Genomic DNA, 55,693 nt, shown 5'->3' on the forward strand with positions numbered 1-55,693 from the left:
CAAGGGCCTGCAACTCGGTGTATTTTTGCTCGGCCAACGCTAGGTATTCGGCCTTACTCATGGCGGTGGAGGGGGCTGTAGTCATGACCTAAGTTACGAATACGCAGCGACAATTTGGGTTGCACCCTGTCATGCTGAGCTTGTCGAAGCATCTCTACCGCTTCGTTGAATTACCGTTGCAACGAAGCGGTAGAGATGCTTCGACAAGCTCAGCATGACCGTTTTTAAGAGCTCAGACAGCTTCTTAGTAATCTGATTGCCATTGCTAGAGATGCTTCGCAAGCTCAGCATGACACGAAAAACAACCCCCCAAACACGTAAGACGCTGTTAAAAATCGGCAGTGGCTAACGCTTCTGACCTCGAAGGCTTGTTCGTGGCCAGGTAAGCATAGAGTTGAAGAACTGAAGATGCCCGGAATGGCTCTTTTGTAGTGTCGACAACCCGGGAATTGTCTGGTTTTACCAAGCCTTAGGTTTCCTTCACTGAAAAGCCCTTTCCCGCTCGTGCGGGAAAGGGCTTTGTGGTAGAAGCGAGGCACGTACTGCGCAGAGGACGACATTGCTTCGGCTTGCGCCTCGCAATGTCGTCCTGATCCTGCCCATTCCCGGCCGCTTTTCAGCAACTTTGCTTTCATGAAGTTTCTGTCGTTTCTCAGCCTGCTCCTCGTGGCTGCTGCCTGCGCCGTATCGCCCAAAACGGGCGCTAAACTCCCCGATTTCGCCACCTACCCCACCTACTCCGGCTCCGACCTGGGCCTGACGTTCGTGCGGGGCCAGGCTACGCTGCGGGTGTGGGCTCCCACGGCCGAAAACCTGCAGCTCAAGCTCTACGCGGAGGGCACGGGCGGCGAGCCGGTGTCCACGTATGCCATGCAGAAGTCGGTGGGCGGCATGTGGGTGCACCAGCTGCCGGCGCAGCCCCCGGGCCGGTTCTACGTGGTGCAGGCCACCATTCGGGGCCAGCAGATGGCCGAAGTGCCCGACCCGTATGTTCACGCCGTGGGCCTCAACGGCTTGCGCGGAGCCTTGCTTGACCCGGCCACCGCCAGCCCCGCCAACTGGCCCGACGACCGGCGCCCCGAGCTGAAGCAGGCCACCGACATCGTGATTGGCGAGGCGCATGTGCGCGACCTGAGCATGCATCCGCAGTCGGGCATCGAGCACAAAGGCAAATTTCTGGGCGTGGCCGAAACCGGTACCCACGGCCCCGAAGGCGTAGGCAGCGGCTTGCAGCACTTGCTGGAGCTGGGCATCACGCACCTGCACCTGCTGCCCACCAACGACTTCGCCTCCGTGGACGAAAGCCAGCTGGGCGAAAACCGCTACAACTGGGGCTATGACCCGCTGCACTACTCCGTGCCCGAGGGCAGCTACGCCACCGACCCCGCCGACCCCGCCAGCCGCATCCGGGAGCTCAAGCAGCTCGTCCAGACCCTGCACCGGCGCGAACTGCGTCTTGTGCTCGACGTGGTGTACAACCATACCGCCAACGCCAGCCGCAGCTCCTTCGATCAGCTCGTGCCCGGCTACTACTACCGCCAAAAGCCCGACGGCACCTACTCCGATGCCACGGCCTGCGGCAATGAGGTGGCCTCCGAGCGGCCCATGGTACGCAAGCTCATCGTGGAATCGGTGGCGTACTGGGCCCGCGAATACCACGTCGACGGCTTCCGGTTCGATCTGATGGGCGTGCTGGACGTCCGCACCATGCGGGCCGTGCGCGTGGCTCTGGACGAAATTGACCACAGCATTTTTATCTACGGCGAAGGCTGGACGGCCGGCAGCAGCCCGCTGCCCGAAGCTGAGCGTGCCGTGAAAGCCAACGTGCTGAAGCTGGACCGCATTGCTGCTTTCGGCGACGAGCTGCGTGACGGAGTGAAGGGCCACTACGCCCGCCAGACCGAGCCCGGCTTTGCCAGCGGCCAGCCCGGGCTGGAAGAAAGCGTGAAGTTCGGCATCGTGGGGGCCGTGCAGCACCCCCAGCTCGACTACGCGAAGGTGAATTACTCAAAAGCCGCGTGGGCCAACGAGCCCAGCCAAGCCATCAACTACGTGGCCTGCCACGACGACCGGGTGCTGTGGGACAAGCTCACGGTGGCCAATCCCGGTGCCCCGGAGGCCGAGCTGATCCGGATGGATTTGCTCAGCACCACCATCGTGTTTACTTCGCAGGGCATTCCGTTTCTGCCCATCGGCGACGAATTTCTGCGCACCAAGGGCGGCTCGCACAACTCCTACAACCTGCCCGACAACGTGAATCAGCTCGACTGGGCCCGCAAAACGCAGTATCGGGCGGTGTTCGACTTCTATCAGAAGCTCATTGCCCTGCGCCGTGCCCACCCCGCGTTCCGCCTGCCCACGCGGGAACTGGTGCAGCAGCACCTGGCGTTTTTGCCCGCTATGCCCGCCAATACCATCGGCTACCAGCTCCGAAACCACGCGGGCGGCGACGCCTGGGGCACCATTACGGTGGTGTTCAATGGCAACCGCACGGCCACGGCCGTGCCGGTACCAGCCGGAGCCTATACGGTGGTGCTGCGCGGCGGCGAGCTGAACCCCAAGGGCCTGGACAAAATGGTGCAGCTGTCCGGTCAGCCGCTCAACTTGCCGGCCTCGTCGGCTCTCATTTTGGTGCAGCCTTAGCCCCGCCGGGCGTAACCCGGCTCCGGTTTGCGCGTTGTTTCAACCTTCACGGTTCCGCAAAGCACCTTATGGCCTTCGTTTCGGAAATGCTGGTTGCCTGGCGTCGTCATTGGCCGCATTATGCGGCGGAGGCGGCGGGTATTGGCTTCTTTATGCTGTGTTCGGCCCTGCTCACGATAGTGGTCGAGCACCCGGCTTTTCCGGTGCGTCCGGCGCTGGCTACCGCGCCCCTGCTGCGGCGTCTGCTGCTGGGCGTGGGCGTGGCCTTGGTTATCGTGTGCATCGTGTACAATCCGTGGGGTAAGAAGTCGGGGGCGCACATCAACCCTGCCGTGACGCTGGCCTTCTGGCAGCTCGGTAAAATCCGGCGGGCCGATGCCCTCTGGTACCTCCTGGCCCAGCTGGCCGGCGCACTGCTCATCGCCCAGGTTCTGCAAGCGGTATTGGGCGCGTACTATGCACATCCGGCGGTGAATTTTATGCTCACCCAGCCTCCGCCGGGCCGCAATGGGCAGTGGGTGGCCTTCGGGGCGGAGCTCGGTATTTCCTTCCTGCTGATGCTGGTTTTGCTGCTGGCGCTGCACCACGAGCGACTTAAAAGCACCGCCGGCTGGCTCATTGGCCTGTTGCTGCTGCTCTATATCACCTTCGAAAGCCCACTCTCCGGCATGAGTCTCAACCCGGCCCGCACGCTGGGCAGCGCCGTGGCCGCCGGTAGCTACGCGGGGCTGTGGCTGTATTGGGTAGCTCCCATTGCCGGCATGTGGCTGGCCACTATTCTCTTCACGGCCCTGCACAAAGGCCAGAGTCTGACCTGTGCGATTCTGGCCGGCTGTCCGGCGGCGCAGGGCAGCCCACACGAGGCCGACTCGGCTACCGAGCCGCCCCGCTACCCGCAGGCCGTGGCCGAGTAGCCAATACGCGCGGCTCTACTCCAGGGCCCGGTCGCGGAAAAGCACGAAGCCGATGTGAGCAAAGACGGCGAATTTGCGCTCATTATCATCGTAGTGAATGAACTGCAGCGCCGCCGGGCCCACCGGTGTCTGGTAGGTCAGGCTGGTCATGGCCGTGAGGTAGGGGCGGCTGACGCTCTGCACCCGTTGGGCCAGCACGGTATTCACTTTCTGCCGCTCCCAGGGCCGCACCAGTATGTGGCCATACACTTCGGTGCGCCACTCCACCGGCCCAAGCACCGCCTTGATGTAGCGCAGGCCCACGGCCGCGTAGGCCGTGCCCCGGTAGCGGTCCAGAAATAAGGTGCGCGAGTCGGGGAGGGGCAGGAATACCGGCGACGACGTGAGCGAGGCGCGGTAGGTGCCAAAGCGCCCTTGGGTGCTGGCCACGGCATCGAAAATGTAGCCCCAGGCATTGACGCGGGTGCCCACAGAATCGACCTTGTTGAAGGTGAAATACTGCTCGATAAACAGGCTGGCCTTCAGAAAATCCTGGCCTTGGGTCCGCTCCTTCAGCTCGCCGGCGGTGGTGCCGGGCGTGTATTTTTCTTCGGCCAGCACGCCCCGGAAAGCGGCTTCCACGCGGCGGCCACTTACCGAATACTGCCGCCGGTTCAGGGAGTTGCGCTCAAAGCGCAACGCCGCCGTCAGGCCCTGCAGGCGGTCTTGGTCGAGGACGGCATTGGTGCTGATTGCGTCGGTGTTGGCATACCGGTCGCGGTTCGTAAACAGGCCGCCGCTGAGAATGTAGCGGCTGCGGTAGTTGGGGCTGAAGCCAATCTGGAGCTCGGTCTTGAAGTCGCGCTGCTGGAGCTGGGTGTTCTGGGCGGCCTTACCCAGCAGGCCGCCGGTGTCCTGGTAGTTGAAGTTGTTGAAGGTGACGGTGGGCTCGAAGTAGAGTGGCACGCGGCCCGGAATACTCATCCGGAACGAGCCCTCAGCCCCGTTATAAAAGCGCCCGATAGTGGTGTTGGCCTTCACCGTGTAGAGGTAGCGGTTGAGGTAGCGGTAGGCCCCGCCGATGTAAAAATTGCTCATCGAGCGGGTCGAGAGCATCACGCCCAGGTCGGCGGTCAGGTTGCTGTTCTGGCGCGCGTCCACGCTCAGCACGTAGCCTTCCTGCTTTTGGTCGTAGCGAATGCGCGGGTACACATTGTTGAAAAAGTCGTTGCTGACGAGCCGGTAGTAGCCTTCTTCCACGTCGCCGGGTGAGTAGCTGGAGCCGTTCTTCACGAAGAAGCGCCGCACGAAATCCTGCTGCTGGCGGGGCAGGCCCTGCACGGTTATCTGCTTGAAATCGGGGCGGGGCGCTTTTTCCTGGAACAAGCGGCGGCGCTCCTGTAGGGCCAGCGTGTCCTCGCGGCGCTGAATCCGGCGTAGCGTCAGGGCCATTTTGCGCTCAGCGGCCTGCTCGCCCAGCTGCACCAGCTGCTTCACCTTGTTGAAGTCGGCGGCCGTGATGCCGTCCAGATCAGGCTGGATAAAGATGCCGTTGCGGCCCACCGAGAGCGTGTCGGCCACGTTGGAACCCAGAAACACCAGGGTGCTGGTCAGGAGCTTGTCGTCTTTTTCCTTTGGGTATTTGCCGAAGGCCACGTCGCCCACGTTCACTCCGATGATGATGTCGGGCTTGAACTCATCGGTCATGACGCCGGTGGGGAAATTATCGACCACCGCCCCGTCGAAGAGGTAGCGGCCATCGGCCTGCCGAATGGGTCGGAAAGCCAGCGGAAAAGCCATGGAGTTGCGCACGGCATCGGAGAGGGAGCCGCCGCGCTGCACCACTTTCTCGCGGGTAAACACTTCCGAAGCCACGGCCCGGTAGGGCACCAATAGCTTGTTGAAATCGTAGCCGGAAATGGCGCCGGCCGGGGCCAGCATGGTGGCCAGCACGTAGTTCAGCGTTACATCGTCGACCAGCTTGGGAGTTACCCGCGCCTTGAACGTCGTGTCTACGGCCAGGCGCAGGTGCAGGGCGGCGGGGGTGGGGTCGGCGTCGTAGTAATTATACACTTTGCCTTCCAGCGGCTCGCCCGATACCCAACTCTGAAACTCGGGCTTGAGCACGATTTCCTCAATTTGCTTGGGCGAGTAGCCCGCCGCGTAGAGTGCCCCCACAATGGCTCCCATGCTGGTGCCCACGATGTAGTCGATGGGAATCCGGTTTTTCTCCAGTTGCTTGAGCACGCCCACATGAGCCAGCCCCTTGGCGCCGCCGCCGCTGAGCACGAGCCCTACTTTCTGAGCCGAAACGGGAGATATAGAAAAGGCCGAAACCAACAGAAGCAGGAGCCAGCAGTAGACGTTGCGCATGGGGGAGGGTGGAGGAGTAGGCACCGGATTCGGTAGCGGCTTTCCCTACGCATTCAGCTAAGGGGAGTTGCCTGGGGTAGGGCCCGGCGGCAATATAGGGGCCGTTGCCGGAAGCGCAGCCACTGGCGCAGCCGAGCGACTACCGAAGCGGCACGGAAGGAGTTTTACTTTGCCATTTCTTGAAGATGACGTACACGGCAGCCACCAGCAGCCCGAAGCCCAGCAGGTGGTTCCAGCCCAGCTTATCGGTTTTGAACACGTAGACCGCGCACAGCGTGAACACGGTCAGCGACACCACTTCCTGGATAACCTTGAGCTGGAACAGGCTGAAAGGACCGCCGTTTTCCTGGAAGCCGAGGCGGTTGGCCGGCACCTGAAACACGTACTCGAAAAACGCCAGCCCCCAGCTCACCAGAATCACGCCTACCAGGCCCAGCCCGTGCAGCCACGAAATCTTGCGGAACTGCAGGTGCCCGTACCAGGCGAAGGTCATGAACAGGTTGGAAATAGCGAGCAGCAGGATCGTGTAGAGACTTTTCATGGGTTGGAAAAAAAAGGAAAGAGGGTGTACGCAGATGCTGCCGGCCCGTGGCGCGGCTTTTCGAAAGTAGCTACCTTAGACGGGCTATGCCTTTCTCCTCTCGCTCAGCGGCCCCGCCTGCCGCCCCGCCCAGCTCCCTCGACCCCGGCATCGGGGTGAACTTCGGCCGCCCCACGCGCCGGGCCATCAACCACGACGGCAGCTTCAACGTGCTGCGCCGCAGTAGCCGCAGCCACGTCCACGACCTCTACCAGGAGCTGATAACGCTGTCGTGGGGACCGTTTATGGCCTTGCTCATGGGCGTGCTCACGCTGGTTAATGTGCTGTTTGCGGGGGGCTATCTGCTGCTTGGGCTCGATAACCTCAGCGGCACGGCGGCCCTGAGTCATATTCCGCCGTTTTTGCAGGCGTTCTTCTTCAGCGTCCAGACGTTTACTACCGTCGGCTACGGCAGCATTTCGCCCAACAGCATTGGCACGGGCGTGCTGGCCAGCGTGGAGGCGCTGACGGGGCTGTTAATGGCGGCGTTGGCCACGGGGCTGCTCTACGGCCGCTTCTCCCGGCCCCGCGCCGGTATTCTCTTCAGCCACACCGCCCTGATGTCGCGCCGCGCCGATGGTACCCGCAACCTGCAGTTTCGCGTCGCCAACCGCCACCGCAGTACCCTCGTGGATCTGCGGGCCCGGGTGCTGCTGCAGTTCACCGACGCCAACGGCAACCGCAGCTACCAGGACCTGCCGCTGGAGCGCGAGTCGGTGTATTTCTTTCCTCTCAACTGGACCATCGTGCACGACATCACGCCCGAAAGCCCGCTCCACAACCTCACCGCCGCCGACCTGGCCGCGCGCGAAGCCGAAATCCTGATCCTGCTCAAAGGCTACGACGACACCTTCGCCCAGGACGTGCACTCCCGCAACTCCTACCGCTTCGACGAGCTGGAATGGGACCGGCGCTACGTGCGGGCCTACGACATCCGGGAAGACGGTATCCTGGTGCTCGACCTCGACCGGCTGCACGAGACGGAAGAGATTCAAGGTCTGTAGCCTCTGGAGGCTGGCAGAACGGAGCGCTAGAGCGGTTTCGGATTCAGTGTACGAGGTCGCAGTAGCGCGAACTTTGTAGTTCGCGTCGCCGCGCCGGTAGAACGACTGCGAACGGCGTGGGGACGCGAACTACAAAGTTCGCGCTACTATCCATTGACCCCGAAACCGCGCTAGTATTGTGCGTCCTGCTTCGACAAGTGTCCGCTAGATGGAGTAGGATGTGCGGTTCTATCTACAGACCTCACCTAACCATCAGCTGGCCGTTCAAGCTCCCCAGCGGGGGTGTTGAACGGCCAGCTGGTTGTTGCGCAGTACCGCCTCAATCTTCGTGGCCCGGCACCACGGCCTGGGCCGGCGCGTTCTGGAGCTCGGTAGCTTCTTTGGCCAGGCGCTGCTTCTCGGTTTCGGAGGGCGTTCGGGGCAGCTTGCGCAGGTCGGGCTGGCCGGCATCTACCCAGCAGGTATACCAATAGCTGCTCACCAAATGCACGGCCAGCCGCATCTGCCGCTCCACCTGCCCGTTCAGACGCTGGTGGTAGTCGGTGGTGAACTCGCGGGAGTAGACGCGCACGGTTTGGTTGCCGCGCTCCTCAAAGCCAAATTTGCGGTCTTCGGCAAACTGCGCCGTTAGCTCCCGCTCGAAGCGCAGTACCGAATCGACGGCGGCGTGGGAGCGTTCCACGACCGACCAGATGGTTTGGGTTGGGTTCTCCAAATACGTCGGTGGGCCCACGAAAAAATCGTAGTTGGCGCTCAGAATTTCCGGCAGCCGACTTTCCCAAAAGCCATGAATACCGCGCTGCCCCGTCAGCTGCCCGTTGTAGTTGCGGGTGGTGTGCAGCGGCACGCAGGCATCGGCAATGTAATGGCCCATATCGGCCGAAAGACCCAGCACCCGGTCGGCGTCGCGGGCCTTGAAGGCTTCCGTGAGCTGGTATTTCATCCGGACCACGTGCCAGGGCACAATGCCGTGGCGCATCAGGGAGTCTTCGCCGTAGCGGGCCACGGCGTCGGCCCAGTTGTGCGGCAGCCGCGTCAGGGCGCTGTCGCCGTAGGCATCCACGTCCAGAAAGTGCCGGGCCGCCTCGCCGACCACCACCGAGCGCCGCGAGTCGGGGCGGGTAGCGTTGGTGGTCATGTAGTCGATATTGGCCTTATAAAACCCCACCATTTCGGGCGGCAGCGCAAAAACCGCCAGCCGGTTGATGAGCCGATGCCCGAAAAACCCCCACGCCTGCGGCCGGTGGGGCAGCAGGAGCAATGCCAGAAGGAAAGCCAGAGCAAGGGTCTTACGCATATCGTCAGGAGGCAGAAGTTGAAGTAGGTACTGGGGTAAAAGCAGCGCGTCATTTCACGCCAAGGCGAGGAGTCCCGCGTGTTGCTGCTGTCCCACATGACGCTCTGCCGACACCCAAGTAACAAAAAAAACCGCCTATCCGGGCCGCTTTTTCGCGGCTCGGATAGGCGGTTTCTCGACTCGGTAAGCGCCCCGCTAGCGGCGACCCTGGCCGGGAAAGCGCATGCGGTAGTCGGCCGTCACGTCGCCCTTGCTGATGCGGGTGAGCTTGCCTTTGATGAGCTGCTTTTTGAAGCTGGATAAATGGTCGGTAAACAGTACCCCTTCCAGGTGGTCGTACTCGTGCTGAATCACGCGGGCCGTCATGCCCGAGAAGGTTTCCTCGTGCCGCACGCGCTGCTCATCCTCGTAGCGGATAACGATGGTTTCGTGGCGGTACACCATCTCGCGCACCCCCGGAATACTCAGGCAGCCTTCTTCAAAGCCCCATTCTTCCCCGGTTTCGCTCACCATCACGGGGTTGATGAAAGCCCGCTTCACCGGGGCCTCGGTGGCGTCGGCGGCCACGTCCTCTTCTTCCTCGTCCTCATCATCGCCGGCCAGCATGGGCGTCGAGTCGATGACGAACAGCCGCACGCCCTTGCCGATCTGGGGCGCGGCCAGCCCTACGCCGTTGGCGTGGTACATCGTGTCGAACATATCAGCTATCAGCTGCCGCTGCTCATCGGCGGGCAGCTCGGCCGGAATGTCTTTGGTCCGGGTTTTCAGGACGGGGTCACCGAAGGCAACAATGGGGTAAATCATCGGGATTCGAGGAAAGATTGCAAAATCAGGGTAGCGCTGACCCGGTCGACGGTGGCTTTGTCGCGGCGGTCTTTTTTGGAGAGGCCACCGGCCAGCATGGCCGCGTGCGCCATGCGGGAGGTATAGCGCTCATCAATTTCGTGCACGGGCAGCTCCGGAAAGTCCCGGCGCAGGCGGCGCACAATACCGACCACGGCGCTGGTCGAGTCGGTCGCTTCGTTGAGCAGCGTGCGGGGCATACCAATAACGAGAGCCTCCAACGGCTCCCGCGCGTGCAGGGCTTTGAGGTAGGCCAGAAGGTTCTGGCTGTGAATGGTTTCGAGCGGCGTGGCAATAAGCTGCAGCGGATCCGTGACGGCCAGCCCTACCCGCTTGTGCCCGTAGTCGATGGCAAGGATGCGTCCCATGGAATGCGTGAAAAAAGAAGCGGTAGTACTCCCAACCGGCTCCGGCCCGCAAAGATACGACAGCCCACCAGAACGGACACACATTTCCGGGCGATACCACGGCCTGGGTTAGGCCTCCAGAACCCTTGGCCCAACCGGTCAGAAGCGTATTTCGTCTAAACAGCCCGGCCTTCGAAAAATGATAGATTTATCTTTGTGTGCCAGTGGGTTACGGCTCGCCGTAATTTGCAGATTAGCTAGTCGTAACGAGTGATTATAGTTCTTATTGAATAAATATTTGCACTGTTATTTGAAAATACACCTAAGGCTATGTATGGCTTGGGTTTCTTAGAAAAGTTTTAATATTTTTGAAGGATTGCCTGGTTTTCATACCTCCTTCTTATAGCACGAACTTCTACACTTTCAGTTGCTTATGAACGTTGAGCCACCTATTGCTCAGGCATCCGAATCGGAGAGTGTTCCGGTTGCTGCTCCCCGCAACATGCGGGCTCAGGTGCGGCAGCCGCTGTTGCTGGCCATTGTCTTGGCTTGTGGTATTTTGCTGGGCGCGAATCCGTTTCGGTCTTCCGACCAAAATCCCGACGGCACGGCCCGGGGCTACCTAAAGTTCAAAGAAATCCTGAGCTACGTCGACCGCGACTACGTCGATTCCGTCGACGCCGAAGCGTTGTCCGACTACGCCATCAGCCGCATGTTGGAGCGCCTCGATCCGCACTCGGTCTTTATTCCGGCCAAGCAGCAGCAGCAGGCATCGGCCTTTCTGCAAAGCGACTTCGACGGTGTTGGCGTTGAGTTCAACCTGTTTCGCGACACCGTAACCATCGTTTCGCCGCTCAGCGGTGGCCCTGCCGAGCAGGCCGGCCTCCAGCCCGGCGACCGAATCCTAGCCGTGAACGGCGAGCCGGTTTCGGGCGTGCACATCACCACCGAGCAAATGTTTACGCAGCTGCGCGGCTCCCGTGGCAGCAAGGTGCAGCTGCTGGTGCAGCGCCGCCACCAAACCAAGCCGTTGAGCGTGCTGGTAACCCGCAACCGGATTCCGAACAGCTCGGTGGATGTGGCCTACATGCTTGATAATGAAACTGGCTACATAAAAGTAAGCCGTTTCGCCAGCGGCACCTACGATGAGTTTAAGCAAGCGCTGGGCGACCTGCGCCGCCAAGGGCTCAGCCGCTTGGTGCTCGACCTGCGCGGCAACCCCGGCGGCTACCTCGACCGGGCCACCAAGCTGGCGGATGAGTTCATCGGGGGGACCAAGAAAATCGTGTATACCGATGGTAAAGGCGACGTGTATGACACCCAAACGTATTCGCGCACGGTGGGCGAGTTCGAGGAAGGCCCGCTGGTAGTGCTCGTGGACGAAGGCAGCGCCTCGGCCGCTGAGGTAGTGGCCGGCGCCTTGCAGGACCATGACCGGGCCCTGGTGGTAGGCCGCCGCACATTTGGCAAAGGCCTCGTGCAGCAGCCCATTGCGCTCAATGATGGCTCGGAGCTGCGCCTCACTATTGCCCGCTACTACACGCCCTCGGGCCGCTCAATTCAGAAGTCGTACCGGGGCGGCATCGAAGAATACGAGAAGGAACTGGCGCAGCGGCAGAAACACGGTGAGTATTTCCACGCCGACAGCATTCACTTTGCCGACTCGCTGCGCTACCGCACCGATAAAGGCCGCACCGTGTACGGCGGCGGCGGCATCATGCCCGACCTGTTTGTGCCCCGCGACACCACGGCCTACTCGGCTTACTACACGCGGCTGCAAAGCCACAATTTGGTCCGGGAGTACGCCCTGAATTTTTACCAGGACCACCGCGCCGAATTGGAAGCCTTGCGCTTTGAACAGTTCAATACCACGTTTCACATCTCCGATACGCAGCTGCAGGCCGTTACGGCCCAGGGCGTACGCAACGGCGTGCCCGCCGACGCCGCCGGTATGCGGCGCTGCGCCACACTGCTGCGAGGCCAGCTAAAAGCACTCATTGCGCGGAGCGCCTACGGCAAAACAGCCTATTACCAGGTGCTGCGCGACCAGGATGTGGAGCTGCAGCAGGCGCTGCGGGCCCTGGGCACCAGCGGCGAAGCATCCGGGCTGCTGGGCTTGCTGAAGTAATAACCCACCGCGAAACACACAAGCGGGGCGCTGCCTTCCTGACGGGAAAGCAGCGCCCCGCTTGTGTGTATACCAGAAAACCCGGAGACAAAATACCCAGAACTGGGTATTGCAACCAGCGTCAGAGAAGTGGAATTTTGGTCCCCTCGGTTTCTGGCAGTCAGAAGCGGGGTAGGTCACCGCATCCTTCCGGCCCCATGAAATATCTTGGCCTGCTTCTGTTGCTTAGCGTCGGCTTGTTCGGGCTTTGCGGGAAAGAGCCACCTGCGCTGGCTGTCAGTCGTCTGCTGGTCGGTAAAGACTGGGTGTGGGTCAGCTGGACGGAAAAGACTGGGGCGCAAGCCAGCCGGGAGCGAATCGATGCCTGCCGGAAGGATGATGTTATCCGCTTTGAGCACAGCCACGGCCAGCAGCTATATACAGAAAGCAAAGGCACCTTAAGCTGCGGCCAGCCCAGCGGCAGCGCCCAGGGCAAATGGCAGTTGGCTAAAGATGGCCGCACCGTAACCATCATCGGCGAAGGAGCCGCTTTTGATGACACCTGGCAGATAGACGAGCTGACGGAAACCCGCCTGCAACTGGCCTATCGAGTCGCTACTTCCAGTGGGGCTTTCGTGATGAAAATGACTTTTCAGAAACGCTAAGCATCCGCTCTGGTGAAGCTGTTTAGGAAGTCGCCAGATGAGCATGACCGTCGCATTTTAGCACCGGTTGGTTCCTAATTCAGGAACAAGTCTACTTCCTAAGCAGCCTTTACGCCACGTAGCAGCCTGGACTGCTACAGGAGCTATTTCGCAGTCTGGACTACGTCGTGGTAGCGAAACTGCTTGTCGATGGAAGTGAACGGCTTGCCATCGACCTCGGCATAAGGATAAATGAAGTAGTTGAGTGCCACGCCCTGCTGGCGCGGAGCCAGCGTCAGGTCGCGGCCCCGGGTGAACTCGACACGGTTTTCGTCGTGGGCCCCGAAGAAATAGGCCCGGCGCGCCGGGTCTTTGGCAGCCTCGGAGGCATCGACGGGCACCCAGCCAGTGGCGGGCGTGTAGAACTCAGCCCAGCAGTGGTAGCCTTTCACCTCGCCCGCGCCCCGCTCGGTGGGCAGCGGGAAGCCGATGCTAAAGCGAGCCGGAATACCCACGGCCCGACAATAGCCAATGAATACGGCGTGGAAGTCGGTGCAATTGCCCCGGCGGGCGTCGCAGGCATAGTAGATGTCGCCCCGGCCCCAGCCCTGGCCGGTTTTGTCGTACGTCACGGTGCTTACCACATGGTTGTAGATAGCCTGCGCCTTCTCCAGATCGGTTGTGGCCTTGGCCTGAGCTACCACGGCCTGCGCCCAGAGACGGATTTTATCATCGAGCGGCACGAGCTGATCGGGCTGAAGCCAGCGCTGCATATCGGGGTCGGCGGCTTCTTTGGCGCGCTTGCCGGGTGTTTCGGGGCTCAGCACCGGGTTTTTGTGTTCGCGCCGGGTGGCGTCAAACTTCATCGTGACCGAAAAGCTCGTGGGCTGCGGGTTCAGCACGCGTAGATGGAGCACCTTGTTGCCGTGGGCCGCGTCGAGCAGCTCGTAGGGATACGGCGAGGTAATTACCAGGTTGTTGATATCCTGCGACTTATCGGCGTGGGGAACCGGTATCCAGAGGTCGGCCGCTTTGGCCTGAGCTGGCAGGTCCTTCACTGTGGCCGTGTACTCGAAGGCAAACGTGCGGGCCCGCACGGCCGCTTTGGGGTGGGGTTTGCCATTCCAGGCGAGCAACGCGCCAGCTAGCGGCACAAACAGGAAGGCTTTGGGCCAGGAGAAAAGAGAACGCACGGGAGCAGGAAAAGTAAAGGGAAATAAATGCCGGCCGAAAACCAGCGCTGGCGGCCGCAGGGGACTGGCGTAGCCGCAACCTAGCCTGCCAGCTCAAAGGTAAGTAGCACGGCAAGGCTTCTTAAGACACTCAGGTCGGAAAGACAATTCATTTGTAGCGGTGTTGTTTTCGTAAACGAAGGGCTACCAGTTAAAAAGCCTGTTTGGGAAGCCGCTGCCCATGAGCAGCTCTGCCGGCTTTTGCCCGGTAGTGCTTACCTTCACCCACCGGACTCCCTCCCAGTTGCCCACCCGAAAAACTCTCCTGTATGGCTTACTACCATCGTATTGGTCAGATTCCGCACAAGCGCCACACGCAGTTCCGGCAGCCCGACGGCTCGCTCTACTCCGAGCAGCTCGTGGGTACGCTCGGCTTCCATGGCGTATCGTCGCTGCTCTACCACGTGCACCCGCCCACCCAGATTAAGAAAGTGGGCGAGCCGGTACCCTACGGCCCCCGGCTGCTGAAAGACCGGCCCCTGGAGCCTAGCCACCTGCGCACGCTGGGCCAAACCACCACCGGCGGCGACTACCTCCAGGCCCGCCAAACGCTGATCGGCAACGCGGACGTGACCATGAGCATCTGCAACCCCACGGAGCGGCGCATGGACTACTACTACAAAAATGCCCTGGCCGACGAGGTGGTTTTCGTGCACGAGGGCAGCGGTGAGCTGTGGAGCCAGCTGGGCATCGTACGCTTCGAGCCCGGCGACTACCTCGTGATTCCGCGCACCATTATTCACCAGCTGCACTTCGATGAGGGCGCGGTGCGGCTGCTCATCATCGAGTCGTTCAGTCCCATTGAGACCTGCCGGCGCTACCGCAACCATTTCGGGCAGCTGCTGGAGCATTCGCCCTACTGTGAGCGGGATATTCGGCCGCCCCATGCCCTGGTGACGGGCGACACGCGCGAATCGGGCGACTATCTGGTCAAAATCAAGAAGGAAGGCTACCTGCACGAGCTCACCTACGGCCACTCGCCCTTCGACGTAGTAGGCTGGGACGGCTACTTTTATCCCTACGCGTTCAGCATTCACGATTTCGAGCCCATTACGGGCCGCATTCATCAGCCGCCGCCCGTGCACCAGACCTTCGAGGCGCACAACTTCGTCATCTGTTCTTTCGTGCCGCGCCTGTTCGATTATCACCCCGACAGCATCCCGGCGCCCTACAACCACTCCAACGTCGACTCCGACGAGGTACTCTACTACGTGGCCGGCAACTTCATGTCGCGCAAAGGCGTGGATCTGGCTTCGTTTACGGTCCATCCCAGCGGTATTCCGCACGGGCCGCACCCCGGCACGGTGGAGGCCAGCATCGGCAAAAAGGAAACCCACGAGTTGGCCGTGATGGTCGATACGTTCCGGCCCCTGTATCTGACGGAGACTGCACTGTCCTATCTGGATGAGAATTATCCTATGAGTTGGAACCCGGATTTCAAGCATGAGCCGCCCCGGGCAGCGGATATGATGGACTGAATAAAATCTATATATTGAACCCACAACGCCCAGCGGCACTAAACGAGTGGCGCTGGCGTTGTGGGTTTTCTCCTCTACTCACCTTCTCTGCAACAATTGACCGACATGAAAAAAATCCTCTTTATAGCTCCTCTGTTCCTGCTGTTGGGCGTGTTGAGCTGCAAAAAACTGGCTGAGTTACTCACCTTTGAGATTTCGAATAGCCAGAACATTAAAATTCCGGCCAGCGCTGTTGTCACTGTGCCGGTTATTCTGCCGGTACCCGTTACGTCCAACGCCGAGCAGACATTCAAAAACAACAACACCAATGCCGACTTGGTGAAAGACGTGTCGCTGACCAAATTCACGCTCACTATCACCGACCCATCGGCGGCGAATTTCGATTTCCTGAACAGCATCAAAATCTCTATCGGCACCGACCAGAACGACATTGTGCCGTTGGCGTCGCTAGCCCAGGTGCCCCGGGGCGTATCGGTTATCGAACTGACGCCGAGTGGTACCAAGCTTGATAAGTATATCAAATCCCCCAGCTACACGCTCTACACGGAGGCTACTGTAGGCCGGTCCATTGCCCAGGAAATTACGGTGCGCGCTGATTCTAAATTCAAAATAACCGCCGATCCGCTGTAAGGCAGCTGTCGGAATACGTAACGCAAAAGGGCCGCTGATTTCAGCGGCCCTTTTTGCTTAGAGCCCATCCGAATAGGCAATGACAAGCTCAGCATGACACGAAAAGTAAAATTCTGAACACGCTCTTAGTGCAGCACGGTTATTTTTCGGTGCAGGCTGGTAGCACCAACCTTGGCTTGGAGCAGATACATGCCGGCTGCCAGATCCTGCACCGGCACACGCAGCTGCTGGTGTCCCGCCGACAGGTGGCCAGACTGTACCGTGCGGACGCGCTGCCCGGTAGCATTCAGCAGCTCGACGTGCGTGAAAGCGGCTACAGGTAGCTCCAGGGCCAGGTTTAGCGTGTGCGACGTCGGGTTGGGGTAGGCCTGCAGCGTCAGCTCGAGTTGGGCGGCGGCGGTGCCCGGCGTCAGCACTGGCACGGCAATCAGCGCGGTCCAGGCGCTGGACTCGGTGCCGTCCATGCGCGTCCAGACGGGGCGCACCACGTTGTCGTGGGCTGTAATATTGGTGTAGTCGCCAAAGAAAGCCCCTTCGTTGGGCACGAATGGACTTTGGCTCAGCCGGAAATTCTGGAACGTAAGGCCGCCATCGGTGCTGCGGGCGCCATACACGTCGGTGCGCGTGTCGGCGTAGTTGCGGCGGTCGTAGAAGACGAACCACAGGTAGCCCGTTTTTTGGTCAATGGTCATCCAGGTGAAAAACTGGTGGCGGCCCGGCGGGTCATTGTTCACCCGCGTGGGGGCGCTCCAGGTCTGGCCGCCGTCGGTGCTGCGGGCCAGCCACACGTCGGTGTCGGAGGGGCCGTTGCGTTGGTCGGTCCAGTTCACGTACACATTGCCCCGGTGGGGGCCGGCGCTGGCGTCACAGGCCGTCACGGGCAGGCCATTGGCCCGGTAGATGCCCGGCACGGCGTAATCCCAGCCGCCGGGTTGGCTCAGGATGGTTCGCTCGCGCGGCAGCCACGTCTGGCCCGCGTCCAGGCTGCGGTTGAAAACGATGCCGCGGGGGCCGGCCCAGGTGGTGTAAATCTCGCCGTTGGGCCCCACGGCCGGCACGGCTCCTTCCACCGTGGCGTCTTCGTCCACGGCGTTGCCGCCATAAAAGCTAATGCGCTGGGGTTTGCTCCAGGTTTGGGCCTGATCCAGGGATTTGGTGAACAGAATGCGGGTACTGTCGCGCGTGTTGAGGCTGCCATAAGCGTCAAATTCCGTCCAGGTAGCATACAGCGCGTTGGTTTTGCGGTCTACGGCCACCCATTCCTTGTCCTGCTGCTTGGGGGCATTTAACCCAAAAAAGCTGCGAAAGCCAAAGGGCGTAGTCGCCGAAGCCGTGCGCTGCACCAGTAGCCGGTCGATGAAGGGAAAGCCAATAGAAGTGGCGCCGGGGTTGGAGAGGTGGAAGTAGTAGAAAGCGCCCGTCGTGTCGGCCACTACCACGGGGTCGCCCCACACGGAGTAGGGCGAAGTCAGGGTGCGCCACGTCCAGGTGCGGCCACCGTCGAGCGAGCTGTACTGGTTGTTGAGGTTGGCCCCGGCTACCAGCTGCTGCGTATTCTTGGGGTTGATGGCAATAGAGGTTTCGTTGGGCTGATTCTGCACGCTGATGAGCACATTGGGGTGCGCCGATTGGGCGCGCAGCAGGGCCGGCGTCAGCAACAGGCTTAGCACTAAGCGTCTTCTCATAGCGGGCAATAGGGTGTGGGCGTAACCGAGGCTTAAAAACAGGATGACAGGGAGTAGTACACGCGAGGTGTCTCCCGCTGGTCAACATGACGTTCGGGGCTACCGGTTGCGGCCGTACTGCTCGTGGCTGCTCACCCAGTCCGACGACGAAATGGCGGAGCCCAGGCTTAGCTCGCCGGCCAGCACCACGCCCGCCACTATTTCGGCAAATTTATTCACCGTGCCCCGGCCCACGCAGCCCAACATGCGCAGGCACTCATTTTGGGTCGCTAGCCCGGTGCCGCCGCCGTGGGTGGCCACAATCAGGGAGGGAATGGTGATGCTCAGATACAAGTCCCCTTCCTTCGTAACTTCCGAATACAGCACGCCCGCCGACGACTCCGACACGTTGGCCACATCCTGGCCGGTGGCAATGAACATGGCCGTGATGCCGTTGGCCGAGTGCGCGCCGTTGTTGTTGGCCCCCGAAAGGAAAGCGCCCACGTTGCTCACCTGGCCGTGGTAGGCCAGCTGTTCGGGCGTCACGCGCATGCGCTGTTGCAGCACGTCGCGCTTGATGACGCACTCGGCCACCACGCGCTTGCCCCGGGTGCGCATCACATTGATCTGGCTGGCTTTCTTATCCGTGGCGAAGTTCGATTCGAGGTAGAAGTGGCGAATGGGCGCGCCCTTGTAGTTTTCCAGAATCCAGGAGCAGGCGGCGAAGGTGGCGCGGCCCACCATGTTCTGGCCCGCCGCGTCGCCGGTGCTGTAGTTGAAGCGCAGGAAGGCAAATTTGTTGCTCAGGTAGGTGTCGATGTACTGGAGCTTGGCAATGCGCGAGGTGCTTTCGGCCTCGGGCCGGATGGAGCTGCTGTTTTCCTCCACCCAGCGGCCAAAATCCCGGGCCCCGCGCGCGTCGTCGAACACGAACACCGGGGCCCGCTGCATGGCGTCGCCGATGACGGTGCACTTCACGCCGCCGCAGAGGTTGAGCACCTGAATGCCCCGGTTGTAGCTAGCCACCAGCGTGCCTTCGGTGGTGGCCATCGGGATGAGAAATTCGCCCTGGGCATGCTCGCCGTTCACGAGCAGCGGCCCGGCCAGCCCCACCGGAATCTGGGCCACGCCGGTGAAATGCTCGCAGTTGCCCTGCAGCATGTGCGGGTCGAAGGAATAGCGCTTGAGATGCTCGAACTGCTGGCCCGAAAACTCCTCGGCAAAGCGTTGCCGGGCCTCAATAGCGGCCTCGGAGTAGTCGTCCTGGTCTTGGCGCGGAATGCGGGTCCGGTTGTCGGGAATGCTGACAATGGCGTCTTCCACTTCCACGTTGAGGTCGCCAAACGGGTCGGCCGAAAACTGCACCTGCACCGTGTGCATGCCTTCTTTCAGGTGCCCGGTGGCCAAATGAAACGTGGCGGCCTGACCCACGGGCAGCTCCACGCCCGCACTGTCGGCATTGAAGGTGGTAGCCGGCCGCACGTCGCCCTCGCCCAGATCCAGGGCAATCTGCTCCGCGCCCAAACGCACGCCATCAATCAGCACGGCGTCAATGCGGGTGATGCGCACCGTGTCGAGGCGGTTTTTGATGCTGAAAGCCACACCTTCAGGCGTGTTGTGCAGGCTGCCGCGCGTGTAGAGCAGCTTGAGAAGCATGGGGCTGGGCGTAAAGATCATAGGGCGCGGAAGGAGATACGGTGGGAGATGGCGGAGTAAAATAGAAAGGTTTTGCGTAGAAGGCTAATCAATCGTGCGCCGGGCGTGCAAGGCATTACTGATGCTCCGGGTCGGGAGCGTGAGCCGAAGCAAACCCAGCAGGGTGCGCAGCCTGAAGCTGGCGGGAGGTACGGGGTAGCGCTGGCCCGTGTAGAAGTCGCGGAGCTGGTCGGAGAAGTCGGCCGTGAGCCAGAGCGTGTCGCCCACGGCCACCGTGTCGCGCTCCGGAGTCAGGGCGAAGGGAATCTGAAAGATGAGGTCCACGAACTCGGGGGCGGGCTCGCGCTTGCAGCCAGCCAGCAACAGCACGCACAAAAAGAGGTGTTTCATGGCTACCAACGGTATGGGTGCCCTCATCGCACGACAAAGGTGAGCGTACCTTCCTGCTCACCATTTATGTTGCCGGGATTGGGATAGTTGAGGGAAACCGGCGCACAGTGCTGCTTGTACAGCTCAAAATTGGTGCGGCCCTCATTGATGTAGTGGAAGAAGCTTCTAAATACAGCCTGTCGGCGCAGTCCGTCTGCCGTTTTGCCCAGGTCGAGGTAGGACAAGTCGGGCTCTTTTTCCTCCCGCCGCCTGGTTAGCCAGCCATCCAGAAAGTTGACGCTGAACACGCCGCGGCGTTGGGGAATCAGGCCCACGCGCAGGTGGTAGCGGCCCTGGGCATGCACATAGCTGACTTCGTTGAAGGTGGGGGCCTGCCGGGCCACGGCCCCGACTTTATTGACAAAGGTGAAATCCTCCGTAGCTGCCGGCTGATTTGCCAAGGTCCGGGTCGGGAGCGTGAGCCGGAACAAGCCCAGCAGGGTGCGCAGCCTGAAGTTGGCGGGAGGTACGGGGTAGCGCTGGCCCGTGTAGAAGTCGCGGAGCTGGTCGGAGAAGTCGGCCGTGAGCCAGAGCGTGTCGCCCACGGCTACCGTGTCGCGCTCCGGAGTCAGGGCGAAGGGAATCTGAAAAGTAAGGTCCACGAACTCGGGGGCGGGCTCGCGCTTGCAGCCGGCCAGCAGCAGCAGGCACAACAGAAAGTGTTTCATGGCTACCAACGGTAAGAGTGCGGCCACCACCTACCGGCACCCCGCACGGGATACCGGTAGGTGGCCGCTCATCGCACGACAAAGGTGAGCGTACCTTCCTGCTCGGCGTTTATGTTGCCCGGGTCAGGATAGTTGAGGGAAACCACCGCACAGTGCTGTTTGAACAGCTCGAAGTTGGTGCGGCCGTCGTTTATATAATAAAAGAAGCCATTGAACACAGCCTGTCGGGGTCCTCCGTCTGCCGTTTTGCCCAAGTTAAGGTAGGACAGGTCGGGCTCCGGCTCGTCCCGCCGCCTGGTTAGCCAGCCATTCAGAAACCTGATACAGAACACGCTGCGTCGCTGGGGAATGAGGCCCACGCGCAGGTGGTAGCGGCCCTGGGCATGCACGTAGCTGACTTCGTTGTAGGTGGGAAACTGCCGGCCCACGGCCCCGACTTTGTTGACAAAGGTGAAATCCTCCGTCGCCGCCGGCTGGTCCCCCGTACTCCGGGTCGGGAGCGTGAGCCGAAGCAAACCCAGCAGGGTGCGCAGCCTGAAGTTGGCCGGGGGTACGGGGTAGCGCTGGCCCGTATAGAAGTCGCGGAGCTGGTCGGAGAAGTCGGCCGTGAGCCAGAGCGTGTCGCCCACGGCCACCGTGTCGCGCTCCGGAGTCAGGGCGAAGGGAATCTGAAAGATGAGGTCCACGAACTCGGGGGCGGGCTCGCGCTTGCAGCCAGCCAGCAGCAGCAGGCACAAAAAGAGGTGTTTCATGGCTACCAACGGTAAGAGGTTACCAGCTGCTCCAGCTGGGGGGCTTGCTTGTTGCTGTTCTGGAGCAATACGCGCTGCTGATAGTGGCGCACGCTCACTACGTCAGACTGCAGGGCCCGGAATAATTCGGGGGTGGTATAGGTGTCCACATCGTCTGTTACGCCCGTGAACGTGGGTTCCCCCGTGTCAGTCATGTCGTGCAACATTCCGTACACGATCCAGCCGTTATCATCGTCCACGTTATCGTTCGGCTGTTGGTTCTCTAAATTAGCCCTGCTGGCAACACTGACATTTCTATTTACAAGGTCATACTTCCTGGCGTTGAACGTGCCCCCGATGTAATTGCCCCAGGCCTCACTGATGGCAATCCGGCCCGCGCCCGCATCGGTTTTGCGGCCGTATATGCTGAGCCTTCTTTGCGCAAAGGCCGTCACGATATGCCCGATGTAGGCGGTCCAGTAGTCGTTGCCCACCTGGCCGTAGTGCACGCCGTGGGCCAGCTCGTGAAAGAAGGTGTCGTCCAGATCATCCGTGCTCCGGGTCGTGGTGCCGGGGGCGTAGCGGCATGTCCACCAACAGCCAGGAATAGTACTTCATACGTAGGTATAGGGGGGGTGAATGTAAAGCACACGTTGGTCCGGCTGCCAAAAACAGGGAGGAGTCGGCTCGACGCACCTAAGTGGTGTGGCCGGCACGGGAAATCACTAAAAATGCAATAGGGATAGAGCGGGCAGAGCCGAACAGGTGGTTCGGGAAATCAAGCCGCAAGAAAAGGATTTTTGGTGGTACATCAGCAGTCGAATACGCACCACAGCAGCTGCACGAGCCATGCATGGCCAGGCTGCAGCGGCGCGCCCCTTCGCTTCGCTGGCTTTCGGTACGCGTTGCGGCACCCAGTTGGCTGCCCGCCTACACGGGTGATGAAACTGCTTGTAGCTACTCGAAAAACTCCCGGCCCCGCGAGTCGATGTAGCCGGTGCGGCCGTCGGGGGTCGTGACGCGGGCTACGGCGGCCAGGAAAGGCTCGGCGGCGCTGTATTTGGGCGCTACCAGCAGGCGGCCATCCGTATCCAGATAGCCAAAGCGGCCTTGCTGCTCCACTATGGCATGCACAAAGCCATTGGCTTCCACGGCCCGGATGGCGTCGTAGTCGAGGGGCAGCGTGAGCTTGCCCTTGTTGTTGATGACGCCCCATTTCGTGCCCTGCCGCACAAAGAGCAAGCCGTCGTAGTTCTCCTGAATTTCGTCGTAGAGCGGCGGCACCACGGCCTGCCCGATGGTGAAGCGAAACCCGACTTTGCCGCTCTGCCGCGTCAGGTCGCCCTGGGTCAGAAACTCGCTTTCCGGCTCCGGCTCGGGCGGGGTGGCCAGGCGGTTGCCGCTGGCGTCTATGTCGAACGTCTCGCCGTTCAGCTCCACCGTGGCGCGGTTGTGGTGGAAGGTGCTGGCCCGCCCGAACTGCACCGGCGTCACGGCGTTGCCGCCCCCATCGATGTAGCCATACAGACTGCCGATGCGCACCCAAGCAATTTCCTGCACGAATGGCCCGGCCTCATCGAAGCGCAGCGGCAGCACGATGCGGCGGCTCTGGTCGGCGTAGCCCCACTTGTCGCCCTTATGAAACGGAATCAGGCGGGCCGATGTGGTCTGGGTGGGCTGGGCGGCCGTGAGTAGCAGCGCCGCGAGCAGGAAGGGTACTGGTTTCAGCACAACGGAGAAGGAGAAGAAGCCCGGCATTGGCCCTAAGATACGAGGATGCGCCCAAACCAAACCCGCTGCCTACCGCCACTCCGGACCTGATTTTACCGCCTGTAGCGTTACCGGAAGCCCCAAATGTGGGTGCGGTGGGCTCCGGAAATAGTGCCGCCGCAGGGTTTCGTGCGGAAGTGTAGGGGTACGGGCGCGGCAATCGTATCTTTGTCCTCCCAAAGAGTACTTATCTGCCGCTTTGCTTTATGGCCTCATTACAGAACTATCCGCGCTTTACCCTGGGGCATGCCCTCACTACCGAGCAGCGGGAATTCTTTCAGCGCTACGGCTTTCTGCATTTTCGCGCTTTTATCTCGCCCGATAAGGTGCAGGAAATTCTGCGGGCTACCGAAACCATTCAGCAGCAGTGGGTGGCCAGCGGCGTTGAAAAAGTGAACGGGGTGCCCATCAAATACGGCAAAGACGTGGACGGTGCCCGCATTGTGCAGCGTTTTGCCTTCGCCTCCCAGCACAGCCCGGTATTGCACGACTTTTTGCGGGAGCCCCGGTTTCGGGCCTTGTTTCCGCTGCTGGAAGCCGCCAATGAGCGCGTCGGCGAAGACGAGAAAGACGGCTTGGTAATCAACCACTACGTGAACATGCCGGGCAGCGAGTTCAGCCAGATGGGCTGGCACACCGACTCGTTGCGCGACGTCTTCTATGGCAAGCGCATCGGGCCGATGCTCAACGTGGGCGTCCACCTCGATGGTACGCCGGCCACCAACGGCGGCCTGCGCATTTTGCCCGGCACGCACCATCAGTCGCTGCGCGAAATGATATTTCGCAAGAAGTACTTTAAAGACAACACCGCCGACGCCGAGGAAATAGCCGTCGAAACCGAAGCCGGCGACCTGACCGTGCACGACGGCCGCATGTGGCACCGCGTGGCTCAGTCGCCGCTGGTGGGCGAGGTGTCGCGCCGCCGGGTGATGTACGTGCCCGTCATTGCGGGTAAGTACACGCCCAAAAAAGCCGACAGCCCCACGCCATTTTACCTGCGCTTTCTGCACCTGGTGAAATAAGCGCCGGAAATACTGCGCGCAGCTTCCCTACTGCTGGTGACCGGCGCGCGGAAAGCCAGAACGAAAAATCACTATTTCATTTTCCCTCAATGCCCTACGCTCTCATTACGGGTGCTTCCCGCGGAATTGGACGTGCCCTGGCCGGCGAGCTGGCGCGGCGCGGCTATGGCCTGCTGCTCACGGCCCGCAGCGCCGACCAGCTGGAGCAGGTGGCGGCCGAGCTGCGGCAGCAGCATGGCGTAGCGGCGCACGTGTTTGCCGCCGACCTGGCCGAACCCGGCGCGGCGACGCGGCTGGCGGCGTGGGCCCGGCAGCAGGCCCCCGACCTGGCGGTGCTGGTGAACAACGCGGGCTACGGCCTGTGGGGCCGCTTTGAGGAGCTGCCGCTGGCGGCCCAGCAGAATATGCTCCAGCTTAATATGCTGCTGCCCATGGAGCTAACCCACCAGCTGCTGCCCGTGTTGCGTCGGCAGCCCAAGGCCTATATTCTCAATATTGCCAGCACGGCGGCGTATCAGGCGGTGCCTACGCTCACGCTCTACGCGGCCAGCAAGGCGTTTCTGCTCACCTTCTCGCGGGGCCTCCGCTACGAGCTGCGCGACTCGCCGGTGTCCGTTACCTGCCTGAGTCCTGGCGCTACTGCCACCGATTTTGCCGACCGGGCCGGGATGAGTGCGGGCTTGCAGGAAGTAGCGGCCAAGCTCTCGATGACGCCCCAGCAAGTGGCGCAGGCCGGTGTAGCCGCGCTGCTGGCCGGCGAGGCCGAAGTCATTCCGGGGGCGCTGAACAAGGTGTCGGCCACGCTCACGGGGTTCGTGCCCAAGTCGATAACCGAGAAAATTGCCGCCAATATTTACGAGAAGTACCTGAAGTAAACCTAGCTGGGCTACCAGCGGGCCACGCGGCCGGCCAGCCAGAAGCTAAGCCCGGCAAATAGTGGGGCCGCCGCCACGTCGTAGGAGTAATGCACGTGCTGCACCATTACGAGCAGGCCGGTGAGGGCGGCACTCAGCAGCAGGCCCCACCGCAAGGCCCGGCTGCCGACGGCCATAGCCAGAATGAGCACCGTGGCAGTGTGGGCAGAGAAGAACAAATCCTTGGTGATGGGCGTGGCCGAGGCGTAGAAAAACCGGTCGACCAGTGGGTCGTGCAGCAGCGTCATGCCCAGCGGCGGCTCCAGGGGCGTGAGCCAGAGCGTGAAAAGCCGGAACAGATGCAGTAGTCCGTAGGCCCACAGCGCCCGCAGCAGCCGCGCTGGCCGCGGCAGCAGGTGCACCAGCGCCACCACAATGCTCAGGTAAATAACCCCGAACGTGGGCCCCGACACCTCGTACACGGGTAGCCAGGCCAGCACCGGGTCGGGTAGCACCACGCCGGGGCGGGCTTCGATGAAGGCGAAGAAGCGTGGAATAACAGCCCCCAGCGCCAGCAGCCCCCCCAGAATGCCACCCAGCCGCCACCGGAACGCGGGCTGCCGCCACAGCTGGGGCCAGGTAGGAGCGGAAGGCAAAGGTGCACCTGCGGAAGAAGCCGCCATAGAGTTGGGGAAGAAATAAAAAGCCAAAAATAGGTGCTATACCCGGGTTCGGATGCTTTCCGCGGGCTTCGGCAAATGAGCCGGGCAGTGTACCTTGCCGGCTCAACTTCTGCTTTCCCCGTTTCCGATGAAGCTCCCGTACTTTCCCGTTGCCGCCTGCCTGCTGACCGGGCTGGCCGCCGCACCTGCCACGGCCCAGAATGCGGCCCTGGATGCCCGCATTGCCAAGCTTTCCGCGCAGGAAGAAGCCAAGGTCATTGCCTGGCGGCGCGATTTTCATGAGCACCCCGAGTTGGGCAACCTGGAAACCCGCACGGCGGGCATCGTGGCGGCTCACCTCAAAAGCCTGGGTATGGAAGTACAGACCGGCGTGGCCCGCACCGGCGTCGTCGGGATTTTGCGCGGCGGCAAGCCCGGTCCGGTCGTGGCCCTGCGCGCCGATATGGATGCCCTGCCCGTAACGGAGAAAAACGAGCTGCCCTTCGCCAGCAAAGCCCGCACCAGCTACAACGGACAGGAAGTAGGCGTGATGCACGCCTGCGGCCATGATACTCACGTGGCCATGCTGATGGGCGCGGCCGAGGTGCTGAGCCAGGTGAAGAAGGACTTGCCCGGCACTATCAAGTTCGTGTTTCAGCCTGCTGAAGAAGGCTCCTTGCCCGGCCAGGAAGGGGGCGCCCGCCTGATGGTGAAGGAAGGCGTGCTGGACAATCCCAAGGTCGATGCCATTTTTGGGGTGCACATCAATGCCCAGACGGAAGTAGGCACGCTGAAATACCGCCCCGGGGGCGAAATGGCGGCTTCCGATGTGTTTACCATTAAGGTGAAAGGCAAATCGGCGCACGGCGCGTATCCGTGGCTGAGCGTGGACCCGGTCGTGACGGCCGCCCAGATCATTATGGGGCTCCAAACCATCATCAGCCGCCAAACCGAGCTGACCCAGGACGCGGCCGTGCTTACCGTAGGCATGATTCACGGCGGGGTGCGCAACAACATCATTCCGGAAATGGTGGAGCTGACCGGTACCATTCGCACCCTGAACAAGGACATGCAGCAGAAGCTGTGGGCCGATGTGCGCCGCACCGCTACCAACATTGCCGCCAGCGCCGGCGCCACGGCCGAGGTCACCATTGAAAACTACGCGCCCGTGACCAACAACGATCTGCCGCTCACTGAGCGCATGCTGCCGTCGTTGCGCACCGCCGCCGGTAGTGCCGACAAAGTGGTGCTGCAAAAAGCGGTGACCGGGGCCGAAGATTTTGCGTTTTTCCAGGAGAAAGTGCCCGGCGTGTTCGTGTTCGTGGGCGGCATGACCAAGGGTACCGACCCGGCCACTACCGCCCCGCACCACACACCCGGCTTCCGCATCGACGAGAGTGGTCTGACGCTGGGCGTCAAAACCCTGGCCACGCTGGCCGCCGATTATCTGACGCTGAAAAAATAGCCGTTCAATGAATATTGCCCTAGTTACCTGCGAGAGTCTGGCTCAATATGCCGCTCCTACCGTCGAAGACGAGGATACGCTGCTCACGCGCTACCTGCGCGCGCAGGGCCACACCGTCGCGCCCCGCGTCTGGACCAACTCTGCCGTCGATTGGGCCAGCTACGACAAGGTCGTCGTCAAGTCGCCGTGGGACTACTTCGACCGGGTCGGTGATTTCTACGCCTGGCTCGACCGGATGGACGCTACCGGCATCCGACTGCTGAACCCGGCGGCCACCATCCGCTGGAATGCCGACAAGAAATACCTGCGCGCCATGGAGCAGGCCGGCGTGCGCATCGTGCCCACGCACTGGCTACCCCAGGGCAGCCCGGTAGTGATTGAGGAGCTGTTCGATATTCTGGGCCGCGACCAGCTGGTAGTGAAGCCCGCTATTAGTGGCGGGGCCAAAAATACCTTCGCCCTCACCCGCGCCCAAACCGCCGAGCGCCTTCCTGAGCTGGCCCAACTGGTGCAGCACGAAGACTTTCTGGTGCAGCCTTTCCAGCCCGAAATTCAGACGGAAGGCGAGTGGTCGTTGATTTACCTGGGGGGCGAGTTCAGCCATTGCGTGCTGAAAACCCCCAAATCGGGCGACTTCCGGGTGCAGCACTACCTCGGCGGCGGCATCGAGGCCCGCGAAGCACCCACGCATCTGCGCCAGGCTGCCGATGCCATTATCAAGCAGTTTGCCCAGGGCTGCCTGTACGCCCGCGTCGATGGCGTCGATGCCAACGGCGAGTTCCTGCTCATGGAGCTGGAGCTTATCGAGCCTTTTCTGTACCTGGCTTCCAGCCCCGGCGCTTTCGCCCGCTACGAGGCCGCTTTACAGCGTAGCTTTTGACAACGTAGAAAGCTCACCTTAGAGCGTGTTGGGGATGTTGCCTTTCGTGTCATGCTGAGCTTGTCGAAGCATCTCTACGGCAGTAGTAATTGAGTTTACCATTGCGGTAGAGATGCTTCGGCTGGGCTCAGCATGACACGAAAGGCAACATCCCCAACACGCTCTACTCAGTAGCGGGAAAGCTAAAACGGCTTTACAACGTAAAGCGGCGACGCTTTTTCGGAAAAAACGAGCGGCTAGAAGCCATTCACGCTGAAGCCGCCATCTACGCTCAGGCACTGCCCGGTGATGTAGCTGGCGGCGGGCAGGCACAGAAAAGCCACGGCGGCTCCCACTTCTTCGGGCTCGCCGATGCGCTGCATCGGGGTGCGGGCCAGCACCTCGCGCAGGTAGTCCTCGTTGCCTAGCACCCCGGCCACCAGCGGCGTGCGAATGTACCAGGGCGCGATGCAGTTGACCCGCACCTGATCCGGGGCCCACTCGACGGCCAGGTTACGGGTCAGCTGAATAATGGCGGCTTTCGTCATGCCATACACGGCCCCGGTACGCAGGTGCAGCAGGCCGGCTACCGACGAAATATTGACGATGCTGCCGCCGCCTGCCAGCTTCAGCAGCGGGTAGGACGCCTGACACATGCCGAACGTAGATTCCAGGTTGGTTTCCATGACGTGGCGGTAGTCTTCGGCGCTGTACACATCCGTCGACTTGCGGATGTTGGTGCCCACGTTGTTGACCAGGATATGCAGCTTGGACCACCGGCGGCTGACTTCGTGCAGCAGCGCTTGCCGGTCGTCGGGGCGGCTTACGTCGGCCGTGAGGCCGTGGGCGTCGAAGCCCTGAGCCTGCCACTTGGCTACCTGCGCATCCAGCTCCGGGGCGTGGCGCGCTACGGCTAGCACGGTAGCGCCAAAACTCAGCAGCTCCTCGGCCACAGCGGCCCCGATTCCTTTGGAGGCTCCGGTAACAAGAGCCGTTTGGCCCCTCAAATTCCAACGGTTATTCATAGCAGACAGCGGGCCCGAAGGCTTGGTTTTAAGGGAAGGTGCGAAAATAAACTGCGGTGCTGATACGGGTAGCCGCCGCCGGGTGTGGTGCCGGAGCATGACGATGTTTTTAGTTCGTGTACGAAGCTTGTTATTTATTTGATAATTATTCAATAAAATGCCTTATTTATTGTAAATATAGACGATATTGAAGGTAATGCGCCGCTGTTTTTACGAATCGTAGCAGTTTCGTGGTGCCCGTGGCGTGCGTTTTTTCTTCCACTCTTTCTTATTTCCAGAGCTATGAAAAGAAACTACTCAACCGTAGCGCTGCTCCTCGTGGGCAGCCTCGTCGGCACCGCTGCCCAGGCCCAGGATGTGGCCCGGGTGCAGCAGAAAGTGCTGGCCGAAAACGGCACCCCCGAGCTGATTGCCTTCCGGGCCGATGCCCCGGCCTACACGCTCAACGATGCCCGCAAGGCTTTTGCCGAGCAGTTGCAGTTGAGCAACAACGACCAGATGCTGCAAGCCAAAACTGAGGTAGATCAGCTCGGTTTCGCCCACGAGCGCTACCAGCAATATTACAAAGGCATCAGAGTGGAGCATGCTTCCTACGTGCTGCACGCCCGCCAAGGCGTGGTGCAGAGCATGAGCGGGAGCTTCGAGCGCATCGAACGCCTGAACGTGACGGCTTCGCTTACGGCGCAGACGGCGCTACAGTCGGCGTTGCGGTTTGTGGGGGCCCGGAAGTACATGTGGCAGGATGCGGCTGAGGAAGCCGGCCTGCGCGAACAGGAAAACAACCCGGCTGCCACCTACAAGCCTAGCGGCGAGCTGGTAATCGTGCAGAACCGGCGGGCCGTTGGCACCGGGCGCATGGGCCAGCCAACAGTGGCCTGGAAGTTCGACATCTACGCCCAGCTGCCCATCAGCCGGGCCTACATCTACGTCGATGCCCACACGGGCGAGGTCGTGCTGCAGGATAATATCATCAAGCACGTAGCGGCCACCGGCACGTTTGCCACCCGCTACGCCGGCACCCAGAGCAGCGCCACCGAAACTGCTATCGGCGGCTACCGCCTGCGCGAGCTGACCCGCGGCTCGGGCATTGAAACCTACAACTGCCGCAAGAGCAACAGCTACACTGCCGCCGTCGACTTCATCGATGCCGACAACAGCTGGACGGAGTACAACAACGCCAACTTCGACAACGCCGCCCTCGATGCCCATTGGGGTGCCCAAAGCACCTACGACTACTTCAAAAACGTGCACGCCCGCAACTCCTACAACAACGCCGGGGCCAAGATCAAGAGCTACGTGCACTTCGACGACGTGCCCGGCGGCGCGGGCTACGAAAACGCCTACTGGAACGGCTCGGTGATGACCTACGGCGACGGCGCCACCCGCTTCGAGCCGCTGACTTCCCTCGATGTTGCGGCCCACGAAATTGGCCATGCCGTGTGCTCCAGCACCGCCAACCTGACCTATTCGTACGAGTCGGGCGCGTTGAACGAAGGTTTCTCCGATATCTGGGGCGCCTGCGTGGAGTATTATAAAGACCCCGCCAAACAGACCTGGCTCATTGGCGAAGACATCGATAAGGTGCGGCCTTCGCTGCGCTCGATGAGCAACCCCAACGCCGAAAGCCAGCCCGATACCTACCAGGGAACCTACTGGTACGCCGGCTCCGGCGACAACGGCGGCGTGCACACCAACTCGGGCGTGCTCAATCATTGGTTCTACCGCTTGAGCGTGGGCGGCAGCGGCACCAACGACAAAGGCACTGCCTTCACCGTGGCCGCCATCGGTATCGATGCCGCCGCCAAAATTGCCTACCGCACCGAGAGTGTGTACCTCACGGCGTCGAGCAACTACGCGGCGGCCCGCACCTACTCCATTCAGTCGGCCAAGGACCTGTATGGCGCGGGCTCGGCGCAGGAAATTGCCGTGACCAACGCCTGGAGCGCCGTGGGCGTCGGCGCGGCCTACGGCGGCGGCACACCGCCGCCAACCGGCATCACGTACTGCGCGTCGAAGAGCAACACCGTGGCCTACGAGTTTATCGACTACGTGAAGCTGGGCACGCTGACCCGCACTTCGGGGGCCGACGCGGGCTACTACAACGGCACGGCCCTGGCCGCGCCCAGCCTCGGGGCCGGCACACTGCAGACCATCAGCTACAGCGCGGGCTTTGTGGGCAGCGCGTATACGGAGTACTTCAAGGTGTACATCGACTACAACCAGAACGGCTTGTTTACGGATGCCGGCGAGCTGGTGGTCAGCGCGGCGGGCTCTGGCAGTAGTGCCATTCGTAGCAGCAGCTTTACGGTGCCCGCCGCCGCCAAAAACGGCACTACTCGCCTGCGAATGGTGATGAGCGACGCCTCGGGTACTACCAGCTGCAACGCCTACAGCTACGGCGAAACCGAGGACTACAGCGTCACCATCACCGGTGGCACCACCTTCGACGGCCCGGCTGGTATTGCGGGCGGCGTGAGCGCCGCTCGGTTCGACGTATACCCAAACCCCGCCACCGACCACCTGACCATCGTCTTGCCCAACAATGCGCCCGTAGTATCGGTGCAGGTGCTGGACGCGCGCGGTGCCTCGAGCACCGCTGCCCGTCACGAAGGCAACGGCCAACTCGACATCTCCGCTCTGGCCCAAGGCATGTACACCCTGACCGTGAGCGACGGCCAGACGACGTACCGCCAGCGCTTCGTGAAGCACTAGCCGATTGTGGCCCCCAAAGAAAAAGGCCCGTCGGATGACGGGCCTTTTTCTTTGGGGTTTAGAGTACCTGCGCAACGGAGTTTCGGCCGCAGCAGGCGCTGCTGGTTAACGCCAGGGCGAATATTCCAGCTTTACTTCCAGTAAGCCAAAGCCGTCGTTGCGATTGGAATTTCCGCGCTGGCTGATGTCGTCGAGGTGGTCGGTAGTAGTGAAGTAGTAGCTGCCCTCAGCCGTGGCGTTCAGCTTAGGTAGTAGGTGGAAGGTCAGGCCCAGGCCAACTGGCGCTATAAGGGCCGTGGCGGGATAGTCGTTGCGCTCGGCCGGCAAAAAAACAGTGCTGCCTACCGGGCGCTCGGTGCCCAGGTAGGCCTCGGGAGTGTAGAGCATAAAGCCGCCGCCTACTTTCACATAAGGCGTAATAAACGAGCCCGAATTGCGCGGGTCAGCAAACTCCGACTCGTCCCGAATCAGCTCATAGCGCACAAAACCTGTCAGCGCGCCGTTTTTGCCCTGGAAAGCCAGGCCCCGCTCCGGTAGCTGGTCTTTAGCTCCCAGCTTGAAAAGAGAAAGCTCAGTGCCGAGAATAACACGGGGCCGCACCATATATAGCACCCCGATGCTGCCGCTGGGCCCCGGCAGGTTGTCGGCGAAGCTTTCGGCCAGGTCGCCGTTGTAATAGGCTATGCCACCACCCAGCGTAAACGATACAGGACCCCGGTGATAGGGCCGGGCCGAGTTGGTGAAATGGCGCCGCCGCCGCTCGGGGCCTTGGGCCTGCGCTGCGTGCGCGAAAAGAGTGAGGAGCAGCAAGCTGCCCAGAGATATCAGGCGAAAGTTCACGGCCGGATGGAGTTGGTAAGCAGCGGAGATACGCAGCTTGCCCGGCAGTCGTTGCCTAAGTGCCCGGTAGTGAGCCTACTTGAACATGCCCTGCGGGTCGGGGAGCTTGGCCGATAGGTCGCTGAGGAGGTCGAAATCGAGGCTGCTCACATTCAGGTTGCGGCCTTTGTGCACGGCTTCCCAGGCCTTGGTATAGTCTTCGCGCAGGTAATGCACCCGGCCCAGCTGCTGCCAGGCAAAAGCATTGGCGGTATCGGCCGCTACGGCTTTCTCCAGGTAGCTTTGGGCCTGCTCCAGGTCCTTCTTTTTGGCGGTTTTCTGGTACCGAATCAGGTAGCTCGTGCCCAGGTCGCCGAGCATCGCCGAGTTGTTGGGTTCCAGGGTCAGGCCTTGGGTAAGCAGGCCGATGGATTCGTCCGGAGTTTCGTTGCGGCTCACTACCACGGCCAGGCCCCGGTAGGCATCGGCATTTTTTTGGTCCAGCAGCCAGGCCAGGTTGAAGCGGTACAGAGCCGTATCGGGCTTGTTTTCGCCGATGTACTCGTAGCCTTTGGTAGAGAAGAACTTGCTGGCTTCGGCCCGGGATGCGAAATTCCGGTCGATGTCGGCCAGAAAAGCGGCCCCCACTGCCTGCTGCGCCGCTTCCACCGACACGCCACCGAACAACGGCTGCAGACGGTTGGCAGTGCTGCCGGCTCCCGACTTTACCTTGACTTTGGTTTTGCGCTGCGCGTGGGCCGGCGCTATTCCGAGAACAAGGCCACAGAGCAGAAGCAACAGATATTTTTTCATATGAAGATGGCAGGAAGGGGAAAGAAAGGCTGGTGGCGCAAATATAGCGCCGTGGTAGGCAACCTCGGCCGGGCAGGCCCGTTGGCAAACCCCGAAGCGGCGGGCTACCAATCCGGCCAGCCGGTTTACTAAGTAGACTTGTTCCCAAATACAGAAAAGCGCAAATTCAGCGGTCATGCTGAGCGCAGTCGAAGCATCTCTACCGCTTTGTTGCTGTAGCATTGATTACTAATGCGGTAGAGATGCTTCGGCTGCGCTCAGCACGACGTTCTTTTTTCATTATTGCTTATTCGGGAACAAGTCTAGTATATAAGCCGGCCCCAGGTTCCCGTACCGGGCGCTTCCATTCGCCGCAACTCTTCCCCCATGACTCTATTTCGTTTTCTGGCGTTGCCGGCCGTGTTGGTTTTTGTGCTGCTGCTGCTTGTGGCCAACGAGTATGCCCAGGCACGGCCTGGCCGCCGCTTTGCCGACGTGGCCTACGTGCCGACGACCGAAGCGGGCTTCGATACGGAGCGTCACCGGCTCGACGTGTACGCTCCGCGTCAGCGCGCTGCCAGCGCCTATCCGGTGGTCGTTTTTATTCATGGCGGCAGCTGGACCAGCGGCAACAAGGATTTTTACTCGTTTATTGGTCGCCGTTTGGCCAAGCAAGGCGTGGTAGCCGTGGTAATAAATTACCGGCTGGCTCCAGCCGTACAAGTGCCCGCCATGGCCGACGACTGCGCCCGCGCCGTGCAGTGGACCTATCAGCACATTGCCGAATACGGCGGCGACCCGCAGCGCCTGTTCACGATGGGCCACTCGGCAGGAGGCGGCCTAGCCGCGCTACTGGCCGCCGACAACGAGCTGTTTGCGCGCCGGGGCCTGGCCACCAATCCCGTGCGCGGTGCTATCCTCGACGACCCCGCCGGCCTGGACATGTACGACTACCTGCGCAAGATGAAGTATGACGGCGACGAGAAATACCTCGTGCCGTTCGGTCCGGACCAAGCCGTTTGGAAGGCCATGTCGCCCATGTACCACATCACGGCTGCCACGCCGCCCTTCCTGCTGTTTGTCGGCGGCGAAACCTATCCCTCCATCAGCAGCAGCAGCGAGCTGTTCCGGCAGAAGCTGCGGCGGCTGGGGCATGAGCCGCAGTTTTCGGTGCTGGCCGGCAAAAAGCACGTGCCCATGGTGTTGCAGCTCTATTGGAAAGACAATGTGATATACCAGGCGCTGCTGAAATTCGTGGGCCCGACCACACAGTTGCCCACCACCACCACACCGGCCGCCGTGCCCGCCACCTCAGCCAAATAGCTCGGCCTGGGCCGCTGGCTGCTCGAATGCCAGGAGCCAACGCTTGCGCGGCAGCCCGCCGGCGTAGCCCGTGAGCTGGCCATTGGCCCCGATGATGCGGTGGCAGGGCCACACAATGGCCAATGGGTTCTGGCCATTGGCCGCGCCCACTGCCCGCACGGCCCCTGCATTGCCCAGCTGCCGCGCCAGCGCCAGATACGAAGCCGTGCGCCCGTAGCCGACGCCCACCAGCACCTGCCACACCCGCCGCTGAAATTCGGTGCCGCCCGGCACATCATATAGCAGGGAGAATTCCCGCAGCTCGCGCCCGAAATACGCGTGCAGCTGCTGGTGCGCCTCGCGCAGGCAGCCGGCCACGGCCACCAGCGGGGTTGGAGCAGGCGCGACACTTTCGTCTAGAAACGTGACGGCAGCCAGTCCGGCAGCCGAGCCCCGCAGCTCCAGCATTCCGATGGGAGAAGGCAGGTAGGAGTAGGCGAAATCGGCCACAAATGTCATTTGAGTACAGTACTTGGTGGCAGCCGCTGGGTGCGCTTTAGCCCGTGCGCTACACGCCTTCAAACACGGCCATGGTCTCCCACAGCCGGTCAAATTCGGTGGTGTAGCGCTGCACGGTGGTAGCGTCGTCGGTCACGAGCAGGTTTTCGAGGTTGTAGAGTGCCGCCGAGCGGGTCCAGTTGTAGCTGCCCGTCAGCACCAGCTGGCGGTCGGCCACGGCAAACTTGTGGTGCATATGGTCGGTGGTGCGGTCGATGCGGATACGGAGGCCGCTGGCGTGCAGCTGCGCGATGTCCGAGCCTTTGTCGTAGAGCTTGTCGTTGTCGGTGAGCAGCCGAACGGCCACCCCGCGCCGGTGGGCGGCCAGCAGCGCTTCCGTAATCCGGTCGTCGGAAATCGTGAACACGCAGACGTCGAGCTGGCGGGCTGCCTGGCCAATCAGCTTCCGGATGGCATCCACGCACTCGTTTCCGGGGCTGAAATGCACCGTGGTATGGGCCGCCTGGGTAGCCTGCGCCGACTGGGGCGCGGCCAGCGGCAGGAGCAGGGTACTAGCTGCTTCGAGCCACTCAATGGCTGCTTTGTCCTCGAAGGAGTTGAACCGCTCCCGTGCCATGGCAAAAAGCTGGTGGCGCAGGTGGGCCAGGGCAGCTCCCTGCTGGCCATGCGCCGCCAGCCGCTTGCGTAGTTCCTGCGCTTCCGCCGCCGATAGGGTAGAATCGGCGAAGGCCCGCTCGAAGTGGCGTAGCAGCTCTGACGTCCCGGCCGGGTCGGTGGCGGAATAGCTCATCGTGGGTTAGCGTAAGAAGAGTGATAAAGCCGCCGGCTTCGGTTTGGCTATTTCTGACGTGGGCATAGCTTCTGAAACCATCGTTTGCGCTTCCCGCAGGGCCGTAGCGTATGCTTGGTCCAGCACGCGGGTCAGGCCGGGTTCGGGTGCTTGCACATCCGCATCCCAGAGGCCGGCGCGGTGCCAGGGCGTAAGGTGGTCCCAGTCGGGCCGGTCAACAATGGGGTAGAGGCAGGCGCCGAATAGTGGCACGCCTGCACGGAGCGCGGCGGCACATTCGCGGCCGATCATGCGTATCCAGGCGGGCCGGTCGATGCCGGGGTGGCTGGTTTCGGTGAGCACCACGGGGCGCTGGTAGCGCTGCCAGGCTCGTTGCAACAAAAAGCCCAGGGGGCGAAAGCGCGGGTCGTGGTCGTTGTTGGCCCAGGGCAGGGTCTGGCGCGGCTCCAGCTGCCACTGGTTGTCGTAGTAATAGTTGAAGCCCAGCAGGTCCAGGTATTCCTCGCGTCCTCCCAGCTCGGGGCAGAGGCGCCCGGCCAGCATATCCACGCTCTGAAACTGGTTGTTGTCGAACTCCGCGACCCGCTGCCGATGGGTGCGGGATGAGTTCGGCGCTGGCACAATGTGAATCAGCGGCTCGGTGGTCAGGATGCGGATGGTGGGGTCGGCGGCGCGCAGGGCGGCTACGCCTTCAATGTAGGCCCGCATCAGCCCGCGCTTCACCTCCCAGCCCTGGCCCACGCAGTAGGGCGACGTGCCGCGCACGTCGCCGCCCAGCCAGCTCATAAAGCTTACTTCGTTGATGGGAGTCACGATAAGCACCTCATCGGGGCGCTGCGCGCGGTAAAAGTCAACGAAGGCGCGGCATAAGTGGGTAAAGCGGCGGGCAAACTGCGGGTGTAGCGGCGTCAGATCGTCGGGGTAGCCGAAGTGGCACAAGTCCCAGATCTGCTGAATGCCCTGACGCCGGCCCGCGTCGAGCAGTATCTGCACCGTGCTCCAATCGTACTGGTACGCCGTTTTTTCGACCTGACTCCACCGAATTCCTTCCCGCACGGTACCGATCTGGAAAGCGCCTATATCCTGATAATCGGCGTCGATGCGCTGCAAGTGGCCGGTCAGAGTCAGGAAGTCAACGCGGTGACCAAAGGCATTGAGCTGGTCGGTGCATTCGTAGCCGCCCATCCAAAATGAGCGGAAGGGGTTAGCCGGCTGCAAGTGCGGAGTTGGGTTGGAAACGGTCATGCGCACGGGGTTTTCATAAGTGAGCCCCCGACGTGTGGGCATCGGGGGTGGGGCGGGAGCAAACGGAGCAGAATCAGCGGGCGGATTCGGTGTGCCGCTGCTTATGGCCAATGGATTTGGCTTCGATGAAAATACGCTTAAACTCCGGATGCTTGGCCCGGATGGCGTCCTGCAGTCGGTCCACGGCTTCCTCCACCTGCACGGCCGTCAGGTCGCGCTTGAACTGTACATCCAGGGCCAGCACCACGTCGGTCGGCCCCAGGTGCGAGGTCAGCGGAGTCCGGATGTGCTCCACGGCCGGCTCGGCCTGCGAAATAGCGTTGACGGAGGCCAGCGTTTCGGCATCCGCGCCCTCACCTATCAGTAATCCTTTTGTCTTATAAATCAGGAAGATGGCTACGGTCACCAGCAGGACGCCAATGCAAATCGAGGCGGCCCCGTCCAGGTAGGGGTTGTTGAACAGGTGGCCGAAGTACACGCCCGCCAGGGCGATAACCAGCCCGAATAGCGCGGCCAGGTCTTCCATCAGGATGGCAAACACCGCCGGGTCCTTGCTGCGGCCCAGGGTAGCCCAGAAGCCGGAGTCGCCGCGGCTCTTGTTGAACTCCTTGAACGCTAGGTAGCAGGAAATGCTTTCGAACACGAGCGAGAGGCCCAGCACCCAGTAGTTCCAGGTGGGGTCGGTGATGGGCGCAGGGTGCTTGAGGTGCTCGATGCCCTCGTAGAACGACATGCCGCCGCCCACCGAAAACACCAGCACGGCCACGATAAGGGCCCAGAAGTAGAGCTCCTTGCTGCGCCCGAACGGGTGGCGGGCGTCGGCTGGCTTTTCGGCCTGCTTCACCCCGTACAGGATCAGGCCGCCGTTGCCGCTATCGACCAGCGAGTGAATGCCTTCGGACAGCATGGCGGAGGAGCCCGTAAAAAAGGCCGCCACAAATTTGGCAATGGCAATGGCAATATTGGCCCCGATGGCCCCGTAGATAGCAATTTTAGAAGAACCGGCAGACATGGAACAAGCGAAGGTGAGGCGTAAAGAAACGAGATGGCGCGGACAAAAGCGCGGCTAGGAAGCAGTGCGGTGCTCGGGCGCAAACGACTCGGCTTCCACAAAGATGCGTTTGAACTCGGGGTGCTTGGCCCGAATGGCCCGCTCCAGGTGCAGTACCGCATCCTCCATCTGCTGGGCCGACAAATCCTGGCGAAACCGCACGTCCAGGGCCAGAAAAGCATCCTGGGGCCCAAGGTACATGGAAAGCGGCGGCCGAATGCTGGCCACGGCCGGCTCGGCGGCGGCCAGGGCCTGCAGGCTGGCCAGCGTGGTGGCGTCTACACCTTCGCCCACCAGCAGGCCCCGGGTTTCCTTGAGCATGAACATTGCCATGCCAATCAGCAGCAGGCCAATGGCCATGGAGGCCGCCCCATCGAGGTAGACATTGCCGAGCAGGTGCCCGAAAAACACCCCGGCCAGGGCAATAACCAGCCCGACCAGGGCGGCCAGGTCTTCGAGCAGAATGGCGTACACGGCCGGGTCGCGGCTGGCGCGCAGCGCCTGCCAGAAACCGGCGTCGCCGCGCGTCTTGTTGAACTCGCGGAAAGCCAGGAAGCAGGCAATACACTCGAACACCACCGACAGGCCCAGCACCCAGTAGTTCCAGGTGGGGTCGGAGAGGGGCGTCGGGTCCTGAATGTGCTGCCAGCCCTTGTAAAGCGACATGCCGCCGCCCACCGCGAAGATGAGCACGGCTACGATGACCGTCCAGAAGTACAGCTCCTTGCCGTAGCCAAAGGGGTGGGTGGCGTCGGCCGGCTGCTCGGCGCGTTTCAGCCCCCACAGAATCAGCACGCCGTTGCCGCTATCCACCATTGAGTGGATGCCTTCGGAGAGCATGGCGGAACTACCCGTGAAAAAAGCGGCCACAAACTTGGCAACGGCAATGGCCAGATTAGCCCCGATGGCCCCGTACACAACCAGTTTGGAAGAAGAAGTTCCGGCCATAGAAAAGACAGTTAGTTGCCCGTGGTACGGGGGCAGCCAAATGGAAGTTGGCAACGGGCATGGAACAATCGGCTTTTATCCGACTTTTACGGCCCTATGATCAACACCTCTACCGAAGCCACCCCTACCGCCGCCCCGCTCCGCCGCAACCTGGGCCTGGTGCAGGCCACGGCTCTGAACATGATTGACATGGTCGGCATCGGCCCCTTCGTGACCCTGCCGCTGGTGATGGGCATGATGGGGCCGTACTTCCTGCTGGCTTGGCTGGTAGGCGCGGGGCTGGCCATTGTCGACGGCCTGATCTGGAGCGAGTTGGGCGCAGCCTACCCCGAGGCCGGCGGCTCCTACAAGTTTCTGAAGCTGGCCTACGGCGAAAAGAAGTGGGGCCGGCTGATGTCGTTTCTCTACGTGTGGCAAACGCTGGTGCAGGCTCCGCTGGTGGTAGCCTCAGGCGCCATCGGCTTTGCCCAGTATTTTGGCTACCTCGTGCCTCTCACGGTATGGTGGCAGCCCAAAATGGTGTCGGGCCTCGTGGTGCTGGCCCTCATTGCCTTGCTCTACCGCCGCATCGAAGACATCGGCCGTCTGGGCGTGATGTTGTGGGTGGGCGTGCTGGGCCTCATGGCCTGGCTGATTTTCGGCGGCCTGACGCACGCCGAGCATACCGTGGCCTGGCTGCCAGCCGGCGGCTTCTCGGCGCTGCCGGGCCTGCTGCTGTCGGCGGCCATGGGGCAGGCGGCCGTCAAGACGGTGTACAGCTACCTGGGCTACTACAACGTGTGCCACCTGGGCGGCGAAATCAAGAATCCGCAACGCGTGATTCCGCGCAGCATTTTCCTGAGTATCCTGGGCATCATGGCTCTGTATCTGCTGCTCAACTGGAGCGTGGGCACCGTTATACCGTGGCAGGAAGCGCAGCACTCCGAGTTCATCGTCAGCACGTTCGTCGAGAAGCTCTATGGGCCAGTAGCGGCCCAAGCGGCTACGGCGCTGGTGCTGTGGGTGGCGTTTGCCTCCCTTTTCGCGGTGCTGTTGGGCTACTCCCGCATTCCCTACGCGGCGGCGGCCGATGGCGAGTTTCTGCCGCTCTTCGCCAAAACCCACCCCACCAAGCATTTTCCCCACGTGTCGCTGCTGATTCTGGGCGGTTTGGGCTTCGTATTCAGCCTGCTGTTCCGCCTCGGCGAGGTCATCACCGCCATCCTGGCCATGCGCATTCTGGTGCAGTTCGTGGGGCAGGCTATTGGCCTCGTGCTTTTGCGCCGCCGGAATGGCGCGGCTCATCTGCCGTTCCGAATGCCGCTGTATCCGCTGCCGGTTATCATTGCCGTGGCCGTGTGGCTGCTGATTTTCTGGAGTACCGGCCCCACGTTCATGCTTTCCGGCCTCACCGTTATTGGCACGGGTATCATCGTGTTTTTGCTATGGAGCCGCCGCCGGGGGCAATGGCCGTTTGCAAGCTAAAGCCTCACCCAGAAACGGATGAGAACATCGTTTTCAGCCTGCTTGATTTGGGGTCGGCTTGTTGAAGCGGGACGATTCTCAATCACGGAAGCTGTTTAGGAAGTCGCCTGACGGTTCTGCTCTATCTTGCGTCCGCTTGCCGAAGCATCTCCACCGCGCCATTAGCGGCTTTTCGGCGGAGCGGTAAAGATGCTTTGACTCCGCTGCGCGGACGCTAGATGAGCAGGACGCAAATGGGGTTTTACCATTTCCCAACCACGCTCTAAACACTTCTGAGGGTATAACTAATGCTACGTTTTCTGTGCTTTTGTCTGCTTGGCCTACTGCTACTCGCGGTGCCGGCCCGGGCCCAAAACGCCCCGGCCGATACTGACTTTTTGCCCTGGAGCGCCACGCGTCGCCTCACCGCCGCCGACTTCCGCATGCAGCTGCGGGCCAATACCAATATGCGCGGCAGCAGTGCCAGCTTCGTCCTTGGGATGGATGGCAACGCGTACGACCTGCTGGGCAAGCGCGGCAACAATGCCGTGTACAACCGCATGTTTCGCCCCGCCTCCTGGCTCGATACTACGGAGGTTGCCGAAGTGTCGCGCAGCATCTGTTACCAGCAAACGCTGTTTGATATCCAGGAAATATACGTGCGTCGGCTCCGCCAGGAAGCCCGCGCCAATGCCCGCAAAATCATCCTGATCGGCAAGCCCAACCTGACCGAGCTAAGTGCCCGGCACGTTAAAGAGGCCCAGCAGCGGCAAGTGGATTACACGGAGGAAACAGCGTATGGCACGATTTCTCAACCGCAAGCCGTCTGGGAACAACAGATTTTGACCGAGCTTCAGGCCCGGCACGCCTTCCAGACTGCCGACTAGGGTAGTCGTTTCTCGTAGCAGAAAAACCGCAGCCCCGACCGGAAAGCCAGCGTGATTTCACCCGCAAACCGGTAGCCCAGCTTCGGAAACAGTCGCTGCGTAGCCGTATTCTCCGAATTGGTATCCACGCGTAGCGACTTCAATCCTTTTTCCTGGGCCACTGTTTCTGCCTGTTGTAGCAAAGCGGCGGCTACGCCCCGTCCCTGTACGGCCGGGGCCACTGCCAGGCGGTGCGTTACTACGGCCATTTCCGTAGCGTCCCAGTCGGCCTGCGCGTATTCCGGGTCTTGGTCCTGGGTGAGGGCCGCTACGCCCACTACTGCTTCGGCCAGCTCCGCCACCCACAGCTGCCGCCGCTCAATATCCTGCTGGAAAACAGCTTCGTTCGGGTAGTCGCCTTCCCACTGAAAATTGCCCGCTGCCTGCATCAGCGGCACCACCTGCCGAACGAGGGCCATAATGGCGGGTAAATCGGCAGTGGTAGCGAGGCGAATCAGCATAAGGCAAGGCGAAGAGTGAAAAAGGACGGACAAAAAAAGAACGCGCCGCAGCGCGTTCCTAATTCTTGGCCGGAATAAAGCGCGCTAGCCGCGCCGCAATACGGCGGCGGCTTCCTTGGCGAAGTAGGTCAGAATAGCGTCGGCGCCGGCCCGCTTGATGCTGAGCAGCACTTCGAGCATCGTCTTTTCGCCGTCGAGCCAGCCGTTGCGGGCCGCTGCTTTCACCATGGCATACTCGCCCGACACGTTGTAGGCCGTCACGGGCAGATTGGTGTGGTTCTTCACGTCCAGAATCACGTCGAGGTAGCTCAGAGCGGGCTTCACCATTACCATGTCGGCTCCTTCCTGTTCGTCGAGGGCCAGCTCGCGCAGGGCCTCGCGGCGGTTGGCGGGGTTCATCTGGTAGCTTTTCTTGTCGCCCTTTTTGGGAGCCGAATCCAGCGCGTCGCGAAACGGACCGTAGAACGCCGACGCGTACTTGGCCGTGTAGCTCATGATGCTCACATGGCTGAAGGCGTTGCGGTCCAGCACGTCCCTGATGAAGGCCACGCGCCCGTCCATCATGTCGCTGGGGCCAATAATGTCGGAGCCGGCGCGGGCCTGGGCCAGGGCCATCTGGCCCAGTATTTCCAGCGAGGCATCGTTCAGAATCTCGCCGGTTTCGGCGTCCACCACGCCGTCGTGGCCGTCGCTGGAGTAGGGGTCCATGGCCACGTCGGTCATCAGCAGCACATCCGGAAACTGCCGCTTGATGTCGGCTATCGTTTTCAGATACAGGCCCTCGGGGTTAGCGCTTTCCTTGGCCAGCCGGTCTTTCAGCGCGTCGTTGATGCTGGGAAACGGGGCGAATGCCTTGATGCCCAGCTCCACGCACTGCCCAATTTCGTCGATGAGCCGGTCGGCGGTGAAGCGGTGAATGCCCGGCATCGAGCTGACTTCTATCGTTTTATCCTGGCCCTCAATCAGAAATAGCGGGTAGATGAAGTCATGAACGGTGAGGTTGGTTTCCTGCACCATGTTGCGAATGACTTCCGACTTGCGGTTGCGCCGGGGGCGGTGGGTGGGGAGTAGGGCCATAAAGAATGTTGGAAAGAGTCAGCCGGGAAAAACAACGCCAGCAAAGGTAAGGTTGCGCCGCCGGTAGTAGCGCCGCATGAAACCACGAGCAGAAAAAGCCTGTCTTGCCGGCCTGGCACCAGGGGCTACATGTTGAAAAACTCCTGAAAGATTTCCAGCCACGCGTGCTGGCCACCAAAGCCGAGCACCAGAAAGTAGTAGCCCAGAATAACCACGGCGGCACCGACTCCCAGCCCCAGCCAGCCGCCCAGAAACAACCCCACAAGCACCCCCCCGACAACCAGTAGGGCGCCCAGCACCACGTGGAAAAAATCGGTACTGTCGGCTGCCGGCCGCTGCGCGCGAGCCGCTGGCCGGGCCCTGCTACGTTGTATCTCCCGCTGCGGCTGGTGCCGCAGCCTACGAGCCGGATTTGCTCGGCTTACAGCCACCGGCCGGGGTGCTGTAGGCTGCCGTGCCGCTGTTGTGCCGGGCGCGGCGGGTTCTGCGGCTGAGGCTGGTGGCGCTACCGACTGCGCAGTTGGAGCAGCTGGAGTTGCCGTCGCCACTAGTGGCCCCGTGCCAGGGAGAAATTGGAAGGCCGCTTTTTCAGCGCGGCAGCCCAGCAGTAAGACACAGGAGAGAAGAAAGAGTCGGCTTCCGGAGAGTACGTGCATCAGCAAAAAATAAGCGGACCGCCAGCATCAGGCGGTCCGCTTTGCTTTCGTAAAAAGAAGCTGGCTTAAAACTCCAGAATTACCTGCTCGATAATGTCGCAGGCCTCGTGCATTTGCTCCTCAGTAATAACCAGCGGCGGCGCGAAGCGGATGATGTCGCCGTGGGTGGGCTTGGCCAGCAGGCCGCGCTCCATCAGCGTCACGCACACATCCCAGGCAGTGCGGCCATCGGCGTGGGGCTTGATAATCACGGCATTGAGCAGGCCTTTGCCCCGCACCAACTCCACTACCTCGGGGCGTTTGGCCATCACGCGGCGCATCCGCTCCCGAAATACCTCGCCCTGGGCCCGCGAGTTGCTCACCAGGTTTTCGTCGTGCAACACATCCAGCGCCGCCCGCAGCACTACGCAAGCCAGCGGATTGCCACCAAACGTGGAGCCGTGCTGCCCCGGCTGAATCGTGAGCATAATATGGTCGGGGGCCAGCACCGCCGATACCGGCATCGTGCCACCCGATAAGGCCTTACCCAGAATCAGAATATCAGCATGAACGCCTTCGTAGCATACGGCCAGCAGCTGGCCCGTGCGCCCCAGCCCCGTCTGTATTTCATCGGCAATAAACAGCACGTTGTTCGCCTTGCACAAGGCGTACGCCTTGGCTAAGTAGCCTTCCGAAGGCACCATCACCCCGGCTTCCCCCTGAATGGGCTCCACCAGAAAACCGCACACGTGCGGGTCCTGCAAGGCTTCCTCCAGTGCCGCCAGGTCATTGTAGGGCACCACTTGGTAGCCCGGCATGTAGGGGCCAAAGCCGCCGGTGCTGTCGGCGTCGGTACTGAAGGAAATGATGCCGGTCGTGCGGCCGTGGAAGTTGTGCTCGGCCACCAGAATGCGGGCCTGGTTGGGCGCAATGCCTTTTTCCTGGTAGCCCCACTTGCGGGCCAGCTTCAGCGCCGTTTCTACGGCTTCGGCTCCCGAGTTCATCAGGAGTGCTTTGTCGTAGTTGAACAACTCGCACAACTGCTTCTCTGCCGGCCCCAGCTGGTCGTTGAAAAATGCCCGCGACGTGAGGGTGAGCTTCTGCGCCTGCTCTATCATGGCTCCCACGATGCGCGGGTGGCAATGGCCCTGGTTCACAGCCGAATACGCCGACAGAAAATCAAAATACTGCTTGCCGTCCACGTCCCACACATGCACCCCTTCACCGCGGTTGAGCACCACGGGCAACGGGTGGTAGTTGTGGGCTCCGTAGCGGTCTTCCAGCGCCATCAGCTCTTGGCTGCGGCTTGTAGTGGTGTCAGTGGCAGAGTGGGTGGGGGCAGAGTGCATAGCGAAGGAGTGTTAAGCCGCAAAACGAGTTCAGCTGCCCAAAATTACGGAAAAGACCCGGAAGGCGTTGGCACTACAGCTGAACGCGTGAGACCTACTCCTCCAACGCATCCAGCCGGCTCTGGATATCGAGGAACTTACCCACGAAATTGCCCTCCTCCGAGCCATTGGCCCGCACGATGGTCCAGTCGAACACGGCGTTGGTTGTAAACTCCAGGATCTGGCCATTCGTGTAGCCTTGCACGGTTTGCAGCTCGTTGGCAATCGTACCCTGAATGTAGGCGTCTTCCCACTGCGTTACCCGCACAAAAACCTGCTCAAACTTGCCGTCCGTGTCCACTACGCGGGTGGTCAGGTAAAACGCTTCACCGGCTTTCAGACCCGCCTGGTAGCGTTTTTTGGCTTGGGGCAAAGTTCGTAAGGCTTCCTTGACCGGCTTGGCGATAAGCTGGTCAAACAGCGCCATCGACTGCGCCGGCCCCACCGATTCGCTCTCGGCTACTGCCACGGCTACGGGGCGGTCGGGGGCCGCTGCCTGCTGCGCCCATCCCGCCCCGCTGGCAGCGAGCAGCAGCACTATCAGGCAGGCCGTACGAAGCAAAAGCATAGGTGGAATAGTAGCTTTCCGCCCCGGAAAGAGGTTCTAAGGTACTAAAAAACGGCTGTATTGGGGGCAGGTTTAGGAATATGCAGTTGGCGGCGCTACCGCTTGCTGGCCTCCTTAGTTGAGGTCCGAAAGCCAGCAGTTGCCGTGCCCGGCCCAGGGCTACTGGTCCCGGCTGTCGGGCTTTTGGTCGTAACTTGCCGGCCTATGGCTCTCACCCCGCAACCCTTGCAGCCGGGCGACTACTATCTGTCGCCGGAAGGTTTTATGGTCTTCACCGAGCAATATCATTTGCGTCGCGGATTCTGCTGTAAAAGCCGCTGCCGGCACTGTCCGTGGGGTTTTGCCACTGACGAAAAGCGAGCCCCAGCCCCGCTTCCCGGCTGCTAACCGCTTATTTTTCAGCGTGCCGGTTTGTTACTATCGAACAAATACCGATATTTGCGTCCCTTTTTCCAGCATTGAAACCTCTAAGTCTCCCCATATCATGGCACGAGTTTGTGATCTGACCGGCAAGCGTACCCGCGTAGGCAACAACGTTTCGCACGCCAACAATAAGACGAAACGCAAGTTCTATCCGAACCTGCAAAAAAAACGTTTTTACATTCCTGAGGAAGATTCTTGGGTAACGTTGAAAGTAGCGACCAGCACTATCCGCACCATCAACAAGAACGGCATCATGTCGGTCCTGAAGAAGGCAAAAGAGCAGGGCTTTATCGTTTACTAGGCTTTTCGGAAGCGCTGAGCCCACCTGTGGCGGCACACCAGAGTAATTGTGGCACGCAACGTGCGCGCAGCTTTGGCGTCCTTCCGGGCAGTATGCTCTACTCCCTTCCGTCTACAATACCTCGGGTACTCCTAGTCGTCGCTCTGATGGCTTCGTGGGGTGGCCTGTCATCGGAGGCCCGCGCTCAGCGAGCCGCCCGTGCCGACCGTCCCACTGATTTTCTGGACCCCGCCTTTCACCGGCAACGGAGAGAGCTGCTGCGCCAAGCGCTGCCGGCTCGCTCCGTTGCCGTTTTGTTTGCGGCTCCCGTCCGCAACCGGGCCAACGATGTGGATTTTCTCTACCATCAGAACCCGGACTTCTATTATCTGACCGGCTACACCGAGCCCCATGCGGTGGTAGTGCTCTTCAAAGAGCCCCAGACTATCGGCGGCCAGGCCGGCATTACGGAAGCCCTGTTTACTCAGCCCCGCGACCCGCAGCGGGAGTCCTGGACCGGCCGGCGCCTGGGGTCGGAAGGAGCCAAGCAGCAGCTGAAGCTCCAGTTCAGTGCCGACAATAAAGCTTTTGCCACTGCCGGTATCAAATGGGCTGATTTTGGCCAGATCCTGTTTCTTGATTTGCCGACGGATGTGCGGGACGATTCCCGCGACCCCGCCGACCTGGCCAATCTGGTGGCCGACTTTCGACGGCAGGCCGGGGTGCCGGTCGATTATAGCCCCGAGCTAGTAGGGCTGCACAAGCTTATTCAACGGTACGGCGCGACAAACGCGGCTACCTTGTTGCCGCGCCTAGAGGCGCAGAGCAAAGCCGTGCCCGCCGTTGCCGCCGATGCCTATGTTCAGGCTTACCGGCAGGCCGCCACTGATGCTGACCGCCAAAAAGCGGCGGCCAACCGGCCCCTGAACCGCTACGACGCTTCGACCCTGAGCGAGGTGCTGGATGTGTTGCGGGAAGTGAAAACTCCCGAGGAAATAGTGCTGCTCCGCCGCGCCATCCGTATTTCAACCATTGGCCAGCAAGAAGTGATGAAGGCTTTGCGGCCCGACATGTCAGAAAATGAGGTGCAGGGCCTGCATGAATTCGTGTATCGCCGCTACGGGGCCGAATTTGAAGGCTACCCCAGCATTGTGGGCGCGGGTGCCAATGGGTGCATTCTGCACTACGAAACCAACGACAAGCCGCGCCTCGGCAACGACCTCATCCTAATGGACTGCGGCGCCGAATACCACGGCTACTCGGCCGACGTGACGCGAACGGCCCCGCCCAGCGGCAAGTTCTCCCCGGCCCAGCGCCAGATTTACGAATTGGTGCTGGCTGCCCAGGAAGCTGCTTTCAAGGAATGCAAGCCGGGTAGCGAGTTTCAGGCCCCGCACAAAGCGGCCCAACAAGTTATAGCCGCCGGTCTGCTGAAGCTGGGCATTATCACCGACGCCGCCGATGTGCGCAACTACTTTCCTCACGGCACTTCTCATTACCTGGGCCTCGACGTGCACGACCGGGGTACCTACAAGCCGCTGCCGCCGGGCGCGGTCATTACCGTGGAGCCGGGAATCTACATTCCCGAAAACAGCCCCTGTGATAAGAAATGGTGGAATATCGGGGTGCGTATCGAGGATGATATCCTGATAACGGCGACCGGCCACGAGAACCTGTCGGCTGGCGCGCCCCGCACAGTTGCAGAAATTGAGGCGCTGATGGCTAAGCCCAGCGTGCTGGACAGCTTCAAATGGCCCGTACTCAAGTAATTTAGTTCGCTAAAGCTCGTAAAACGGCATTTGGCAGATACCTACCGGGTGAGGAAGAGCAAAAGTTAAGAATACATTCGGCTGAGGGTTTGACAATTCCGAAAAGCCGTGTACCTTTGCAGTCCTTAATCCAAAAACCCCCAAGTCGAGATGGCTAAGAAAGGAAACCGGGTGCAGGTAATCCTGGAGTGCACCGAGCACAAGAACTCGGGTATGCCGGGCACCTCGCGCTACATTACCACCAAGAACCGTAAGAATACGCCTGAGCGCGTGGAGCTGAAGAAATTCAACTCGGTGCTCAAGAAAATGACCGTCCACAAGGAAATCAAGTAATTGAGCGATGGCTAAGAAAGTAGTAGCAACCCTGAAAGTAGCAGGCGGCAAAGACTGGGCAAAGGTCATCCGTGCTGTAAAGTCGCCTAAGAGCGGTGCGTACACCTTCCGTGAGGAAATGGTGCCCGTCGACAAAGTGCAGGAATACATTGCCTCCGGCACGAAGTAATTCGACGCTTCGGCGTTCTGAATGCAGTGAAGAAGTCCCGCCGTTGTGGGACTTTTTTGCGTGTTAAGGATTTTATGGTGCTTAGTGCTTAGTCGTTGGTGCTTGGTACTAAAGCGCGCGGAAAGAGCGAGCTTGCACCGACGACTAGCTATTCCGTAGCTGCTGCGCGGCAAAGCACCACTAACTAAGCACCATTACATGGGACTTTTCGATTTCTTTAAAAAAGATAAGGAGAACAAGGAACAGCAGGAGTCGCTGGACAAGGGGCTGGAGAAAACCAAAACCAACTTCTTCGATCAGCTGAGCAAAGCCGTAGTTGGTAAAACAACGGTGGATGAAGCGGTGCTCGACGACCTCGAAAGCGTGCTGGTGCATGCCGACGTGGGCATCGAAACCACGGTGAAGGTGATTGAGCGCATCGAGAAACGGGTGGCCCGCGACAAGTACGTGAGTACTTCGGAGCTGGACCGCATTCTGCGCGAGGAAATCGTGGGCTTGCTCTCCGATAATACTTCGGGCTCGATGGGCTTGCTCGACCGGGCCGACAATGCCGGTATGCCCTTCGTTATCATGGTAGTAGGCGTGAACGGCGTGGGCAAAACCACGACCATTGGCAAGCTGGCGCACCGCTTCCACTCGGCGGGTAAGAAAGTGGTGCTGGGCGCGGCCGATACGTTCCGCGCCGCCGCCGTCGATCAGCTCATCATCTGGGGGCAGCGCGTGGGCGTGCCCGTGGTGTCGCACGGCATGAACACCGACCCGGCGTCGGTGGCCTACGATGCGGTGCAGAAAGGCGTGGAAATGGGCGCCGATGTGGTTATCATTGATACGGCCGGCCGCCTGCACAACAAGGTGAACCTGATGAACGAGCTCAGCAAAATAAAGCGGGTGATGCAGAAGGTGATTCCGGATGCGCCCCACGAAGTGCTGCTGGTGCTGGATGGCAGCACGGGGCAGAATGCGTTTTTGCAGGCCAAAGAATTTACCAAAGCTACCGAGGTCACGGCCCTGGCTATTACCAAGCTCGATGGCACGGCCCGGGGCGGCGTTGTTATCGGCATCTCCGACCAGTTTAACATTCCGGTGCGCTACATCGGGGTGGGCGAGAAGATGACGGATTTGCAGCTATTTGACCGGCATACGTACGTCAACTCGCTGTTTTCGAAGAAATAGCAACCTAACAGGCTGTCAACTGGTGCCTGCGAAGGACCTTACCGCGCCGGAACGAATTGCTGGGACGAATTGTCGTTCAGAGCTAATCGGCCTGGTGGGTTGAGAAACTTCGCAAGCGCCGACTGACAGAAAGAAGAAGAACATGAAAGTAAGAAGCCAGCAGGCCAACAAAGTCAATGTCATTACGCTCGGGTGCTCCAAGAATCTGGTCGATTCGGAAGTGCTGATGGGGCAGTTGCAGGCCAATAATTTCCAGGTAACCCACGAGGCCGAGAAGTCGGATGCCAACATCGTGATTATTAACACCTGCGGCTTTATTGACAATGCCAAGCAGGAAAGCATCGACATGATTCTGCGCTATGCCGACGAAAAAGAGGCGGGCAAGCTGGATAAGCTCTACGTAACGGGGTGCCTGTCGCAGCGCTACAAGGACGATCTGGAAGCCGAAATTCCGCAGGTAGATGCCTATTTCGGCACCTTGGAGCTGCCGCAGCTGCTGAAAACGCTGGAGGCTGACTACAAGCATGAGCTGGTGGGCGAGCGGCTGCTGACCACGCCCCGCCACTACGCCTACTTCAAAATTGCGGAAGGCTGCAACCGGCCCTGCTCGTTCTGCGCCATTCCGCTGATGCGCGGCAAGCACGTCGACCGCTCGATTGAAGACCTGGTGAAGGAGGCCAAGCGCCTGGCTTCGATGGGTACCAAAGAGCTGATTCTTATTGCCCAGGACCTGACCTACTACGGCTTGGAGCACTACGGCGAGCGGAAACTGGCTGACCTGCTGCGCAACCTCTCCGACGTGAACGGCATCGACTGGATCCGGATGCAGTATGCGTATCCGTCGCAGTTTCCGCTGGAAGCGCTGGATGTGATGATGGAGCGGGAGAATATCTGTAAGTACCTGGATATGCCGCTGCAGCATATTTCGGATAGCCAGCTCAAGACCATGCGCCGCGGCATCAGCAAGCGCCGTACGGTGGAGCTGGTCGACACGATCCGGCAGCGGGTGCCCGGCATTGCGCTGCGCACCACTCTTATTGCGGGCCACCCCGGCGAAACGGAGCAGGATTTTGAGGAGCTGTACGACTTCGTGGAGAAAACCAAGTTCGAGCGCCTGGGCATTTTTACGTATTCGCACGAGGAAAGCACCCACTCGCACACGCTGGCCGACGACGTGCCGGCGGAGGTGAAGCAGAGCCGCGCCGACCAGATTATGGAGCTGCAACAAGGTATTTCGCTGGAGCTGAATGAGCAGAAGGTGGGCCAGACCTACAAAGTGCTGTTTGACCGCAAGGAAAGCGGCTACTTCGTGGGGCGCACCGAGTTCGACTCACCGGAGGTAGACAACGAAGTACTGGTGCCGGCTACGCCCGATACCTACGTGCCCATTGGCAGCTTCGCAACGGTGAAGATCAACGACGTGTCGGATTTTGACCTGTATGGCGAGCTGGTGAAATAGCCGGCCTTCGTGACTTGCCAGAAAGAACAAGAAAAGCTGCCCGCTCGGGCAGCTTTTCTTGTTTCGGCCCGTCGATGGCCGTAGCATGTGAGCTGGTAACACAGTCTCGGCTAGCAGGCGAGCCAAAACAGATTGGGGCGGCCGTGGTTTGACACCTATTCACGCCGGCTGGCCGCCGCGCCGACAGCCAAAGGTGCTGCGCGCGACGCCCATTATGGCCGGACCTCGCGGGAGTTCTGCGGTTTTTTTTCCGGACCTTGCACCGCCACTTGTACCCTTCCTCATGCCACTGCATTCTATCAGCTACGCCGACACGGGCGCGTTTTCGTCGTTTATTACCGATTATATCCGCCAGAATCCCGCATTAGCGTCCTATTATCACCGCTTTCCGACGCTGGCGGCATTTGCGGAGCAGTTGACCGAGAAGCAGGCAGCTTACACGCCCGAGGCCCGGCAACGGCTGGTGGCAGCCTTGCAGCAGCAATACAAAACCCTGGATGTGCCGCACCCGGCCGTGACGGCCAATCTGGCGCTGCTGGGCCAACAAACTACCTTTACCGTCACCACCGGCCACCAGCTCAACCTGCTCACGGGGCCGCTGTATTTTATCTATAAAATCGTAACGACCCTCAAGCTGTGCCAGCAGCTGAAGGCCGAATATCCGCAGTACGATTTCGTGCCGATGTACTGGATGGCCACGGAAGACCATGATTTCGCCGAAATCAACCACTTCCACTTGTTCGGCAAAAAGCACGAGTGGCAGTCGGAGCACGTGGGCGGGCCAGTGGGGCGCATGGCGCTCGATGGCCTGCAGGAGCAGATTCTGGACCTGCTGCCGGCCGATGTGCCGGCTGCTTTCCGGGCCGCTTACCAGGCCGGCGGCACGCTTACCGAGGCCACCCGCCACCTGACCCATGCGTTGTTCGGGGAGTTTGGGCTGGTGAGCATCGACGGCGATAGTGCGGCGCTGAAACAGGCGCTGGTGCCGGTGCTGGAGCGCGAAATTCGGGAGCAGGCTTCCAACACGGCGGTGCAAGCCACCAATGCCCACCTGGAGGCCTCGGGCTACAAGCCCCAGATCTACTCGCGGCCACTCAACCTGTTTTTTCTGACTACCGAAGGAAAGCGGGAGCGGATTGAGCGCGAAGGCGACTGTTTTGCCGTGCGCAACACTACGCTGTGCTACACCGAGGAGGAGCTGCTGACGCTGGCCCGGCAGCAACCCGAATGCTTTAGCCCGAATGTGGTGCTGCGGCCCCTGTACCAGGAGCTGCTGCTGCCCAACCTTTGCTACGTGGGTGGCGGCGCGGAAGTAGCCTACTGGTTCCAGCTCAAGCAGGTGTTTGATGACAACAGAGTGCCTTTTCCGATGCTGCTGCTCCGCAACTCGGCGCTGTACCTGGGCAAGGCCAACGCGGGCAAGCTGCGCAAGCTGGGCCTGACGCCGCTTGACGTGTTCCGGCCGCTGCCCGAGCTTAAGAAGCAGGTGGGCGCCACGCTGGGGCAGGAAGAAATCAGCCTGAGCCCGCAGCAGCAAACGGTGGCGGCAGCGTTCCAGCAAATAACCGATCTGGCCCAGCGCCTCGACCCCACGCTGGTGAAAACCGTGGCGGCCGAAGCCCAGAAAGTCATTGGCGGCCTGGCCGGGCTGGAAAAGCGCCTCAGCAAGGCGGCCGAAGCCAAGCACGACACGGCTTATTCCCAGCTCACGACCGTGAAGGACAAGTTGTTTCCCAACGGTGAGCTGCAGGAGCGCGTCGATAACGTATTGTCTATTCTGATTAATAACCCCGGCTTTGTTGCGCAGCTGCTGGCTGCTTTCGAGCCGCTGGCCTTGGAATTTGCCGTGGTGGAGGAAGAATAAGCTGCCAGAGCGGATCCTTAGGTTGTGGCAGGCGCATCCGGTAGTTCCGGGTGCGCCTGTTCTGCGTTATATTGCTCCAGATTTTATCCGGTTCCACGACTACTTATGTCCTCTTATTCCTGGTTGAAGATTCTGGCACTGCCCGCTTTCTTGTTGCCGGCCACTACACGGGCCCAAGTCATTTCCGGTAAAATTCTTGACGCCAAAACCCACGCGGTGCTGCCCTTCGTCAACATCGGGGTGCTGCACAAAAGCGTGGGCACGGTGGCTGATGCGCAAGGTGCTTACCACCTAAGCGTGGCCTCGGTGTCGGCCCACGACACCATTCGGGTGTCGGGCCTGGGCTTTCGGCCGCGGCTGCTGCGGGTGCAGGAGCTGCAGCAGCAGCCCACCGTGGAGCTGAGCCCCGAAGCCGTGCTGCTGCGCGAGGTGAAGGTGAAAGCCAAAGGGTTCTATAAGCGCACCCATCTGCTGGGGTTCAAAAACCCGGACGCCAGTGGCACGCTCACCATGTCATCGAATGATCTGGGAACCGAAATCGGGTCGGTTATCAACTTGAGCCGCCGGCCCACGCGGGTGGTGAATGCCAACTTCAACGTGGCCTACAACCACAGCGGCCCGCTGACCTTTCGGGTGAATATGTACCGGCTGCGGCCCGATGGCAAACCCTCGGAGGAAAAGCTGCTGCGCCGCGACGTCATCGTAACGTTCGGCAGTGAGAAAGGCACGATCAGCGTGGATTTGACGCCCGACCAACTGATTCTGGACGAGGATTTTATGCTGGCCCTGGAGTGGATTGACGGCCCGAACCAGGCCCAGGTGAAATCGAATCTGGCCTTTGTGGCGGGGCTGGGCTATGCTAACAACGATTTTTACCTGCGCCAAACCAGCCAAGCTACTTGGGAACGGACTTCGGTGGGAGCGGTGCTGGCTGGTATGCAGCCCAAAATCAGCTTTTACGTGACGGTGCAGGATTAATAGACTTGCTACTAATACGGTATCTTCGAATGAACCTGGTTGTTATATGCTGAAGAGTGAATTGCGCCGGCAAATGCTGGCCTGGCGGCGGGCCCTGTCGGATCTGGAGTTGGTGGCCCGCAGCCGGCAGGTAGCGGCGCAGTTGTTTAAGGAAACGTACCTGACGCAGCTGGGCACTGTGCATGTCTTTCTGCCCATTCAGCGGCAGCGGGAACTGGATACCTGGGAAATCATTCGCCGTTTCTGGCGCGACTTTCCGGCGGTGCGCATGGTGGTGCCCGTGATGCAGAAAGATGGCGTAACGTTGCGCCACTACCTATTGACGCCCGATACGGAGCTGGTCGAAAACTCCTGGGACGTGCCAGAGCCGTTGCACGCCGAGGAAGTAATGCCCCAGGAGCTGGATGCCGTGCTGGTGCCGCTGCTGGCCTTCGACGAAGCCGGCCACCGCGTGGGCTACGGCAAGGGCTTCTACGACCGTTTTCTACGGCAGTGTCGTCCCGATGTGCTGCTCATTGGCTTGTCGGTGGAAGACCCCGTGCCGCGTATCGCCGATGCCTGGGAAGGCGACGTGCGCCTGCATGCCTGCGTGACACCGGGCAAGATCTGGCGTTTCGGCCGGCCGGCTGATACCGGAATGTAGGGTGGAGCTGACTTGCTTGAACCGATAAGTGTGAGCAGTAAGTTTGTCAAATCCTCCTTTCTGTTCTTGCCAGCTTACTTGTATAAGCGCGCTAGTTCTGAGCGGGTGCTACCTGCATGATGCGCGCCTGACCCCAGGGCGCTACGCTCACGCGCACGAGCAAGGGCTGCCGGGTAGCTGATTTTTCCAGGGACAAGCCGGTCTTTTCCGGCACGTAATACCGTTCCAGCCCAAAGCGCAGCCGGATGCCGTGGGCCCAGCTATCCGTGACCCAGCCGCGCAGAACTACTTGATGTGCGTCGGCGGCTGGCTCGGTGCTATACACGCCCGCTGCCTCGTATGCTCCGCGCAGTGGCTGAAGCAGCACGTACACCGGCTGCCCCGCCTGCGGCGGCTGCGGGCCGTGCCACAGGCGCGCCGGCACTTGGCTAATGGTATAGTTCAGCCGCACATAGTCGCCGAAAAGCAGGTCGCGCGGGTCGACGGGCGTGGTGCGCAACACAACGACGCGGCCAAATGCCGTGGTGGCATAACCCGCCCCGGCCACGGCCAGAATAAAAAGCACCTGCGCCGCTAGGGCTGCCCATAGCAGCCGGCGACGCGTAAAAAAAGAAGGAGAGGGAGCCATCATACGGCTATTCGGGAAGCTTGGAAGACAACGACTGCGCGTTTTTGCGGCGCAGATACGAGCTCAGACCCAGCAGTAGCGCGCCGCCCACCAGGAAAAACAGCGACTTATCCATGAATGCCCACGTCAGCTTGAAATAGGCCACCATCGTCGTCAGGATGAAGAGCACCGTGCCCAGCGTGACGCGGTCAGCGTTATTTTCCTGGTGGCCGCGCCACAGCACGGTGCCCGAATAGGCATAGAGCACCACCAGCGTGGCAATGGCCAGCGCTAGGCCGCCGTGCAAATAGAAGCCCGGTAGCAGCAGCAGCCAATCGGTGGCGCTGCTCAGGCGGCCCCGCTGGTATTTGCCCGCCACCGACAGGCCCAACACCAGCACCAAGGCGCTGCTATACGCCAGAAACGGCGGCCGTAGCAGGCCC

54 protein-coding genes (1 of these 54 cut by a window edge) are annotated in these 55,693 nt (G+C 61.0%); 25 read left to right on the plus strand and 29 right to left on the minus strand.

Annotation, left to right across the window (positions count from 1 at the left end; all coding sequences use genetic code 11):
- Positions 1–633: 633 nt before the first annotated feature.
- A complete protein-coding gene (gene pulA / locus E5J99_RS12790) occupies positions 634–2,643 on the plus strand; it encodes a type I pullulanase (RefSeq protein ID WP_135498203.1) in 2,010 nt (669 codons plus the stop codon).
- A 68-nt stretch (positions 2,644–2,711) separates the two neighbouring features.
- Entirely contained in the window at positions 2,712–3,557 is an 846-nt protein-coding gene (locus tag E5J99_RS12795; RefSeq protein WP_135498204.1) for an aquaporin, read from the plus strand.
- A gap of 15 nt (positions 3,558–3,572) precedes the next feature.
- Here E5J99_RS12795 and E5J99_RS12800 read toward each other — a convergent pair whose 3' ends face one another.
- On the minus strand, positions 3,573–5,909 hold the full coding sequence (locus E5J99_RS12800) for a patatin-like phospholipase family protein (RefSeq protein ID WP_135498205.1): 2,337 nt from the start codon (positions 5,907–5,909) through the stop codon (positions 3,573–3,575).
- Between the two features lie 139 nt (positions 5,910–6,048).
- Entirely contained in the window at positions 6,049–6,450 is a 402-nt protein-coding gene (locus tag E5J99_RS12805; protein ID WP_135498206.1) for a DMT family protein, read from the minus strand.
- Between the two features lie 86 nt (positions 6,451–6,536).
- On the opposite strand from E5J99_RS12805, the gene E5J99_RS12810 reads away from it, so the two are divergent.
- Positions 6,537–7,493: an ion channel gene (locus tag E5J99_RS12810; RefSeq protein ID WP_135498207.1), complete on the plus strand. Its 957-nt coding sequence runs from the start codon at positions 6,537–6,539 to the stop codon at positions 7,491–7,493.
- A 319-nt stretch (positions 7,494–7,812) separates the two neighbouring features.
- Here the strand turns inward: E5J99_RS12810 and E5J99_RS12815 are convergent, their stop codons facing one another.
- The 3 genes from E5J99_RS12815 to ruvX form a co-directional block, all read right to left on the minus strand.
- A complete protein-coding gene (locus E5J99_RS12815; RefSeq protein ID WP_135498208.1) occupies positions 7,813–8,790 on the minus strand; it encodes a zinc dependent phospholipase C family protein in 978 nt (325 codons plus the stop codon).
- A gap of 195 nt (positions 8,791–8,985) precedes the next feature.
- On the minus strand, positions 8,986–9,594 hold the full coding sequence (gene def / locus E5J99_RS12820) for a peptide deformylase (protein ID WP_135498209.1): 609 nt from the start codon (positions 9,592–9,594) through the stop codon (positions 8,986–8,988).
- Positions 9,591–10,001: a Holliday junction resolvase RuvX gene (gene ruvX / locus E5J99_RS12825; RefSeq protein WP_135498210.1), complete on the minus strand. Its 411-nt coding sequence runs from the start codon at positions 9,999–10,001 to the stop codon at positions 9,591–9,593. Before ruvX ends, def begins: the two co-directional genes overlap by 4 nt.
- A 412-nt stretch (positions 10,002–10,413) precedes the next feature.
- Here ruvX and E5J99_RS12830 point away from each other — a divergent pair, with 412 nt between their 5' ends.
- Positions 10,414–12,108, plus strand: coding sequence for a S41 family peptidase (locus E5J99_RS12830; protein WP_135498211.1), 1,695 nt, complete (start codon positions 10,414–10,416; stop codon positions 12,106–12,108).
- A gap of 197 nt (positions 12,109–12,305) precedes the next feature.
- A complete protein-coding gene (locus E5J99_RS12835) occupies positions 12,306–12,752 on the plus strand; it encodes a lipocalin family protein (RefSeq protein WP_135498212.1) in 447 nt (148 codons plus the stop codon).
- Between the two features lie 143 nt (positions 12,753–12,895).
- Here the strand turns inward: E5J99_RS12835 and E5J99_RS12840 are convergent, their stop codons facing one another.
- Entirely contained in the window at positions 12,896–13,924 is a 1,029-nt protein-coding gene (locus tag E5J99_RS12840) for a transglutaminase-like domain-containing protein (RefSeq protein WP_245318945.1), read from the minus strand.
- Positions 13,925–14,232: 308 nt separating this feature from the next.
- On the opposite strand from E5J99_RS12840, the gene E5J99_RS12845 reads away from it, so the two are divergent.
- Both E5J99_RS12845 and E5J99_RS12850 read left to right on the plus strand, forming a co-directional pair.
- The gene (locus E5J99_RS12845) at positions 14,233–15,441 is read left to right on the plus strand and encodes a homogentisate 1,2-dioxygenase (protein WP_135498213.1); all 1,209 of its coding nucleotides are present in this window, start codon (positions 14,233–14,235) and stop codon (positions 15,439–15,441) included.
- A gap of 105 nt (positions 15,442–15,546) precedes the next feature.
- Positions 15,547–16,071 carry a hypothetical protein gene (locus E5J99_RS12850; RefSeq protein ID WP_135498214.1) on the plus strand — a complete coding sequence of 175 codons (525 nt, stop codon included), beginning with the start codon at positions 15,547–15,549 and terminating at the stop codon, positions 16,069–16,071.
- Positions 16,072–16,196: 125 nt separating this feature from the next.
- On the opposite strand, the gene E5J99_RS12855 is transcribed toward E5J99_RS12850, so the two are convergent.
- The 7 genes from E5J99_RS12855 to E5J99_RS12885 all read right to left on the minus strand — a co-directional run bounded on the left by E5J99_RS12855 (position 16,197) and on the right by E5J99_RS12885 (position 22,977).
- Positions 16,197–17,756: a T9SS type A sorting domain-containing protein gene (locus tag E5J99_RS12855; protein ID WP_135498215.1), complete on the minus strand. Its 1,560-nt coding sequence runs from the start codon at positions 17,754–17,756 to the stop codon at positions 16,197–16,199.
- Between the two features lie 99 nt (positions 17,757–17,855).
- Positions 17,856–19,391 carry a hydroxymethylglutaryl-CoA reductase gene (locus tag E5J99_RS12860; protein ID WP_317128831.1) on the minus strand — a complete coding sequence of 512 codons (1,536 nt, stop codon included), beginning with the start codon at positions 19,389–19,391 and terminating at the stop codon, positions 17,856–17,858.
- A gap of 84 nt (positions 19,392–19,475) precedes the next feature.
- The gene (locus tag E5J99_RS12865; protein ID WP_135498216.1) at positions 19,476–19,781 is read right to left on the minus strand and encodes a hypothetical protein; all 306 of its coding nucleotides are present in this window, start codon (positions 19,779–19,781) and stop codon (positions 19,476–19,478) included.
- Between the two features lie 23 nt (positions 19,782–19,804).
- Positions 19,805–20,488, minus strand: coding sequence for a hypothetical protein (locus tag E5J99_RS12870; protein WP_135498217.1), 684 nt, complete (start codon positions 20,486–20,488; stop codon positions 19,805–19,807).
- 68 nt (positions 20,489–20,556) lie between these two features.
- Positions 20,557–21,240 carry a hypothetical protein gene (locus E5J99_RS12875; RefSeq protein WP_135498218.1) on the minus strand — a complete coding sequence of 228 codons (684 nt, stop codon included), beginning with the start codon at positions 21,238–21,240 and terminating at the stop codon, positions 20,557–20,559.
- 2 nt (positions 21,241–21,242) lie between these two features.
- A complete protein-coding gene (locus tag E5J99_RS12880) occupies positions 21,243–21,728 on the minus strand; it encodes a hypothetical protein (protein ID WP_135498219.1) in 486 nt (161 codons plus the stop codon).
- Positions 21,729–22,176: 448 nt separating this feature from the next.
- A complete protein-coding gene (locus E5J99_RS12885) occupies positions 22,177–22,977 on the minus strand; it encodes a WG repeat-containing protein (RefSeq protein ID WP_135498220.1) in 801 nt (266 codons plus the stop codon).
- Positions 22,978–23,195: 218 nt separating this feature from the next.
- Between E5J99_RS12885 and E5J99_RS12890 the strand changes: the two genes are divergently transcribed.
- Positions 23,196–24,011, plus strand: coding sequence for a phytanoyl-CoA dioxygenase family protein (locus E5J99_RS12890; RefSeq protein WP_135498221.1), 816 nt, complete (start codon positions 23,196–23,198; stop codon positions 24,009–24,011).
- 89 nt (positions 24,012–24,100) lie between these two features.
- Positions 24,101–24,886, plus strand: coding sequence for an SDR family NAD(P)-dependent oxidoreductase (locus E5J99_RS12895; RefSeq protein WP_135498222.1), 786 nt, complete (start codon positions 24,101–24,103; stop codon positions 24,884–24,886).
- 11 nt (positions 24,887–24,897) lie between these two features.
- On the opposite strand, the gene E5J99_RS12900 is transcribed toward E5J99_RS12895, so the two are convergent.
- Complete coding sequence (locus tag E5J99_RS12900; protein ID WP_167852112.1) at positions 24,898–25,521, minus strand: phosphatase PAP2-related protein; 624 nt, start codon at positions 25,519–25,521, stop codon at positions 24,898–24,900.
- A 154-nt stretch (positions 25,522–25,675) separates the two neighbouring features.
- On the opposite strand from E5J99_RS12900, the gene E5J99_RS12905 reads away from it, so the two are divergent.
- Positions 25,676–26,992, plus strand: a complete 1,317-nt coding sequence (locus tag E5J99_RS12905) for an amidohydrolase (RefSeq protein ID WP_135498224.1) — start codon at positions 25,676–25,678, stop codon at positions 26,990–26,992.
- Between the two features lie 7 nt (positions 26,993–26,999).
- Positions 27,000–27,872, plus strand: a complete 873-nt coding sequence (locus E5J99_RS12910; RefSeq protein WP_135498225.1) for an ATP-grasp domain-containing protein — start codon at positions 27,000–27,002, stop codon at positions 27,870–27,872.
- Between the two features lie 236 nt (positions 27,873–28,108).
- On the opposite strand, the gene E5J99_RS12915 is transcribed toward E5J99_RS12910, so the two are convergent.
- Positions 28,109–28,876, minus strand: a complete 768-nt coding sequence (locus tag E5J99_RS12915; protein WP_135498226.1) for an SDR family oxidoreductase — start codon at positions 28,874–28,876, stop codon at positions 28,109–28,111.
- A 282-nt stretch (positions 28,877–29,158) separates the two neighbouring features.
- Here E5J99_RS12915 and E5J99_RS12920 point away from each other — a divergent pair, with 282 nt between their 5' ends.
- Entirely contained in the window at positions 29,159–31,588 is a 2,430-nt protein-coding gene (locus E5J99_RS12920; protein WP_135498227.1) for a M4 family metallopeptidase, read from the plus strand.
- A gap of 105 nt (positions 31,589–31,693) precedes the next feature.
- Here the strand turns inward: E5J99_RS12920 and E5J99_RS12925 are convergent, their stop codons facing one another.
- Both E5J99_RS12925 and E5J99_RS12930 read right to left on the minus strand, forming a co-directional pair.
- Positions 31,694–32,428 carry a hypothetical protein gene (locus tag E5J99_RS12925; RefSeq protein WP_135498228.1) on the minus strand — a complete coding sequence of 245 codons (735 nt, stop codon included), beginning with the start codon at positions 32,426–32,428 and terminating at the stop codon, positions 31,694–31,696.
- 75 nt (positions 32,429–32,503) lie between these two features.
- Entirely contained in the window at positions 32,504–33,220 is a 717-nt protein-coding gene (locus E5J99_RS12930) for a tetratricopeptide repeat protein (RefSeq protein ID WP_135498229.1), read from the minus strand.
- A 366-nt stretch (positions 33,221–33,586) separates the two neighbouring features.
- Here E5J99_RS12930 and E5J99_RS12935 point away from each other — a divergent pair, with 366 nt between their 5' ends.
- Entirely contained in the window at positions 33,587–34,522 is a 936-nt protein-coding gene (locus E5J99_RS12935) for an alpha/beta hydrolase (protein WP_135498230.1), read from the plus strand.
- Here E5J99_RS12935 and E5J99_RS12940 read toward each other — a convergent pair.
- The 5 genes from E5J99_RS12940 to E5J99_RS12960 all read right to left on the minus strand — a co-directional run bounded on the left by E5J99_RS12940 (position 34,511) and on the right by E5J99_RS12960 (position 39,054).
- Positions 34,511–35,020, minus strand: coding sequence for a methylated-DNA--[protein]-cysteine S-methyltransferase (locus E5J99_RS12940; protein WP_135498231.1), 510 nt, complete (start codon positions 35,018–35,020; stop codon positions 34,511–34,513). The two genes, E5J99_RS12935 and E5J99_RS12940, sit on opposite strands and share 12 nt — an antisense overlap.
- A 49-nt stretch (positions 35,021–35,069) precedes the next feature.
- Complete coding sequence (locus E5J99_RS12945; protein WP_135498232.1) at positions 35,070–35,810, minus strand: phospholipase D-like domain-containing protein; 741 nt, start codon at positions 35,808–35,810, stop codon at positions 35,070–35,072.
- A 6-nt stretch (positions 35,811–35,816) separates the two neighbouring features.
- Positions 35,817–37,055 carry a glycoside hydrolase family 1 protein gene (locus E5J99_RS12950; protein WP_135498233.1) on the minus strand — a complete coding sequence of 413 codons (1,239 nt, stop codon included), beginning with the start codon at positions 37,053–37,055 and terminating at the stop codon, positions 35,817–35,819.
- Positions 37,056–37,128: 73 nt separating this feature from the next.
- Positions 37,129–38,067, minus strand: a complete 939-nt coding sequence (locus tag E5J99_RS12955; RefSeq protein ID WP_135498234.1) for a cation diffusion facilitator family transporter — start codon at positions 38,065–38,067, stop codon at positions 37,129–37,131.
- Positions 38,068–38,121: 54 nt separating this feature from the next.
- A complete protein-coding gene (locus E5J99_RS12960; protein ID WP_135498235.1) occupies positions 38,122–39,054 on the minus strand; it encodes a cation diffusion facilitator family transporter in 933 nt (310 codons plus the stop codon).
- 96 nt (positions 39,055–39,150) lie between these two features.
- On the opposite strand from E5J99_RS12960, the gene E5J99_RS12965 reads away from it, so the two are divergent.
- Entirely contained in the window at positions 39,151–40,518 is a 1,368-nt protein-coding gene (locus tag E5J99_RS12965) for an APC family permease (protein ID WP_135498236.1), read from the plus strand.
- A 287-nt stretch (positions 40,519–40,805) separates the two neighbouring features.
- Entirely contained in the window at positions 40,806–41,384 is a 579-nt protein-coding gene (locus E5J99_RS12970) for a hypothetical protein (RefSeq protein WP_135498237.1), read from the plus strand.
- On the opposite strand, the gene E5J99_RS12975 is transcribed toward E5J99_RS12970, so the two are convergent.
- The 5 genes from E5J99_RS12975 to E5J99_RS12990 form a co-directional block, all read right to left on the minus strand.
- The gene (locus E5J99_RS12975; protein WP_135498238.1) at positions 41,381–41,884 is read right to left on the minus strand and encodes a GNAT family N-acetyltransferase; all 504 of its coding nucleotides are present in this window, start codon (positions 41,882–41,884) and stop codon (positions 41,381–41,383) included. The two genes, E5J99_RS12970 and E5J99_RS12975, sit on opposite strands and share 4 nt — an antisense overlap.
- An 84-nt stretch (positions 41,885–41,968) precedes the next feature.
- On the minus strand, positions 41,969–42,961 hold the full coding sequence (gene hemB / locus E5J99_RS12980; RefSeq protein ID WP_135498239.1) for a porphobilinogen synthase: 993 nt from the start codon (positions 42,959–42,961) through the stop codon (positions 41,969–41,971).
- 125 nt (positions 42,962–43,086) lie between these two features.
- Positions 43,087–43,260, minus strand: coding sequence for a hypothetical protein (locus E5J99_RS21305; RefSeq protein ID WP_167852113.1), 174 nt, complete (start codon positions 43,258–43,260; stop codon positions 43,087–43,089).
- Positions 43,261–43,682: 422 nt separating this feature from the next.
- Complete coding sequence (gene rocD / locus E5J99_RS12985) at positions 43,683–44,945, minus strand: ornithine--oxo-acid transaminase (protein WP_135498240.1); 1,263 nt, start codon at positions 44,943–44,945, stop codon at positions 43,683–43,685.
- A gap of 94 nt (positions 44,946–45,039) precedes the next feature.
- The gene (locus E5J99_RS12990) at positions 45,040–45,552 is read right to left on the minus strand and encodes a DUF2314 domain-containing protein (protein WP_135498241.1); all 513 of its coding nucleotides are present in this window, start codon (positions 45,550–45,552) and stop codon (positions 45,040–45,042) included.
- Between the two features lie 264 nt (positions 45,553–45,816).
- Here E5J99_RS12990 and E5J99_RS12995 point away from each other — a divergent pair, with 264 nt between their 5' ends.
- The 10 genes from E5J99_RS12995 (at position 45,817) to E5J99_RS13040 (ending at position 54,643) form a co-directional block, all read left to right on the plus strand.
- Positions 45,817–45,939, plus strand: coding sequence for a DUF5522 domain-containing protein (locus tag E5J99_RS12995; protein WP_317128832.1), 123 nt, complete (start codon positions 45,817–45,819; stop codon positions 45,937–45,939).
- Between the two features lie 97 nt (positions 45,940–46,036).
- Positions 46,037–46,276: a 50S ribosomal protein L28 gene (gene rpmB / locus E5J99_RS13000; protein WP_022825070.1), complete on the plus strand. Its 240-nt coding sequence runs from the start codon at positions 46,037–46,039 to the stop codon at positions 46,274–46,276.
- Between the two features lie 146 nt (positions 46,277–46,422).
- Positions 46,423–48,024 carry an aminopeptidase P N-terminal domain-containing protein gene (locus tag E5J99_RS13005; RefSeq protein ID WP_135498277.1) on the plus strand — a complete coding sequence of 534 codons (1,602 nt, stop codon included), beginning with the start codon at positions 46,423–46,425 and terminating at the stop codon, positions 48,022–48,024.
- Positions 48,025–48,174: 150 nt separating this feature from the next.
- A complete protein-coding gene (rpmG, locus tag E5J99_RS13010; RefSeq protein WP_135498243.1) occupies positions 48,175–48,357 on the plus strand; it encodes a 50S ribosomal protein L33 in 183 nt (60 codons plus the stop codon).
- Between the two features lie 7 nt (positions 48,358–48,364).
- Positions 48,365–48,526 carry a DUF4295 domain-containing protein gene (locus E5J99_RS13015; protein ID WP_135498244.1) on the plus strand — a complete coding sequence of 54 codons (162 nt, stop codon included), beginning with the start codon at positions 48,365–48,367 and terminating at the stop codon, positions 48,524–48,526.
- Positions 48,527–48,724: 198 nt separating this feature from the next.
- The gene (gene ftsY / locus E5J99_RS13020) at positions 48,725–49,699 is read left to right on the plus strand and encodes a signal recognition particle-docking protein FtsY (protein ID WP_135498245.1); all 975 of its coding nucleotides are present in this window, start codon (positions 48,725–48,727) and stop codon (positions 49,697–49,699) included.
- Between the two features lie 142 nt (positions 49,700–49,841).
- Positions 49,842–51,158 (plus strand): 30S ribosomal protein S12 methylthiotransferase RimO, encoded by a 1,317-nt coding sequence (rimO, locus tag E5J99_RS13025; protein WP_135498246.1) that lies wholly within the window; start codon positions 49,842–49,844, stop codon positions 51,156–51,158.
- A gap of 283 nt (positions 51,159–51,441) precedes the next feature.
- Complete coding sequence (gene bshC, locus E5J99_RS13030; RefSeq protein WP_135498247.1) at positions 51,442–53,022, plus strand: bacillithiol biosynthesis cysteine-adding enzyme BshC; 1,581 nt, start codon at positions 51,442–51,444, stop codon at positions 53,020–53,022.
- Between the two features lie 105 nt (positions 53,023–53,127).
- Positions 53,128–54,000, plus strand: a complete 873-nt coding sequence (locus E5J99_RS13035) for a carboxypeptidase-like regulatory domain-containing protein (RefSeq protein WP_135498248.1) — start codon at positions 53,128–53,130, stop codon at positions 53,998–54,000.
- 46 nt (positions 54,001–54,046) lie between these two features.
- Entirely contained in the window at positions 54,047–54,643 is a 597-nt protein-coding gene (locus E5J99_RS13040) for a 5-formyltetrahydrofolate cyclo-ligase (protein WP_135498249.1), read from the plus strand.
- A gap of 91 nt (positions 54,644–54,734) precedes the next feature.
- On the opposite strand, the gene E5J99_RS13045 is transcribed toward E5J99_RS13040, so the two are convergent.
- Complete coding sequence (locus tag E5J99_RS13045; protein ID WP_210114446.1) at positions 54,735–55,274, minus strand: GDYXXLXY domain-containing protein; 540 nt, start codon at positions 55,272–55,274, stop codon at positions 54,735–54,737.
- 4 nt (positions 55,275–55,278) lie between these two features.
- Positions 55,279–55,693, minus strand: the final stretch of a protein-coding gene (locus E5J99_RS13050; RefSeq protein WP_167852114.1) for a DUF2157 domain-containing protein. The gene runs 788 nt beyond the window's last position; only the last 415 of its 1,203 coding nucleotides appear in the window; its start codon lies off the right edge, out of view; the stop codon is at positions 55,279–55,281.

The sequence above is a fragment of the Hymenobacter elongatus genome (assembly GCF_004745955.1).
Taxonomy (GTDB): Bacteria; Bacteroidota; Bacteroidia; order Cytophagales; family Hymenobacteraceae; genus Hymenobacter; species Hymenobacter elongatus.

Excerpts from the sequence above, each read along its gene's own strand:
- E5J99_RS12905 (WP_135498224.1), top strand. The coding sequence starts at position 25,676 with ATGAAGCTCCCGTACTTTCCCGTTGCCGCCTGCCTGCTGACCGGGCTG.
- def (WP_135498209.1), bottom strand. The coding sequence starts at position 9,594 with ATGATTTACCCCATTGTTGCCTTCGGTGACCCCGTCCTGAAAACCCGG.
- E5J99_RS12875 (WP_135498218.1), bottom strand. The coding sequence starts at position 21,240 with ATGAAACACCTCTTTTTGTGCCTGCTGCTGCTGGCTGGCTGCAAGCGC.
- E5J99_RS12810 (WP_135498207.1), top strand. The coding sequence starts at position 6,537 with ATGCCTTTCTCCTCTCGCTCAGCGGCCCCGCCTGCCGCCCCGCCCAGC.
- E5J99_RS12940 (WP_135498231.1), bottom strand. The coding sequence starts at position 35,020 with ATGACATTTGTGGCCGATTTCGCCTACTCCTACCTGCCTTCTCCCATC.
- rpmB (WP_022825070.1), top strand. The coding sequence starts at position 46,037 with ATGGCACGAGTTTGTGATCTGACCGGCAAGCGTACCCGCGTAGGCAAC.
- E5J99_RS12970 (WP_135498237.1), top strand. The coding sequence starts at position 40,806 with ATGCTACGTTTTCTGTGCTTTTGTCTGCTTGGCCTACTGCTACTCGCG.
- E5J99_RS12860 (WP_317128831.1), bottom strand. The coding sequence starts at position 19,391 with ATGCTTCTCAAGCTGCTCTACACGCGCGGCAGCCTGCACAACACGCCT.
- E5J99_RS12995 (WP_317128832.1), top strand. The coding sequence starts at position 45,817 with ATGGTCTTCACCGAGCAATATCATTTGCGTCGCGGATTCTGCTGTAAA.
- E5J99_RS12955 (WP_135498234.1), bottom strand. The coding sequence starts at position 38,067 with ATGTCTGCCGGTTCTTCTAAAATTGCTATCTACGGGGCCATCGGGGCC.
- E5J99_RS12990 (WP_135498241.1), bottom strand. The coding sequence starts at position 45,552 with ATGCTTTTGCTTCGTACGGCCTGCCTGATAGTGCTGCTGCTCGCTGCC.
- hemB (WP_135498239.1), bottom strand. The coding sequence starts at position 42,961 with ATGGCCCTACTCCCCACCCACCGCCCCCGGCGCAACCGCAAGTCGGAA.
- E5J99_RS12885 (WP_135498220.1), bottom strand. The coding sequence starts at position 22,977 with ATGCCGGGCTTCTTCTCCTTCTCCGTTGTGCTGAAACCAGTACCCTTC.
- E5J99_RS12975 (WP_135498238.1), bottom strand. The coding sequence starts at position 41,884 with ATGCTGATTCGCCTCGCTACCACTGCCGATTTACCCGCCATTATGGCC.
- E5J99_RS12965 (WP_135498236.1), top strand. The coding sequence starts at position 39,151 with ATGATCAACACCTCTACCGAAGCCACCCCTACCGCCGCCCCGCTCCGC.
- E5J99_RS12890 (WP_135498221.1), top strand. The coding sequence starts at position 23,196 with ATGGCCTCATTACAGAACTATCCGCGCTTTACCCTGGGGCATGCCCTC.
- E5J99_RS12895 (WP_135498222.1), top strand. The coding sequence starts at position 24,101 with ATGCCCTACGCTCTCATTACGGGTGCTTCCCGCGGAATTGGACGTGCC.
- E5J99_RS12920 (WP_135498227.1), top strand. The coding sequence starts at position 29,159 with ATGAAAAGAAACTACTCAACCGTAGCGCTGCTCCTCGTGGGCAGCCTC.
- rpmG (WP_135498243.1), top strand. The coding sequence starts at position 48,175 with ATGGCTAAGAAAGGAAACCGGGTGCAGGTAATCCTGGAGTGCACCGAG.
- rimO (WP_135498246.1), top strand. The coding sequence starts at position 49,842 with ATGAAAGTAAGAAGCCAGCAGGCCAACAAAGTCAATGTCATTACGCTC.
- E5J99_RS13040 (WP_135498249.1), top strand. The coding sequence starts at position 54,047 with ATGCTGAAGAGTGAATTGCGCCGGCAAATGCTGGCCTGGCGGCGGGCC.
- E5J99_RS12960 (WP_135498235.1), bottom strand. The coding sequence starts at position 39,054 with ATGGCCGGAACTTCTTCTTCCAAACTGGTTGTGTACGGGGCCATCGGG.
- E5J99_RS12815 (WP_135498208.1), bottom strand. The coding sequence starts at position 8,790 with ATGCGTAAGACCCTTGCTCTGGCTTTCCTTCTGGCATTGCTCCTGCTG.
- E5J99_RS12850 (WP_135498214.1), top strand. The coding sequence starts at position 15,547 with ATGAAAAAAATCCTCTTTATAGCTCCTCTGTTCCTGCTGTTGGGCGTG.
- bshC (WP_135498247.1), top strand. The coding sequence starts at position 51,442 with ATGCCACTGCATTCTATCAGCTACGCCGACACGGGCGCGTTTTCGTCG.
- E5J99_RS12915 (WP_135498226.1), bottom strand. The coding sequence starts at position 28,876 with ATGAATAACCGTTGGAATTTGAGGGGCCAAACGGCTCTTGTTACCGGA.
- E5J99_RS13005 (WP_135498277.1), top strand. The coding sequence starts at position 46,423 with ATGGCTTCGTGGGGTGGCCTGTCATCGGAGGCCCGCGCTCAGCGAGCC.
- E5J99_RS12855 (WP_135498215.1), bottom strand. The coding sequence starts at position 17,756 with ATGAGAAGACGCTTAGTGCTAAGCCTGTTGCTGACGCCGGCCCTGCTG.
- E5J99_RS12870 (WP_135498217.1), bottom strand. The coding sequence starts at position 20,488 with ATGAAACACTTTCTGTTGTGCCTGCTGCTGCTGGCCGGCTGCAAGCGC.
- E5J99_RS12845 (WP_135498213.1), top strand. The coding sequence starts at position 14,233 with ATGGCTTACTACCATCGTATTGGTCAGATTCCGCACAAGCGCCACACG.
- E5J99_RS12950 (WP_135498233.1), bottom strand. The coding sequence starts at position 37,055 with ATGACCGTTTCCAACCCAACTCCGCACTTGCAGCCGGCTAACCCCTTC.
- ruvX (WP_135498210.1), bottom strand. The coding sequence starts at position 10,001 with ATGGGACGCATCCTTGCCATCGACTACGGGCACAAGCGGGTAGGGCTG.
- rocD (WP_135498240.1), bottom strand. The coding sequence starts at position 44,945 with ATGCACTCTGCCCCCACCCACTCTGCCACTGACACCACTACAAGCCGC.
- E5J99_RS13045 (WP_210114446.1), bottom strand. The coding sequence starts at position 55,274 with ATGATGGCTCCCTCTCCTTCTTTTTTTACGCGTCGCCGGCTGCTATGG.
- E5J99_RS12910 (WP_135498225.1), top strand. The coding sequence starts at position 27,000 with ATGAATATTGCCCTAGTTACCTGCGAGAGTCTGGCTCAATATGCCGCT.
- ftsY (WP_135498245.1), top strand. The coding sequence starts at position 48,725 with ATGGGACTTTTCGATTTCTTTAAAAAAGATAAGGAGAACAAGGAACAG.
- E5J99_RS13015 (WP_135498244.1), top strand. The coding sequence starts at position 48,365 with ATGGCTAAGAAAGTAGTAGCAACCCTGAAAGTAGCAGGCGGCAAAGAC.
- E5J99_RS12800 (WP_135498205.1), bottom strand. The coding sequence starts at position 5,909 with ATGCGCAACGTCTACTGCTGGCTCCTGCTTCTGTTGGTTTCGGCCTTT.
- E5J99_RS12795 (WP_135498204.1), top strand. The coding sequence starts at position 2,712 with ATGGCCTTCGTTTCGGAAATGCTGGTTGCCTGGCGTCGTCATTGGCCG.
- E5J99_RS12805 (WP_135498206.1), bottom strand. The coding sequence starts at position 6,450 with ATGAAAAGTCTCTACACGATCCTGCTGCTCGCTATTTCCAACCTGTTC.
- E5J99_RS13035 (WP_135498248.1), top strand. The coding sequence starts at position 53,128 with ATGTCCTCTTATTCCTGGTTGAAGATTCTGGCACTGCCCGCTTTCTTG.
- E5J99_RS12865 (WP_135498216.1), bottom strand. The coding sequence starts at position 19,781 with ATGAAACACCTCTTTTTGTGCGTGCTGTTGCTGGCTGGCTGCAAGCGC.
- E5J99_RS12930 (WP_135498229.1), bottom strand. The coding sequence starts at position 33,220 with ATGAAAAAATATCTGTTGCTTCTGCTCTGTGGCCTTGTTCTCGGAATA.
- pulA (WP_135498203.1), top strand. The coding sequence starts at position 634 with ATGAAGTTTCTGTCGTTTCTCAGCCTGCTCCTCGTGGCTGCTGCCTGC.
- E5J99_RS12835 (WP_135498212.1), top strand. The coding sequence starts at position 12,306 with ATGAAATATCTTGGCCTGCTTCTGTTGCTTAGCGTCGGCTTGTTCGGG.
- E5J99_RS12935 (WP_135498230.1), top strand. The coding sequence starts at position 33,587 with ATGACTCTATTTCGTTTTCTGGCGTTGCCGGCCGTGTTGGTTTTTGTG.
- E5J99_RS12945 (WP_135498232.1), bottom strand. The coding sequence starts at position 35,810 with ATGAGCTATTCCGCCACCGACCCGGCCGGGACGTCAGAGCTGCTACGC.
- E5J99_RS12830 (WP_135498211.1), top strand. The coding sequence starts at position 10,414 with ATGAACGTTGAGCCACCTATTGCTCAGGCATCCGAATCGGAGAGTGTT.